The organism is Kocuria sp. WRN011 (assembly GCF_002295155.1).
In the GTDB taxonomy this organism is placed as follows: domain Bacteria; phylum Actinomycetota; class Actinomycetes; order Actinomycetales; family Micrococcaceae; genus Kocuria; species Kocuria carniphila.
Genome location: NZ_NSGI01000002.1, coordinates 1 through 57671 on the forward strand (window position 1 = coordinate 1; position 57671 = coordinate 57671).

54 protein-coding genes (1 of these 54 running past the window's edge) are annotated in these 57671 nt (G+C 64.6%); 6 read left to right on the plus strand and 48 right to left on the minus strand.

The genetic code is table 11. The features are described 5' to 3' along the window. Nucleotides 1-514 precede the first annotated feature (514 nt). The 7 genes from tyrS to CKW39_RS02830 form a co-directional block, all read right to left on the minus strand. Nucleotides 515-1819 (minus strand): tyrosine--tRNA ligase, encoded by a 1305-nt coding sequence (tyrS, locus tag CKW39_RS02800; protein WP_095796668.1) that lies wholly within the window; start codon nucleotides 1817-1819, stop codon nucleotides 515-517. Nucleotides 1820-1832: 13 nt separating this feature from the next. Next, nucleotides 1833-4151, minus strand: a complete 2319-nt coding sequence (locus tag CKW39_RS02805; RefSeq protein ID WP_095796669.1) for an AAA family ATPase — start codon at nucleotides 4149-4151, stop codon at nucleotides 1833-1835. Nucleotides 4152-4209: 58 nt separating this feature from the next. Next, a complete protein-coding gene (locus tag CKW39_RS02810; RefSeq protein ID WP_095796670.1) occupies nucleotides 4210-4737 on the minus strand; it encodes an adenine phosphoribosyltransferase in 528 nt (175 codons plus the stop codon). 49 nt (nucleotides 4738-4786) lie between these two features. Beyond that, nucleotides 4787-5509 (minus strand): DNA-3-methyladenine glycosylase, encoded by a 723-nt coding sequence (locus CKW39_RS02815; RefSeq protein WP_095796671.1) that lies wholly within the window; start codon nucleotides 5507-5509, stop codon nucleotides 4787-4789. A 12-nt stretch (nucleotides 5510-5521) separates the two neighbouring features. Beyond that, nucleotides 5522-6967: an argininosuccinate lyase gene (gene argH / locus CKW39_RS02820; RefSeq protein ID WP_095796672.1), complete on the minus strand. Its 1446-nt coding sequence runs from the start codon at nucleotides 6965-6967 to the stop codon at nucleotides 5522-5524. A gap of 171 nt (nucleotides 6968-7138) precedes the next feature. Beyond that, entirely contained in the window at nucleotides 7139-8347 is a 1209-nt protein-coding gene (locus tag CKW39_RS02825; RefSeq protein ID WP_095796673.1) for an argininosuccinate synthase, read from the minus strand. A gap of 89 nt (nucleotides 8348-8436) precedes the next feature. Continuing rightward, nucleotides 8437-9954 carry a long-chain fatty acid--CoA ligase gene (locus CKW39_RS02830; protein ID WP_095796674.1) on the minus strand — a complete coding sequence of 506 codons (1518 nt, stop codon included), beginning with the start codon at nucleotides 9952-9954 and terminating at the stop codon, nucleotides 8437-8439. A 247-nt stretch (nucleotides 9955-10201) separates the two neighbouring features. Between CKW39_RS02830 and CKW39_RS02835 the strand changes: the two genes are divergently transcribed. Next, nucleotides 10202-10633, plus strand: a complete 432-nt coding sequence (locus CKW39_RS02835; protein WP_095796959.1) for an ankyrin repeat domain-containing protein — start codon at nucleotides 10202-10204, stop codon at nucleotides 10631-10633. A gap of 168 nt (nucleotides 10634-10801) precedes the next feature. Here CKW39_RS02835 and CKW39_RS02840 read toward each other — a convergent pair whose 3' ends face one another. From CKW39_RS02840 to argC, 6 genes are all read right to left on the minus strand, one after another. Further along, a complete protein-coding gene (locus CKW39_RS02840; RefSeq protein WP_095796675.1) occupies nucleotides 10802-11296 on the minus strand; it encodes an arginine repressor in 495 nt (164 codons plus the stop codon). Further along, nucleotides 11293-12267, minus strand: coding sequence for an ornithine carbamoyltransferase (gene argF / locus CKW39_RS02845; protein ID WP_095796676.1), 975 nt, complete (start codon nucleotides 12265-12267; stop codon nucleotides 11293-11295). The genes CKW39_RS02840 and argF overlap by 4 nt, the downstream gene beginning before the upstream one ends. Before the next feature lie 31 nt (nucleotides 12268-12298). After that, entirely contained in the window at nucleotides 12299-13549 is a 1251-nt protein-coding gene (locus CKW39_RS02850) for an acetylornithine transaminase (protein WP_095796677.1), read from the minus strand. After that, nucleotides 13546-14493 (minus strand): acetylglutamate kinase, encoded by a 948-nt coding sequence (gene argB / locus CKW39_RS02855; RefSeq protein WP_095796678.1) that lies wholly within the window; start codon nucleotides 14491-14493, stop codon nucleotides 13546-13548. The genes CKW39_RS02850 and argB overlap by 4 nt, the downstream gene beginning before the upstream one ends. Before the next feature lie 12 nt (nucleotides 14494-14505). Further along, entirely contained in the window at nucleotides 14506-15711 is a 1206-nt protein-coding gene (gene argJ, locus CKW39_RS02860) for a bifunctional glutamate N-acetyltransferase/amino-acid acetyltransferase ArgJ (RefSeq protein ID WP_095796679.1), read from the minus strand. Between the two features lie 81 nt (nucleotides 15712-15792). Next, nucleotides 15793-16842, minus strand: coding sequence for an N-acetyl-gamma-glutamyl-phosphate reductase (gene argC / locus CKW39_RS02865; RefSeq protein ID WP_095796680.1), 1050 nt, complete (start codon nucleotides 16840-16842; stop codon nucleotides 15793-15795). 185 nt (nucleotides 16843-17027) lie between these two features. Here argC and CKW39_RS02870 point away from each other — a divergent pair, with 185 nt between their 5' ends. Further along, a complete protein-coding gene (locus CKW39_RS02870) occupies nucleotides 17028-17990 on the plus strand; it encodes a quinone oxidoreductase (protein ID WP_095796960.1) in 963 nt (320 codons plus the stop codon). Nucleotides 17991-18112: 122 nt separating this feature from the next. Here the strand turns inward: CKW39_RS02870 and CKW39_RS02875 are convergent, their stop codons facing one another. The 9 genes from CKW39_RS02875 to infC all read right to left on the minus strand — a co-directional run bounded on the left by CKW39_RS02875 (nucleotide 18113) and on the right by infC (nucleotide 27324). Continuing rightward, entirely contained in the window at nucleotides 18113-18709 is a 597-nt protein-coding gene (locus tag CKW39_RS02875; protein WP_095796681.1) for a hypothetical protein, read from the minus strand. A 19-nt stretch (nucleotides 18710-18728) separates the two neighbouring features. Then, nucleotides 18729-21284 (minus strand): phenylalanine--tRNA ligase subunit beta, encoded by a 2556-nt coding sequence (gene pheT / locus CKW39_RS02880; protein ID WP_095796682.1) that lies wholly within the window; start codon nucleotides 21282-21284, stop codon nucleotides 18729-18731. 2 nt (nucleotides 21285-21286) lie between these two features. Beyond that, entirely contained in the window at nucleotides 21287-22345 is a 1059-nt protein-coding gene (gene pheS, locus CKW39_RS02885) for a phenylalanine--tRNA ligase subunit alpha (RefSeq protein ID WP_095796683.1), read from the minus strand. Between the two features lie 124 nt (nucleotides 22346-22469). Continuing rightward, entirely contained in the window at nucleotides 22470-23963 is a 1494-nt protein-coding gene (locus CKW39_RS02890; protein WP_095796684.1) for a DHA2 family efflux MFS transporter permease subunit, read from the minus strand. Between the two features lie 2 nt (nucleotides 23964-23965). Further along, on the minus strand, nucleotides 23966-24565 hold the full coding sequence (locus CKW39_RS02895; RefSeq protein WP_095796685.1) for a (deoxy)nucleoside triphosphate pyrophosphohydrolase: 600 nt from the start codon (nucleotides 24563-24565) through the stop codon (nucleotides 23966-23968). Further along, entirely contained in the window at nucleotides 24562-25482 is a 921-nt protein-coding gene (locus CKW39_RS02900) for an RNA methyltransferase (RefSeq protein ID WP_095796686.1), read from the minus strand. The genes CKW39_RS02895 and CKW39_RS02900 overlap by 4 nt, the downstream gene beginning before the upstream one ends. 8 nt (nucleotides 25483-25490) lie before the next feature. Continuing rightward, the gene (rplT, locus tag CKW39_RS02905; RefSeq protein WP_016998297.1) at nucleotides 25491-25877 is read right to left on the minus strand and encodes a 50S ribosomal protein L20; all 387 of its coding nucleotides are present in this window, start codon (nucleotides 25875-25877) and stop codon (nucleotides 25491-25493) included. 95 nt (nucleotides 25878-25972) lie between these two features. Beyond that, on the minus strand, nucleotides 25973-26170 hold the full coding sequence (rpmI, locus tag CKW39_RS02910; RefSeq protein ID WP_016998296.1) for a 50S ribosomal protein L35: 198 nt from the start codon (nucleotides 26168-26170) through the stop codon (nucleotides 25973-25975). Between the two features lie 125 nt (nucleotides 26171-26295). Then, nucleotides 26296-27324, minus strand: coding sequence for a translation initiation factor IF-3 (infC, locus tag CKW39_RS02915; protein WP_254049273.1), 1029 nt, complete (start codon nucleotides 27322-27324; stop codon nucleotides 26296-26298). Nucleotides 27325-27768: 444 nt separating this feature from the next. Between infC and CKW39_RS02920 the strand changes: the two genes are divergently transcribed. Then, nucleotides 27769-28089 (plus strand): DUF1844 domain-containing protein, encoded by a 321-nt coding sequence (locus tag CKW39_RS02920; protein ID WP_371514557.1) that lies wholly within the window; start codon nucleotides 27769-27771, stop codon nucleotides 28087-28089. Here the strand turns inward: CKW39_RS02920 and CKW39_RS02925 are convergent. The 7 genes from CKW39_RS02925 to CKW39_RS02950 form a co-directional block, all read right to left on the minus strand. After that, nucleotides 28086-28946 carry an SseB family protein gene (locus CKW39_RS02925; protein WP_095796689.1) on the minus strand — a complete coding sequence of 287 codons (861 nt, stop codon included), beginning with the start codon at nucleotides 28944-28946 and terminating at the stop codon, nucleotides 28086-28088. The two genes, CKW39_RS02920 and CKW39_RS02925, sit on opposite strands and share 4 nt — an antisense overlap. Next, on the minus strand, nucleotides 28939-29688 hold the full coding sequence (gene priA / locus CKW39_RS02930) for a bifunctional 1-(5-phosphoribosyl)-5-((5-phosphoribosylamino)methylideneamino)imidazole-4-carboxamide isomerase/phosphoribosylanthranilate isomerase PriA (RefSeq protein WP_095796690.1): 750 nt from the start codon (nucleotides 29686-29688) through the stop codon (nucleotides 28939-28941). The genes CKW39_RS02925 and priA overlap by 8 nt, the downstream gene beginning before the upstream one ends. Nucleotides 29689-29761: 73 nt before the next feature. Continuing rightward, nucleotides 29762-29923, minus strand: a complete 162-nt coding sequence (locus CKW39_RS15525) for a hypothetical protein (protein WP_165189398.1) — start codon at nucleotides 29921-29923, stop codon at nucleotides 29762-29764. Beyond that, nucleotides 29920-30645 (minus strand): imidazole glycerol phosphate synthase subunit HisH, encoded by a 726-nt coding sequence (gene hisH, locus CKW39_RS02935; protein ID WP_238663217.1) that lies wholly within the window; start codon nucleotides 30643-30645, stop codon nucleotides 29920-29922. Before hisH ends, CKW39_RS15525 begins: the two co-directional genes overlap by 4 nt. Next, entirely contained in the window at nucleotides 30642-31259 is a 618-nt protein-coding gene (gene hisB, locus CKW39_RS02940) for an imidazoleglycerol-phosphate dehydratase HisB (RefSeq protein WP_095796691.1), read from the minus strand. The genes hisH and hisB overlap by 4 nt, the downstream gene beginning before the upstream one ends. A 117-nt stretch (nucleotides 31260-31376) precedes the next feature. After that, nucleotides 31377-32480, minus strand: a complete 1104-nt coding sequence (locus CKW39_RS02945; protein WP_095796692.1) for a histidinol-phosphate transaminase — start codon at nucleotides 32478-32480, stop codon at nucleotides 31377-31379. 37 nt (nucleotides 32481-32517) lie between these two features. Further along, complete coding sequence (locus CKW39_RS02950) at nucleotides 32518-32877, minus strand: LysM peptidoglycan-binding domain-containing protein (protein ID WP_095796693.1); 360 nt, start codon at nucleotides 32875-32877, stop codon at nucleotides 32518-32520. Between the two features lie 307 nt (nucleotides 32878-33184). Here CKW39_RS02950 and lexA point away from each other — a divergent pair, with 307 nt between their 5' ends. After that, complete coding sequence (gene lexA, locus CKW39_RS02955) at nucleotides 33185-33934, plus strand: transcriptional repressor LexA (RefSeq protein ID WP_095796694.1); 750 nt, start codon at nucleotides 33185-33187, stop codon at nucleotides 33932-33934. A 164-nt stretch (nucleotides 33935-34098) separates the two neighbouring features. Here lexA and CKW39_RS02960 read toward each other — a convergent pair whose 3' ends face one another. Together CKW39_RS02960 and hflX are read right to left on the minus strand one after the other, a co-directional pair. Continuing rightward, nucleotides 34099-36159 (minus strand): ATP-dependent DNA helicase, encoded by a 2061-nt coding sequence (locus tag CKW39_RS02960; RefSeq protein WP_095796695.1) that lies wholly within the window; start codon nucleotides 36157-36159, stop codon nucleotides 34099-34101. Between the two features lie 2 nt (nucleotides 36160-36161). Then, complete coding sequence (hflX, locus tag CKW39_RS02965) at nucleotides 36162-37811, minus strand: GTPase HflX (protein ID WP_095796696.1); 1650 nt, start codon at nucleotides 37809-37811, stop codon at nucleotides 36162-36164. 86 nt (nucleotides 37812-37897) lie between these two features. Between hflX and CKW39_RS02970 the strand changes: the two genes are divergently transcribed. After that, nucleotides 37898-38521 carry a class I SAM-dependent methyltransferase gene (locus CKW39_RS02970; RefSeq protein WP_095796697.1) on the plus strand — a complete coding sequence of 208 codons (624 nt, stop codon included), beginning with the start codon at nucleotides 37898-37900 and terminating at the stop codon, nucleotides 38519-38521. Between the two features lie 133 nt (nucleotides 38522-38654). Here CKW39_RS02970 and dapF read toward each other — a convergent pair whose 3' ends face one another. From dapF to rpsO, 17 genes are all read right to left on the minus strand, one after another. Further along, complete coding sequence (gene dapF, locus CKW39_RS02975) at nucleotides 38655-39587, minus strand: diaminopimelate epimerase (RefSeq protein WP_371514558.1); 933 nt, start codon at nucleotides 39585-39587, stop codon at nucleotides 38655-38657. 22 nt (nucleotides 39588-39609) lie between these two features. Further along, nucleotides 39610-40545, minus strand: a complete 936-nt coding sequence (miaA, locus tag CKW39_RS02980; protein ID WP_095796698.1) for a tRNA (adenosine(37)-N6)-dimethylallyltransferase MiaA — start codon at nucleotides 40543-40545, stop codon at nucleotides 39610-39612. After that, nucleotides 40546-42057, minus strand: coding sequence for a tRNA (N6-isopentenyl adenosine(37)-C2)-methylthiotransferase MiaB (gene miaB / locus CKW39_RS02985; protein ID WP_173674277.1), 1512 nt, complete (start codon nucleotides 42055-42057; stop codon nucleotides 40546-40548). Nucleotides 42058-42108: 51 nt separating this feature from the next. Then, nucleotides 42109-42735, minus strand: a complete 627-nt coding sequence (locus CKW39_RS02990; protein ID WP_095796699.1) for a regulatory protein RecX — start codon at nucleotides 42733-42735, stop codon at nucleotides 42109-42111. Between the two features lie 16 nt (nucleotides 42736-42751). Further along, on the minus strand, nucleotides 42752-43885 hold the full coding sequence (gene recA, locus CKW39_RS02995) for a recombinase RecA (RefSeq protein WP_095796700.1): 1134 nt from the start codon (nucleotides 43883-43885) through the stop codon (nucleotides 42752-42754). A gap of 164 nt (nucleotides 43886-44049) precedes the next feature. Next, the gene (locus tag CKW39_RS03000; RefSeq protein WP_095796701.1) at nucleotides 44050-44271 is read right to left on the minus strand and encodes a DUF3046 domain-containing protein; all 222 of its coding nucleotides are present in this window, start codon (nucleotides 44269-44271) and stop codon (nucleotides 44050-44052) included. Nucleotides 44272-44372: 101 nt separating this feature from the next. Beyond that, nucleotides 44373-44798, minus strand: a complete 426-nt coding sequence (locus tag CKW39_RS03005) for a helix-turn-helix domain-containing protein (RefSeq protein WP_016996785.1) — start codon at nucleotides 44796-44798, stop codon at nucleotides 44373-44375. Nucleotides 44799-44954: 156 nt separating this feature from the next. Further along, nucleotides 44955-45452, minus strand: a complete 498-nt coding sequence (locus CKW39_RS03010; protein WP_095796702.1) for a CinA family protein — start codon at nucleotides 45450-45452, stop codon at nucleotides 44955-44957. Further along, nucleotides 45452-46105, minus strand: coding sequence for a CDP-diacylglycerol--glycerol-3-phosphate 3-phosphatidyltransferase (gene pgsA / locus CKW39_RS03015; RefSeq protein ID WP_095796964.1), 654 nt, complete (start codon nucleotides 46103-46105; stop codon nucleotides 45452-45454). The genes CKW39_RS03010 and pgsA overlap by 1 nt, the downstream gene beginning before the upstream one ends. Next, complete coding sequence (locus CKW39_RS03020) at nucleotides 46105-49035, minus strand: DNA translocase FtsK (protein ID WP_095796703.1); 2931 nt, start codon at nucleotides 49033-49035, stop codon at nucleotides 46105-46107. Before CKW39_RS03020 ends, pgsA begins: the two co-directional genes overlap by 1 nt. A gap of 81 nt (nucleotides 49036-49116) precedes the next feature. Then, nucleotides 49117-50811, minus strand: coding sequence for a ribonuclease J (locus CKW39_RS03025; RefSeq protein WP_095796704.1), 1695 nt, complete (start codon nucleotides 50809-50811; stop codon nucleotides 49117-49119). Nucleotides 50812-50826: 15 nt separating this feature from the next. Continuing rightward, entirely contained in the window at nucleotides 50827-51762 is a 936-nt protein-coding gene (gene dapA, locus CKW39_RS03030; protein ID WP_095796705.1) for a 4-hydroxy-tetrahydrodipicolinate synthase, read from the minus strand. 19 nt (nucleotides 51763-51781) lie between these two features. After that, entirely contained in the window at nucleotides 51782-52450 is a 669-nt protein-coding gene (locus CKW39_RS03035; protein ID WP_095796706.1) for a hypothetical protein, read from the minus strand. Beyond that, on the minus strand, nucleotides 52447-53214 hold the full coding sequence (gene dapB, locus CKW39_RS03040; RefSeq protein WP_095796707.1) for a 4-hydroxy-tetrahydrodipicolinate reductase: 768 nt from the start codon (nucleotides 53212-53214) through the stop codon (nucleotides 52447-52449). The genes CKW39_RS03035 and dapB overlap by 4 nt, the downstream gene beginning before the upstream one ends. Nucleotides 53215-53226: 12 nt before the next feature. Then, nucleotides 53227-54645 (minus strand): pitrilysin family protein, encoded by a 1419-nt coding sequence (locus CKW39_RS03045; RefSeq protein WP_095796708.1) that lies wholly within the window; start codon nucleotides 54643-54645, stop codon nucleotides 53227-53229. A 21-nt stretch (nucleotides 54646-54666) separates the two neighbouring features. Further along, a complete protein-coding gene (locus CKW39_RS03050) occupies nucleotides 54667-56934 on the minus strand; it encodes a polyribonucleotide nucleotidyltransferase (RefSeq protein ID WP_095796709.1) in 2268 nt (755 codons plus the stop codon). A gap of 266 nt (nucleotides 56935-57200) precedes the next feature. Further along, nucleotides 57201-57470: a 30S ribosomal protein S15 gene (gene rpsO / locus CKW39_RS03055; protein ID WP_016996788.1), complete on the minus strand. Its 270-nt coding sequence runs from the start codon at nucleotides 57468-57470 to the stop codon at nucleotides 57201-57203. A 193-nt stretch (nucleotides 57471-57663) separates the two neighbouring features. Between rpsO and CKW39_RS03060 the strand changes: the two genes are divergently transcribed. After that, nucleotides 57664-57671: the 5' portion of an S-ribosylhomocysteine lyase gene (locus CKW39_RS03060; RefSeq protein WP_095796710.1), read on the plus strand. Its footprint extends 451 nt past the window's final position; the window shows 8 of its 459 coding nt (coding positions 1-8); its start codon is at nucleotides 57664-57666; its stop codon lies beyond the right edge, outside the window.

Sequence of the window (57671 nt, forward strand, 5' to 3'; positions counted from 1 at the left end):
AGCTGACACCCAACACCCCAGGAAACGGGAAAAACACCCGGAGCATCAGGCCATCAACCAAAAAATACAAATACTTTTCGGTATCAACAAACTAGGCACACTATTGAGTTGACAAACAACAAACCACACGGCGGATCTCAGCGATCCTGTCGTTGGTTGAAATTTTCGCTTTTCGCCGAGAACCTCGCGGTTCCGCTCGGAAGCAACTTTTCTATCGTAGTACCTTCTGCTTCGGCGTGTCAACTTGATCTCTCAAGCTGGTTGGCTTCCACTTCTGATAGCTGTCGATTCCGCATGAACAAGGCGCAGGAACAACCTGTGCTGATCTTTACGGGATGTTCACCGCTGCGTTGGCCTTTCGGCCTTGCCCGCGGCGACTCGGACTACATTACACACGGATCCCACGGCGCGCAAAACCACTGCCAGCGCCCCCGGTTCCCGGATGAGAAGAGCCCTGGAGCGCCCATAATGGCAACTCTCCAGGGCTCAGGGCTCAGGGCTCAGGGCTCAGGGCTCAGACGACAGTAACTGCAGCCAGATTCTTCTTGCCTCGACGCAGCAGCGCGAATCGCCCGTGCAACAGATCGGAGGCATCCAGTGCTGCGTCCCCATCGGTGACCTTCTGGTTGTTCAGCGAAACGCCACCTTCCTTGACCGTGCGTCGTGCGGCGGACTTGGACTCCGAGAGTCCGGTGGCCACCAGGAGGTCAATGATCGTGGTCTGATCCGCGCTGACTTCAGCATGGGGAAGCTCAGCCGTGACCGACGCCAGGGTTTCCTCGTCCAGGTCGGAGAACTGCCCCTTCCCGAACACGGCAGCGGATGCCGCGATGGCCTTGCGCGTTGCCTCTTCACCGTGGACCAGAGTATTGACCTCGTAGGCCAGGGCCTTCTGGGCTTCGCGACGGTACGGTTCGGTCTCCGTGAGACGGCCAAGCTCTTCGATCTCTTCGCGGGTACGGAAGGTGAAGACCTTGAGACGGTCCACCACATCTGCGTCAGCGGTGTTGAGCCAGAACTGGTAGAAGGCGTACGGAGAGGTGAGCTCCGGGTTCAACCAAATCGCGTTGCCCTCGGACTTACCGAACTTGGTGCCGTCCGAGTTGGTGATCAAGGGCGTACCGATCGCGTGCACGGTGGCACCTTCAACCTTGCGTACCAGTTCGGTACCCGAGGTCAGGTTGCCCCACTGATCCGAACCACCGGTCTCCAATACGCAGTTGTACTCGCGGTACAGGTTCAAGAAGTCCATACCCTGCAGGATCTGGTAGCTGAACTCGGTGTAGGAAATACCCTCGTCCGAGTTGAGTCGCTTGGCCACAATGTCCTTCTTGATCATCGTGCCGACGCGGAAATTCTTGCCGACGTCCCTCAGGAAGTCGATCGCGGACATCTGCGACGTCCAATCCAGGTTGTTGACCATCCGTGCCGCGTTCTCCCCTTCGAAGGAGAGAAACCGCTGAACCTGCTCGCGGAGCAACTCAACCCACTCGGCCACGGTCTCGCGGGAGTTCAGGACGCGCTCAGACGTCTGACGCGGGTCACCGATGAGTCCGGTGGAGCCACCGACCAACCCGATGGGGTTGTGTCCGCCCAACTGCAGACGGCGCAGCAATAACAACTGAACCAGGTGGCCCAAGTGAAGAGAGGCCGCGGTGGGATCGAACCCGCAGTAATACGTGATGGGTCCGGAGGCCAAGGCATCCTCAATGGACTGTGGGTCCGTGGACACCTGGACGAGACCCCGCCAATTCAGTTCTTCCCACAGGGAATCGAAGGTCGGGTCGTTGTGCTGATTGCTCAGATCGGTGGTTGACACGAGGACTAAGTTATCAGCCCTGCGACTCCGAGCAGGTTTGTTCCAGACCCGCTGGCATGCCATGCGCGGCCACCATGTACAGACGCTGGGTGGGTCGTGTCATCGCCACATACAAGTTGCCCACTCCCCCGGCAGGATCGTTGGCAATGTCCGCCGGTTCCACCACCACTACGGAATCGAATTCCAGGCCCTTCGCATCCCACGGGGTGAGCAGCATGATCTGACGATCCAGTCGTCGCATTCCCGCGGCGACCAACCCCGGGAACGCCTGGTCGAGTGCTGCGGCCACGGCAGCAATCGAGTCACCGGGACACACGACGCCGATCAGTCCTCCCTCGACGAGATCCAGTTCACTGCGGAGCTGCTCGATCACCGCCTCGGCCACTTCCTCCTGGTCGGCAACGTTGATCAAGACGGGCGCCTCCCCGTCACGAACGGCGCGCGGGTCCGACACGCGAAGGCCTGCTGCGCGGGCAACTCGCACGGCGGCGTCGGCGATGGGCTGGGGCGTGCGGTAGTTGACCGTGAGTTCCTCAAGGGAGAAGCGATCCCCCACGAACGGTTCCAGCGCACCAGCCCATGTGGTCGCTGCCGCGGCGTTACCGGCCTGGGCAATATCGCCGACCACCGTGAACGACTTCATGGGGCAGCGGCGCATCAGCGTGCGCCACTGCATGGCCGAGAGCTCCTGAGCCTCGTCGACCACCACGTGCCCGTAGGCCCAGGTGCGGTCCGCCGACGCCGCCTCGGCAGCTGTCATGCGCCGCACCGGTTCCTCGTTCAGGGTGGTCAACTGGTCCACGGTGATGATGCCCTGGGCGCCGATGTCTTCGAAACCCTCGGCCATGGTGGCGAGCACTTTCTCCGCGGATTCTGCCGCCTTGCGCTGCTCGGCCGCCTGACCGCGCAGCTTGATACCCGCGGAATCGAAGTCGCCAAGCAGCTCTGCCGCTTCGTCGAGCAATGGCACGTCCGCGACGGTGAGCGGCGCATCAGGGGCTCGGAGTAGCTGCGCGATTTGGGCGTCACTCAGGTTGGGAGCGGCGGAACGCAGGTAGCGCTCCTTGGAGAACAGCTGACCCACCAGTTGCTGTGGGGTCAACGGCAACCACAACAGGTTGAGAGCCACTCGGACCTCGCGGGACTGCCGCAGGTCTTCCTTGAGATAGGAACGGTCCATGGTGGAACCGGCCTTCTCGTTGAGCTGCTGCCCCAGGGTTTCCGCGAGCTGCTTGATGATGACCTTCACAAAGGTCGCGCGGGCCTCGTTGTGCGCCTTGCCCGTGGCACGGGCACGCTCACGCGCGTGCCGTACCAGGGAGCGCTTGAGTTTGACCGAATGACCATCCACGGTCAGCCAGAGATTCTTCTCCGGAACCTTTTGCCGGTCCGCGACCGCTCGCTCGATCACGTCCACCATGTGCAGTCCGGACTTCCACCGTGCGACCCACGGATCACGTTCGACCTGGCCGTGAACGCCCGGGTACAGATCCGCCAGCGAAGACATGACCACACCGGTCTCACCCAGAGCGGGCAACACCCGTTCGATGTACCAGAGGAACGATGACGATGGCCCGACGATCAACACGCCGGACTTGGCCAGGCGTTCGCGGTGTTCGTAGAGCAGGTACGCGGCACGGTGCAGCGCCACCGCGGTCTTCCCCGTTCCGGGACCACCCTGCACTACCCGCACACCCTTGAGTGGTGCGCGGATGATGCGGTCCTGTTCGGCCTGAATGGTCGCCACGATGTCGTTCATCCGACCGGTGCGGGTCTTGTTGAGTGCTGCGAGGAGCGCGCCTTCGCCTCGGACGACCTCGTCCTGTTCCACGGCGTCCGCGTTGAAGACATCGTCCTCGATGGCCGTGACGTTGCGCTTCTCCATGATCAGGTGCCGACGCCGCGCGAGCCCCTGGGTGTTGCGTGCGGTCGCCTGATAGAACGCGCCGGCTTCTCGGGCGCGCCAGTCCAGCACCAGACGCTGGTGGTCCTCGGTGGCCAGACCGAGCCGGCCCACGTAATAGCGTTCGTCGTCCTCGGTGTCGAGGCGGCCGAAGACCAGGCGCTCATCCACCGATTCGAGTTGCGTCAATCGGTCCTCGTAGTGGGACGCAAAGGCATCACGTTCGGACTTGGCCTGGTGACCGCCTCCGTAGTCACTACGCCGGACCTTTGCGAGTTCATGACTGTTGACCTCGCGCAACTCGTCCAGGCGTTCATAGGCCTGGGCAACGTAGTCCCGTTCCAGCTCGAGCTGCTGGGCGGTTCTTTCAGACGCGGACTCGGTCACGCAATTCACCTCACGGGGACGGAAAACGACCGCCGGTTCCATAACCAGCGGTCGTCAATCCTATCGCGCTCCCGTGACCGAGGATGTCACGGGGAGAAACTCAGACTCGCAGCAGGGCGCGAACCCGGTGTCCGCCCAGCTGGGCGCGGCCGCGCAGGGCGGTCAACTCCATGATCACGCCGAAGCCCGCCACGTTGAAACCGGCGCGGGTCAGCAATGAGGCAGAGGCACCCAACGTGCCACCGGTGGCCAGAACGTCGTCGAGCACCAGAACACGCGAACCGCGCGGGACATCGTCCGTGTGGATTTCGAGCGTTTCGGTGCCGTACTCCAGGTTGTACTGCTGCGAGATGGTCTCGCGCGGCAGCTTGCCCTTCTTCCGAACGGGAACAATACCCACGCCAGAGGCATAGGCCACGGCTGCGGCAATCATGAACCCGCGCGCTTCCACACCGGCCACGCAGTCGTACTGGCCGCGGAATGCATCGGTCAGTGCGTCCACGGTGCGCTTGAATCCGTCACCGTCTGCAAACAGCGGAGTGAGGTCACGGAACAACACCCCCGGCTCCGGGTGGTCCGGGATCTTGGCGCACAACCGGTCAATCATCTGCTCTACGGATTCAGTCACCGGACCATCGTATCCGCCGTTCGACCCACACGAGCAGTTCACGCGGATGCTACGGCCGGGTTCTACGTTTCTTGACGGCAGCTTTTCGGTACGGCGAGACCGTGGGATCGTTCTTGAGCGCGAAGCGCCACGGGAAAGCGTCCGTCCCGCCTTCGCCCGAGACGCCGGTGCGAGCGGTGGTCACCATCTCCGCCTGCCCAGCATGCTCCGGCAGAAAAATCCCCGTCCAGGGTTTCGGATACCCGGGGTGCTCGGTCACGAGACGCTGCGCGGCGAGGACGGTATCCGGGACGCTGCCCAGGTAACGCAACGGAGCGCCGTCGTCAGAACGGTCCAGCCCGAGTGCCTGGGCGACATTGCCGGGTCCCCTGGCAAGTGCGGCGTGCGCTGGTTCGGTGGCCCGGTTCGCACTACGACGACGCCGCGCGGCGTCCTCCCCCGCCACCAGCTCCCCGGCACGAATGAGGCAACCGCCCGCGTGTCCGTCGGGCCGACAGACCAGGTTGAGGGCGTGGTGCAGTCCGTAGGTGAAGTAGACGTAGAGGTGAGCCGGCGGGCCGAACATCGAGGCGTTGCGGGCAGTCCGCCCGCGATAGGTGTGTGCCCCGGGATCCGGAAGGTCGGAGTCGGCTGGCCCCCCGTACGCTTCGACCTCGGTCAGGCGCAGTGCCACCGTGGCTTGTGAATCGGAACGTACCAGGACGGCACCCAACAGCGCCGGAGCTGCCTCCGGCGCTGTTGCGGACAAGAGCTCTTCGAGCGAATCGGCCACGTGTGCGAGTGGTCAGGAAACGATCGGCTGACGGGACTCGAACGCGGCCAACTCACCCAATTGGCGCTTGAGCTCGGCCAATTGCTGTGCCACAGCGGACGGAGCCGTGCCGCCCTGAGAATTGCGGGAATTCAGCGATCCTTCGACCGTGAGTACCTCGCGCACCTGCGGAGTGAGGTGCGCGGAGATCTGCGCGAACTGTTCGTCGGTGAGGTCCCACAGCTCGATGCCGTTCTCCTCGCACACACGCACGGCGTCTCCGGAGATCTCATGGGCCTCGCGGAACGGGACACCCTGGCGAACGAGCCACTCGGCCACATCCGTGGCCAGGGCGAAGCCCTGCGGAGCCAGCTCCACCAGGCGCTCCTGGTGGAACACGAGCGTGCCCATCATGCCGGACACCGCAGGCAACAGGACCTCGAGCTGATCGATCGCGTCGAAGACCGGCTCCTTGTCCTCCTGCAGGTCACGGTTGTACGCGAGCGGCAGGCCCTTGAGCGTGGCCAGCAAACCGGTGAGGTCGCCGATGAGGCGACCCGCCTTACCGCGGGCGAGCTCGGCGACGTCGGGATTCTTCTTCTGCGGCATGATCGAGGAGCCCGTGGAGAAGGCGTCGTCCAGGGTCACGAACGAGAATTCCTTGGTGGCCCACGTGGTGACCTCTTCGCTCATGCGGGAAATGTCGACCGCCGCCATTGCGGTGACCCACGCGAATTCGGCGTAGACGTCGCGAGACGCTGTGCCGTCGATCGAGTTGAAAACAGCGGAATCGAAGCCGAGCTCCGAGGCGACGGCATTGGGGTCCAGCCCCAAGGAGGAACCGGCCAAGGCGCCGGAACCGTAAGGGGACACCGCGGCGCGCTTATCCCAGTCGACCAGACGCTGCACGTCGCGCAGAACTGCCCAAGCGTGCGCGAGCAAGTGGTGGGACAGCAGGATGGGCTGCGCGTGCTGCAAATGGGTGCGGCCCGGCAAGGGTGCGTACGGGTACCGCTCGGCTTGAGAGATGAGGGCACGCACCACGTCCAGCAGGTCCTTGGCGATGATGGCGGCGTGGTCGCGCAGGTACATGCGACCCAGCGTGGCGATCTGGTCATTGCGGGAACGGCCGGCGCGGAGCTTACCGCCCAGCTGCGGCCCGGCGCGCTCGATCAGACCGCGTTCCAGGCAACCGTGGACGTCCTCATCGGATTCGGCGGGAACGTAGGCGCCGGAACGAACGTCGGTCTCGAGCTGATCGAGCGCGGCAATCATGCCCTCAAGTTCTTCGGCAGTAAGCAGTCCGGCCGTATGGAGCACGCGAGCATGAGCGCGGGAACCCGCGATGTCATAGGGAGCCAACCGCCAGTCGAACTGCGTGGACTTGCTCAGAGCGGCCAGGGCATCCGCCGGTCCCCCGGCGAAACGACCGCCCCACAGGGCGCCCTCATTGGTTCCGTGCTGCTGGTGCTGGGCCATGCTGCTCCTTGCTCGCGAGATGGTGCTAGTTGGGTTCCGGCGACCGGGCGCCGACGGTTCGTGTGCCGAAGCTACGGGTGCCGAGGTCGTGGTTACCCGTAACGACTTCGGACGTAAATCCGGCCGGGCTCCAGTCTAGGAGCCCGGCCGGTCATGACGCGTCAGCGGCGTTTAGTTCTCGCCCGCCAGGCGCTGTTCGCGCTGCGAGGCAACCTTGGAGGACATACCGAACAGCTCGATGAAGCCGCGGGCGTTCGACTGGTCGAACGAATCGCCTTCGTCGTAGGTGGCCAGGTTGAAGTCGTACAGGCCGGTGTCCGAACGGCGGCCGGTCACGGTGGCGCGACCCGCGTGCAGTTCCATGCGGATGTCACCGTTGACGTACTTCTGGGTGTCATCCACGAAGACGTCCAGGGACTTCTTCAGCGGCGAGAACCACTGGCCGTCGTAGACCAGTTCGGTCCAGCGCTGATCCACGGTCTTCTTGAAGCGTGCCTGCTCGCGCTCGATGGTGACGTTCTCCAGTTCGCGGTGCGCCGCGATCAGGGTCATGGCACCGGGAGCCTCGTAGATCTCGCGAGACTTGATGCCCACCAGGCGGTCTTCAACAATGTCGATCCGACCCACGCCCTGGGCGCCGGCGCGGCGGTTGAGTTCCTGGATGGCCTGCAACGCTGTGACCGGCTTGTTGTCGATCGCGACCGGAACACCTTCCCGGAAGGTGATGACCAGTTCGTCCGCGGGCGGCGGGAAGGTGGGATCGTCCGTGTAGTCGTAGACGTCCTTGGTGGGACCGTTCCAGATGTCCTCCAAGAAACCGGTCTCCACAGCGCGACCCCACACGTTCTGGTCGATCGAGAAGGGGTTCTTCTTGGTGGTCACGATGGGCAGGTCGTTCTTCTCCGCGTAGGCAATGGCCTTTTCGCGGGTCAGAGCCAAGTCACGAACCGGGGCGATGCACTTGAGCTCGGGACCCAACGTCTGGATACCCACCTCGAAGCGAACCTGGTCGTTGCCTTTACCGGTGCAACCGTGTGCCACGGTGGTCGCGCCGAACTGCTTGGCGGCCTTGACCAGGTGCTTGACGATCACCGGGCGGGACACGGCGGACACCAGCGGGTAGGCATCCATGTACATGCCGTTGGCCTTCAGAGCCGGCATGCAGTATTCCTCGGCGAACTCGTCGCGAGCGTCGGCCACGTAGGCCTCCACGGCACCGCAGTCCAGGGCGCGCTGGCGAATGGTCTCCAGGTCCTCGCCGCCCTGTCCAACGTCAACGGCCACCGCAATGACCTCGGCACCCGTGGCTTCTCCGATCCAACCGATAGCCACCGAAGTATCGAGACCTCCGGAGTATGCCAACACAACGCGATCGCTCACGGTGCTCTCCTCACTTTGCTGCACGACAAAAACTTTGCGCACGGGCCAGGCCCGCGCCTCAATGCATGACTATACAGCACTATTTGTAATTATGCATTGAGCGAGAGTTCGCGCTTGAGGATCTTGCCCGTGGGTCCCTTGGGGAGCTCGTCCAGAACGTTGTAGTGACGGGGGTACTTGTACTTGGCCACCCGTTCCTGAACGAAGGCGTCCAGCTCCTTGGTCACTTCTTCCGTCGACCGGTCACCGAGGGCCTTGGGGTCGAAGACGACGACGGCACCCACCTCCTCGCCGTGCTGTTCGTGAGGCACACCCAGCACGGCAGCTTCCACCACACCGGGGAACTGGTACAGCACCTCTTCGACCTCGCGGGGATACACGTTGTAGCCGCCGCGCAGAATCATGTCCTTCTTGCGGTCCACGATGTAGTAGACGCCGTCCTCGTCGCGGCGCGCCATGTCCCCGGTGTGGAACCATCCGTCGCGAATGGCTGCCTCCGTTGCTTCCGGGTTACGCCAGTAGCCCTTCATCACGTACTGGCCGCGGACCACCAACTCACCGACCTCCCCCTCGCCGACGGGCTGGTCCTGGCCATCGAAGATGTCCAATTCAGCGCCCTCGACAGGTGTTCCGATGGAACCGGGTTTACGAATGCCTCCCGGCTGATTCAAGGAAACCACCGGTGACGTTTCGGAGAGCCCGTATCCCTCGTGGACGGTCGTGTTGAACACCTTCTCGAACCGTTCGAGCACCTCCACCGGCATGGGTGACCCGCCGGAGAGAGTTGCCCGAAGGTTGATACCCTCCACCGCTTCCGGACCGGTCTGATTGACTGCGTGCAGCAGGGCCACGTACATGCTGGGCACGCCGACGAACACCGTGACCTTGTCCCGGCGCAGAATCTCAAGGGCCTTCATGGCGTCGAAGCGCGGCAGCAGAGTGACCGAAGCACCCTTGGACACCACTCCGTTGAGCGCGACGGTCTGACCGAACACGTGGAAGAACGGAAGGCCTCCAAATTTCACGTCGTCTTCGGTCAGAGAGAATCCTTCGGCGGACATCGTGGCGTTGGAACGTAGGTTGAGGTGGGTCAGCTCTGCACCCTTGGGCTTGCCGGTGGTACCGGAGGTGTAAAGCAGTACGGCCGTATCGTCATCATTCCGGTCAACCACCTCATGATCGGGCTCCACACCCTGCAGCTTCTGCATGGTCTCCTGCGCTCCGATGGCCACCACAGGAATGTCACCGGCTTCCTTGGCAGCTTCCTGGCTAGCGTCGATCATGCCTTCCCAGGTCAGGACCGCGGAGACCTCAGCATTGGTGAAGTGGTAGCTGAGTTCACGAGGGGTCAGCAGCGGATTGAGCGGAACAACAATTGCTCCGATCCGGAGAATCGCGTAGTACAACACCGGCATGTGGGGAACATTGGGCATGACCGTGGCCACGCGGTCGCCCGGCTTAATCCCCTGCGTCTTGAGCATTGCTGCTGCCCGCGCCGAGAGGTCGTTGAGCTGCGCGTAGGTCATCCGGGTGTCATCCAGGATGATCACGGGACGGTCCGGATATCGTTCGGCGGAATCGGTGAGCAGGGTTGCCACATTGGACATGAGTCATCTCCCAGGAATCTGTAGTGATCTGTGACACATGAGACTGCCAGTATCGGATATCGGAGTCAATGCGACGCTCCGTGATGCCCGCTGCCAAACCACCCTGCGTCCGACTCGTTTTCGTGAGGTGTGTCGGGAGTGCACTACTGTCGGCATGATCATGTCGGAGTGCCGTGGGACACTGTCCTGGTGGTTCCCCGACTCGGGTGAAACCGCGCCTTGTCAGCTCTTTCAGGAGGAACCGTCCGTGTCCGCACCGGAGAACAATGCCCAGCAACCGCAGTTGACCGACGAAGAAATCGCCTACGTCAACTCACTCTTCGACGCCGCACGTGAGGGTAGGAACGATTTCTTGCGGGAAGCCCTCCAGGCCGGTGTTCCGGCCAACCTGACGAACGGCAAAGGCGACACCCTGCTGAACCTGGCGGCCTACCAGGAGCAGGAAGAGACCGTGTTCATGCTGCTCGAATTTGGCGCGGACACCGAGCGGGTGAGTGACGTGGGGTTCACCGCACTGATCTGCGCGGTGTTCCGGGGCAACGAACCCATCACTCGCAGGCTCTTGGAAGCGGGCGCGGGTCAGGCCACGGGCAATCAGCACGCACAGGACGTGGCCAAGGTCTTCGGACAGGAGCACTTGCTGCCCGTTCTGCAGGAGTTCGAACCCCGCGGGTCCTGACTGCCCCGCGACGCAACGCGCCGCCGAACGAGCCGGTCAGCGAACGTGGATGGCTCAGCCAACGAGACAAGATCGCCAAAGGGCAGTGAACCCTTATTGGTGGGCCCATCAGCGGGCCGGAGACCCATCGGCCAGGGATCAGCGGTCAAGGTATCAATGAGCCAGGGGTCAGTGAGCCAGATCCAAGAACTTCTGGGCCACCGCGTCCCCACCCTGCGGGTCGCGGCACACCACCATGATGGTGTCATCGCCGGCAATCGTTCCCAGGATGTCCGAAAGCACGGAATGGTCGATCGCCGAGGCGAAATACTGGGCGGCTCCGGGAGGGGTCCGCAGAATCACGAGGTTCGCGCTCGCCTCCGCAGTGACGAGCAGATCCTTGCAGAGCCCTGCCAGGCGGGCGTCCAGGGTTTCGCGAGTGATCCCGCTGGCGGGCGAGCGATCCGCTCCGGCTTGCGGCACCGCATACACCAACCCGCCTTCCGGCGAGCGCACCCGCACGGCTTCGAGCTCGACCAGGTCCCGGGACAGCGTGGCCTGTGTGACCTGAACGCCGTCGGCGGCGAGTAACTCGGCAAGTTCCGCCTGCGAATGAATGTCTCCGCCGGTCACCAACTCCATGATGCGAGCCTGCCGGGCGGTCTTGGTGGTGGGAATGCTCACTGCTGTCCCCCGGCGCGGCGCAGGGCATCCGGCCGATCCGAGGACAGTCCGGAAGAATCCAGCAGCCACGTGAGCAGCGCTTTCTGAGCGTGCACGCGGTTCTCGGCCTCGTCCCAGACCAGCGATGCCGGCCCGTCGATCACCTCGGCCGTGACCTCGTTGCCCCGGTAGGCGGGGAGACAATGCAGGAAGACAGCGTTCCCGGCTGCCTGCGCCATGGCCTCGGATGTCACCGAATACGGCCGGAAGATCTCGGCGCGATCACCCTTCTGATCCTCCTGGCCCATGGACACCCACGTGTCAGTGACCACCGCGTGGGCACCCGCAAGGGCCTCAGCCATGTCGCTCGTGACCAGCACGGAACCGCCGGTTTCGGCGGCGCGTTCCCGAGCGGCGTCGATCACCTCCTGGCTGGGCAGGTGCGAGGCGGGACCGGCAATCCGCACGTGCATACCGGCAGTGACACAGCCGAGCATGTACGAGTTGGCCATGTTGTTGGCGGCGTCTCCCACGTAGGTCAGGGTGAGGCCCTTGACGTCGCCGAAGCGTTCCCGGAGCGTAAGAAGGTCCGCGAGGATCTGGCACGGGTGATAGTCGTCGGAGAGCGCGTTGATCACGGGCACGGAACTGTACTCGGCCATTTCCTCCAGGCCCGACTGCTCGAACGTGCGCCATACGACCGCGGCGAGCATGCGGGAGAACACGCGCGAGCTGTCCGCGATGCTTTCCTTGTGACCCAGCTGCGACTCGCCCGGGTTGATGATGAGCGGGTTGCCGCCCAAATCGGCCACGCCGGTCGCGAAGGAAACACGGGTGCGGGTGGAGGTCTTGTCGAAAATAACGCCCACGGTTTGTGGGCCGGCCAGGGGACGGCGGCTGAACCGATCGGCCTTGAGCGCGGCGGCCAGATCCAGGACTTGCTCCTGTTCCTCGGGGCTCAGATCGGTATCGACCAGAAAATGACGCAACACGGGGATTCCTCCTGCGGGTGAATGAAGTCTGTTAAGAGCCGGCGAGCGCGGTGCGGGCGTCGCTGATGATGCCCGGTAGTGCGGCAACGAAACTGTCCGTTTCCTGCGCGGTGATGATCAGTGGCGGGGCCAGGCGCACGGTACCGGGACCGGTGGCGTTGATGATGAATCCGGCTTCGCGGGCGGCGGTCACGACGGCGGGTGCCAGGGCCTGCTCGGGTGAGTCCTGGACCAGATCGATGCCGATCAGCAGGCCGTGCTGACGCACCTCGCGGACCTCTGTCAGGTCTTTCAATGCCGCGGCCAGGTGCGCGCCGACAACGTCCGCGTTGCCGAGCAGGCCCTCGTTCTTGATGACGTCCAGCGTGGCCGACGCCGCCGCGGTCGCCAACGGGTTGCCTCCGAACGTGGTGCCGTGTTGTCCCGCGGTCAACAGCGAGGACACGTCGGAGCCAACGGTGATCATGGCGCCAATGGGGAAACCGCCACCCAGGCCCTTGGCCAAAGTGATGGCATCCGGGAATTCACCCTCGGGCAGCTGCGCGGTGGTCGCGAGCCACTGTCCGGTGCGTCCGATGCCGGACTGCACCTCGTCCACGATCAACAGTGCACCGTGTTCGCGGGTGAGTTCGCGGGCGCGAGCCAGGAGCCCCTCGAGGAGTGCATGCACACCGGATTCACCCTGCACCGGTTCCACGATGAGCGCCGAGACTGTACCGTCCAGCTCCTTCTCAAGCGCCTCAATCGTTGCGGGGATGTGGGTCACTCCCCCGGGCAACGGCTCGAAGGGTGCCCGGTAGGCGTCCTTGGCGGTGAGGGCGAGCGAGCCCATGGTGCGACCGTGGAACGCGTTCTCCAGGGCGAGCACCCGGGTGCGCGGAGCGCCGTCGGGACCGGGGTGGGCCGCGCCGTGACGGCGCGCCAGCTTGAAGGCGGCCTCGTTGGCTTCCGAACCCGAGTTGGCGAAGAACACGTGTGAGCCCTCGGGCGCGTCGGTCAGCTCGAGCAACTGGTGCGCGAGCGAAATGCCCTGCGGTGAGGTGAACAGGTTGGAGATGTGCGCGAGCTTGCCCGCCTGCTCACTGACCGCCGCAACCCAATCCGGGTGCGCGTAGCCGATCGAGTTCACCGCGATACCGCCGAGCAGGTCCAGGTACTTCTTGCCGTTGGCGTCCGTGACGTACACACCTTGGCCCTCGGTCAGGACGAGGGCGGGGTCACCGAACACCCCCAGCAGGTTGTCCTTGTAGTCCTGCAGCAGCTCGTTCTGCGATTCGCTCATGGGGTGTCTCCGTCCGGGGTGACCTCGGTGCCGATACCGGTGTCGGTGAAAATTTCCAACAGGGATGAATGCGCGGACCGGCCGTCCACAATGGACGCCCGCGGCACACCGTTGTCCACGGCGCGCAGGGCAGCCTGCATTTTGGGGATCATCCCGGATTCCAGGGAGGGCAGCATCTCGCGCAGCTCCGTGATGGTCAGCGACGAGATGAGGGAGGACTTGTCCGGCCAGTTGGCGTACAGGCCTTCCACGTCCGTGAGGGCCACGAACTTCTCCGCACCCAGCGCAACGGCAACCTCGGCCGCCGCGGTGTCCGCATTGACGTTGAGCACCTCACCGGTCAGGTCACCGGAGCCGTCCGACGCGGAAGGATCGTCCGCGAGTTCGGGTGCGATCGAGGCGATCACCGGGATCTTGCCGATCTCGATGAGCTGTTCCACGGCCGCGGTGTTGACCTTCTCCACGGTCCCCACCAAGCCCAGGTCCAGCGGTTGTCCGTCCGAACCCGTGCGAATCCTGCGCGCCTGCAATAGACCGGCGTCCTCACCGGACATGCCCACCGCGTACGGGCCGTGCGCGTTGATCAGACCCACGAGCTCCCGCCCCACCTGGCCGGTGAGCACCATGCGGATCACACCCATGGCCTCGCGGGAGGTCACACGGAGCCCGTCCCTGAACTCGGACGGAATGTTCAACGTGGACAACATGGCGCTGATCTGCGGGCCGCCACCGTGGACGACCACGGGTTTAATGCCCATGTGACTCAGGAAGACCATGTCCTCCGCGAAGGCGCGGCGCAGGTCGTCGTTGATCATGGCGTTACCGCCGTACTTGAAGACCATGACGGAACCGGCGTAGCGCTGGATCCAGGGCAGGGCCTCCATGAGGGTTTCCGCCTTGGATTGGGCGGTCTCGTACCTGGTGTTATCGCTCAAACGTGACATGACGGGCGCGCGTCAGCTGGAGTACGCGCTGTTCTCCTCAACGTAATCGTGGGTGAGGTCGTTGCTCCACACCGTGGCCTGGTGATTGCCGGCCTTCAGGTCGATGACGATATCCACGGCGCGAGCTGCGGCCATGTCCACGTTGTCGCGGGAATCGCCGATGGCGCCGTTCCGGCACACCATGACGCCGTTGATGGTCACGTCAATCTGGTCCGGGTCGAACTGAGCGGACGTGGTGCCCACGGCCGAGAGCACACGGCCCCAGTTGGGATCGTTGCCGAACACTGCGGCCTTGAGCAGGTTGGACCGGGATACCGTGCGGGAGACGTCCTCGGCCTCGGTTTCGGTCGCGGCTCCCACGGTGGTGATCGCGATGTCGTGGGAGGCACCCTCCGCGTCCGTGATGAGCTGCTGCGCCAGGCTGTGGCACACAGCGGTAAGTGCGCGGGTGAATTCCAGCTCGTCTGCGGTGTTCCCGGAGGCACCGGAGGCCATGAGGGCCACGGTGTCATTCGTGGACATGCAGCCGTCCGAATCCGTGCGATTGAACGTCACCCGACAGGCCTCGCGCAGCGCGCGGTCCAGGGCGTCGGCCGGCAGCTTGGCGTCGGTCGTGATGACCACGAGCATCGTGGCCAGTCCGGGCGCCAGCATCCCCGCGCCCTTAGCGATACCGCCCACGGTCCATCCGTCCCGCGCGGCACACGCCTGCTTGGAGACGGAGTCGGTGGTCATGATGGCCTCGGCCGCCGCCTTACCCGCCTCGGGGCCAGCTTCGAGGGCCTCGGTCAACGGCGGGATTCCGGCCCGCATCACGTCCATCGGCAGTTGCTCGCCAATCAGTCCGGTCGAACAAACGACGACGTCGCCGGCGCCCACTCCCAGCTTCTCGGCCACGAGTTCTGCCGTTTCGTGGGTGTTCTGGAACCCCTGGGCACCGGTGCAGGCGTTGGCGCCGCCTGAGTTGAGGATCACCGCGCGGGAACTTCCTTGTCGGATCACCTCGCGCGACCAGTGCACCGGTGCTGCGGCTACACGGTTGGAGGTGAAGACGGCCGCCGCATTGAACTCCGGGCCGTCGTTGACCACCAGGGCGAGGTCCTTGCCACCGGAGGCCTTGAAGCCTGCTTCCACACCGGCGGCGCGAAAACCGGCTGCCGCGCACACGCCGTAGGTTGTGTCCACGGTGATATCGGGAACGGGGTTGTGGGATGCCATGAGAACTCCTGGTGCGTGAATCGTGTGCGGCGTGAGCGAAGGTGAGCGAGCGGCGTCGTACGTGCCGGTGTCAGTAATTAATCAGGGAGCAAGACCCTGGTGCTGGAGACCCGCTGTCTCGGGCAAGCCAAGGGCAATGTTGACGGACTGCACGGCGCCGCCCGCGGTCCCCTTGGTGAGATTGTCCAGCACCAGGCTGACGATCAGACGGTTGGCGTGCGGGTCGACCGCGAGCTGGAGCGCCACGTGATTGGACCCGACCACGGACTTGGTGGTCGGCCACTGCCCCTGGGGCAGAACGTGAATGAACAGCTCGTCCGCATAGGCATCCTGGTAGGCCTTCAGCGCAGTTTCGAGGGTGGTGCCCTCGGTCAGCGGCGCGGTGGCCGTGGTCAGGATGCCGCGGGGCATGGGGGCAAGCGTGGGCGTGAACGAGATGCTGACGTCCTGGCCGGAGGCCCAGCCGAGACCCTGCTCGATTTCGGGAGTGTGCCGATGGCCGCCGCCCACTCCGTACGGGGACATGCTGCCCATGACCTCGGCGCCGAGCAGGTGCGGCTTGGACGCCTTGCCCGCTCCAGAGGTGCCGGAAGCAGAAACGATCACGATGTCGCGGGTTGAGACGAGACCCGCCGCAACGGCCGGAGCCAGGGCCAGCAGGGACCCCGTGGGATAGCACCCGGGGACGGCAATGCGCGTGGCACTGCCGAGCTTCTCCCGCTGCTTGGCCCCGCTGGGATCGATGATCAGTTCGGGCAGACCGTAGGGCCAGTGTCCGGCGTGGTCGCCGCCGTAGAACGCGTCCCACGCTTCGGAGGATTCCAGCCGATGGTCCGCACCGGCATCCACGACCACAGTGTTCTCGGGCAGCTGTGCGGCGATCTCCGCAGACTGGCCGTGCGGTAGCGCCAGGAACACGATGTCGTGACCGGACAGGTTCTCGGGAGTGGTCTCCACCACCTCCATGTCCGCGAGCGCGTGCAGGTGCGGTTGCAGGCTGCCCAGTCGCTGGCCCGCGGTCGAGTGACCGGTCACGGTGGACACGGTGATCTCCGGGTGTCCGGCGAGCAGGCGCAAGACCTCTCCGCCCGCGTAGCCGGTGGCTCCTGAAACAGCTGCGGTGTACGTCATACTCGTCAGCATACCGCATGGATATACATAACTATCAATATTTATACATCCATGGCGTTGGACCATTACGCGCGTAGGCGAGTGAGCGCGACGAACCTTGAACCGATCGGTGTGGCGCGCAAGACTGACCATGACCGTTGACGACCGGCGCGCCCGCGCCCAGAGGAGGCATCGTGACCGACACCATGAAAGCCATAGCCACGCAGGAAAGCGGTGGCCCGGACGTCCTACAGCTGGCGAATGTGGGCATCCCCCAGCCCGGACCGGATCAGGTGCTGGTGCGCACCGCCGCGACCGGTGTGAACTTCATTGAGACCTACCAGCGCGAAGGTGTCTACCCGGTCGAGTACCCGTTCACGCCCGGGTCCGAAGGTGCCGGAGTGGTGAGCGCCGTGGGCGAGAACGTGTCCTCGGTGTCCGTGGGTCAGCGCGTGGCCACCTCCGAGGCCACCCGCACCTACGCCGAATACTTCGTGGTTGACGCGGCCAAGGCCATGCCGGTTCCTGACGAGATGTCCGTTCACGACGCCGCCGCCCTCCCGCTCCAGGGGCTCACCGCCCACTACCTGGTGCGCTCCACTTTCGAGCTCAAGCCCGAGCACACCGCGGTCATCACCGCGGCCTCCGGTGGCGTGGGTGGCCTGGCGATCCAGCTCATGAAGCGCATCGGGGCCACGGTCATCGCGTTGACCTCCACCGAGGAAAAGGTCGAAACCGCGCGTCAGCTCGGTGCCGACCATGTCCTGGGATACGAGAACTTCGCGGAACAGGTCCGGGAACTCACGGACGGTCGAGGTGCCGACGTCGTCTACGACTCCGTGGGGAAAACAACGTTCGACGAATCGCTGAAGGCCACGCGCGTGCGCGGCACCGTGGTGCTCTTCGGAGGATCCTCCGGTCAGGTCCCGCCGTTCGACATCCAGCGCCTCAACGGCTCCGGTGCGCTGTTCCTGACCCGTCCCTCCCTGGTCCACTACCTCCGAGATGCTGAGGAGCGTGCCTGGCGGTGGAACGAATTGACCGGCGCCGTGGTGACCGGAGACCTGACGGTCCGAGTGGGTGGCACCTATCCCCTGGCCGATGCGGCACAGGCCCACACCGATCTGGAATCCCGCAAGACCCAGGGCAAACTGCTGTTGCTGCCGTAAGTCGTCCACCACGCGGACTGCTGCACCATGTGGGTCCGCGCATGACGAAGGGCCCGGCGAGAACCGGGCCCTTCGTCATGTTCTGCAATCCGCACCGCGCTCGGTGCGGTCACGAGCGGTGGTCAGTGTGCGTGGCGGTTGACCGCGCGCACTCCCCAGACCGTCCCCGCCAGGGACAACAGTGTCAGACCGGCCAACCCAATGGCCTTCACGCGTTGACCCGTCACGGTGGAATCGGTGATGCCCTCACCGTAGCTACCGGGCTCATCCGTTTCCATGACGCGTAGTTGACCGTCTTCAACGGCCAGCAGCGCATCGACGGCCTCCGGGAAGTCCGAGTCCTGCTGCCCGGTCTCGGACCCGCGGAACGTGATCTGATCCCCTACCTCGGCCTTGACCGGGTCGTTCAACCCGTTGTCGAACGGGTGGTCCTTCAGCAGCTCGTTGTCGGGCATGATGCCCGCGTAAATGCCGTTGAAATCCTTGGTGACCAGATCGTGGGTCATGGTCTGGTAGGAACCAGAGACCACCATGGAATTCCCGGCCCAGTCCGCCAGTCGGCCGGCCTTGTCGAAGGCCAGCAGCGACGCGACGGCGAAAATCAGTGACACCACGACGCCCACGAGCACGACCAGGACGATCCGCCAACCGCCGGCCCTGCTGCGCCGGGGAGGCTCCTGCTCGTCAAAATCAAAGAACTCCTGGGCGTCGTGTGACAACGATTCTCCTTCTGATGTGTCAGCCACGCAGTTGCGCGCCGTGAGCGGCTTCAGCAGCGGCCACGGCCGCGGTGCGGGCCTCTGATGCTTCGTCGGCGGTCAGGGTACGGTCCGAAGCTCGGAATCGCATGGCAATGGCCACGGACTTCTTCCCGTCCTCCACACCGGTACCCGAGTACACGTCGAACACGTTGGCCGATTCCAGCAGCTCCCCGGCACCGCTTTCCACGGTCGCCAAGAGTTCAGCCGCCGGGAGATCCAGATCGACGACGAGCGCCACGTCCTGCGTTGCTGCGGGGTATCCCGAGATCGACTCGGCCACCACGGACGGGATCTCACGTTCGATCAACGCCGAAAGGTCCAGTTCCATGACGCACGTGCGTTCCGGCAGGTTCTGTGCCGCCACGAGCTTGGGGTGCAGTTCGCCGGCCACACCGATGACCGCACCGTCAGAGGTGCTCAGGGTGGCGGTACGTCCCGGGTGGAAGGCCTGGTGCTGGCCCTGCGTGACCGTGAGTTCCACACCCAGCACATCCGCGGCGAGCATGGCGGAGTCCAAGGCGTCCTGCCAATCCAGGCGACGCGGCGCTACCCAGGGTCCCGCGGCGGCGTCGTTGCCCGTGAACACCGCAGCGAGCTTGCGCGGCTGATCGGGAATGGCCGCGTTGAGGCGCGCCAAGTCGTCTTCCGAGGGGCGTTCGCCCAATGGCGGGATGGGCTGGGTGTCCGGGGTGTAGCCCTCGGGCAGGAACACGTGACCGGATTCGAACAACGCGAGGTCACGGAAACCGCGGGAGTGGTTGCGCTTGAGCACCTCGAGCAGGCCCGGCAGGATGCTGACCCGCAGCAACGGCTTGGCCTCGCTGATCGGGTTGGCGAGCTTGACCGACTCGACGGTCGTGCCTTCCGACGCCGAGCCCCACAGGTCGTTCTCGTCCTGGGAGACGAACGGGTAGCTGAGCACCTCGGTCAGGCCGGCTGCGGCCAGAGAGTTGGCCACGCGGCGTCGTGCGGCCTGCCAGCGGGTGAACCCGCGACCGGGAGGCGCAACCGGAAGCCGATCGGGGATCTTGTCGTACCCGTCCAGGCGGGCGATCTCCTCGACCAGGTCTTCCTTGTCGCTCAGGTCCGGGCGCCATGTGGGCGGGGTGACCGTCCAGCCGTCCGCGGTCTCGAGGACCTCGGCACCGATCTCGCCCAGCGAGTGCTCGATGGTTTCGGGCGAGTAGTCCACGCCCACGCGGGCCTCGGCGTATCCCGCGGGCAGGTCGATGGACTCGGGAGCCACGGTCTGATCGACGTCGGTCACCGCACCGGTGTCGGTGCCGCCGGCAAGTTCGACCAATAGATCGACCACGCGCTGAGCGGCCACCGGGGCGACCTGCGGGTCCACACCGCGTTCGAAGCGCTTGGACGCCTCCGACGGCAGCTTGTGGCGACGCGCGGTACGGGCGATCGAGATCTCATCGAAACGCGCGGCCTCCACAAGAATGCGTGTGGTGGAGTCCGAGACCTCGGTCGTGGCACCACCCATGACACCGGCGATGCCGACGGGACCGGACTCGTCCGTGATGAGCAGATCCTCGGAGTCGAGTTTGCGGGTCTTGTCATCCAGCGTGGTGAGTTTCTCGCCCTGCTGGGCCCGACGCACGGTGATGCCGCCCTGGAGTTTGTCCAGGTCGTAGTTGTGGATCGGGTTGCCGTATTCGAGCATCACGTAGTTGGAGATATCCACGGGAAGGCTCAGGGAACGAATCCCGGCCAAGCGCAAGCGGGACGACATCCACGGCGGGGTGGGCGCGGTCGCATCCACGCCCTCGACCACGCGGGTCACGAACCGGGTGCAGCCCTCGCGTCCGTTGATCGGGGCGTCGTCGGCCAGCGTAACCGAGAAGCCCGAGTCGTTCGCGGCGGGCACTTTTGCGGCCAGCTCGGCCACGGGGTCTGTGAACGGTGAGCGCGTGGCATGGCAGTACTCGCGGGCCACACCGCGCAGCGAGAAGCCGTACCCGCGATCCGGGGTCACGTTGATCTCGGCGGCGGAGTCGTAGAGGCCCAACAGTTCCATGGCGTCCGAACCCAGTTCCGGGTCCAGGCCCAGGGTGGAGAGCACCAGGATGCCGTCGTGATCATCACCGATGCCCAGTTCACGCACCGAGGCGATCATGCCGGCGGAGGTGTGACCGTAGGTCTTGCGCGCGGAGATCTTGAAGTCGCCGGGCAGCACGGCACCGGGCAGGGTCACCACGACCTTGTCGCCCACGGTGAAGTTATGGGCACCGCAAATCACGCCCTGCACACCGGACGGGTCGATGCCCTTGCCGGTCAGCGTCTGCTCCTGGCCTTCCGGAACCACGCGCACAGTGCACCAGTTCACGGTCTTGCCGTTGGAGTGGGTTTCCGGCTCCATAGTGAGCACCTGGCCCACCACGATGGGCCCGGAGAGCTCGTCCGTGGGGCGGTGAATGTCTTCTTCTTCGAGGCCCACCTTGACCAGCGTGGCCAGGACGTCCTCGGCGGTTGCGTTCTCGGGTACGGGCGCGTACTCGCGCAGCCATGACAAAGGAACTCGCATGATTAGATCTCCATCCCGAAGTGCTCGCTGAAACGGATGTCGCCCTCGACCATGTCGTGCATGTCCGGGACGTTGTTGCGGAACATCAGGGTCCGCTCGATACCCATGCCGAACGCGAAGCCCGAGTACCGCTCGGGGTCGATACCGGCCGCACGCAACACGTTGGGGTGCACCATGCCGCAGCCGCCCCACTCGATCCAACGGGGGCCACCCTTGGCGGTGGGGTGCCACACGTCCAGCTCGGCGGAGGGTTCGGTGAACGGGAAGTAATTGGGGCGCAATCGGATCTGGGCTTCTTCACCGAACATCACTCGCGCGAAGTGCGTGAGCGTGCCCTTGAGGTCGGCCATGGACAGACCCTCGTCCACGGCGAGGCCCTCCACCTGGTGGAACACCGGGGTGTGGGTCGCGTCCAGCTCGTCCGTGCGGTAGGTCTTGCCCGGGCACACCACGTACACCGGCAGCTCGCGCTCCAGCAGCGAGCGCATCTGCACGGGTGAGGTGTGGGTGCGCATGACCAGGTGCGAGGACGGCGGGTCCACGAAGAACGTGTCCTGCAGCTGGCGGGCCGGGTGGTCCGGCTTGAAGTTCAGCGAGTCGAAGTTGAACCATTCGTGTTCGAGCTCGGGGCCGTCCGCGATCTCCCAGCCCATGCCCACGAACACGTCGCCGATTCGGTCCATCAGGTTGGTTAGGGGGTGGCGTCCGCCCAGTCGCGTGCGGCGGGTCGCGGCGGTGACATCCACGGCCTCGTCCACAAGGATGCGGGCGTCGCGCTCTTCCTCGAGCACGGAGGTGCGCGCGGCCACAGCCTTGTTCACGCGGCCGCGGGCCTGGCCGACGAGCTTGCCTGCAACAGCCTTCTGGGCCTTGTCCAGGCCACCGATCTTGCGGTTGGCCAACGCGAGTGGTGACTTCTCACCGGTGTGGACCAGTCGCACGACCTTCAGCTCGTCGAGGTCGGAAGCTGTCTCGATCTCGGCGAGCGCGCGTTCTACGGCTGAGGTGACCCCGGCTTCGTCAGTGGGGTCCACCTCGATGGACGATGTGGGTTCGGACATGGTTTCTCGCGTTCCTGCTCGCGGACGGGTTCAGCGGGAGGCCCGGCGTCAGCGACGGCGCCGCGGTCCCCGTGTAAATGCCCGCAGCGATCACGGTGCGGGCAGATCCAGTCTAGTGGATCGACTAGCGGCTCTCCGTCTCGGGCTCGCCCCACCAGCGCGGCGGGGTGAAGAACGCGGCGGCGATCGCGCCCAGCAGCAGAACGGCGGCCGGGAGCAGCAGGGTTTGGGTCACCGCGGCGGCAAAGCCTTCCTGGAGCGCCTCGGGTAGCCCACCCGCGCTCGATGACGCCGCGAGCGACGTCGTCCCCGCACCTTCCGGCAGATTCGCGGCCAGTCGCGCTTGCAGCAGGACGGCGACCATGGCTGCGCCGAGGACGGCGGCTACCTGGCGCGTGGTGTTGAACACCCCGGAGCCGGCGCCCACGCGGTCGGGACGGAGATTGGAGGTGGCCGCGATCGAAACCGGGGACCAGACCATGGCGCTGCCCAGTCCGATACCCAGGGTCATGACGGCCAACAACCAAATGGGCGTATCCACGCGCAGTGCAAAAGCGTAGGCCGCCAGCGAGAGCGACATGATGATGAGTCCCGGGAGCGCAAGGGATCGCGGAGTGCGCTTGGTCAGCGACCGTCCCACGAGCGGAGCCAGGATCGCGGACAGCAGCGACATGGGGGCATAACTGAGCGCCGCCACCGTGGGATCGAGATTCCGGACGAGCTGCAAGTAGAGCATCGCGGGAATGATCATGGAGTTCACGGTGAAGCTGACCGCGCCGATCGCCACGTTGGCCAGCGAGAAATTACGGTCGCGGAACAGCGCGAGCGGGACCAACGGCTCGGCGCGGTTCTTGGCCTGCCACGCGACGAACGTGATCATCACGGCCACACCGGTTCCGATGACCACGGGGATCGTAATGGGACCGACCACGGTGGACCACCCGTAGTTCTGACCCTCCTGCACGCCGAACACGATGAGGAACAGGCCCACACCGGAGAGCACAACACCGGGGATGTCGAGGGAATGGCTGCGACGTTCGAAACGCGGGAGGTACTTGGCCGCGCGCCACAGAGCGTAGATTCCGACCGGAACGTTGACCCAGAAGATCCACTGCCAACCGGCCAGGTCCACGAGTACGCCGCCCAGGAGCGGTCCTACCAGCGTGGCGATACCGGCCGTGGCGCCCCAGATGCCCATGGCGGTGCCGCGGGTTTCGCTCGGGAACATCCGGGTGATCACGGACATGGTCTGCGGCGTGAGGATGGCCGCGCCGAGCCCTTGGACCACGCGGGCGGCCACGAGACTTTCGAGACTCCCGGCGAACCCGCACCACAGGGACGCCAGGGTGAAGATCGACAGCCCCAGCAGGTACATGGTGCGCGGACCGAAACGATCGCCCAGTCGCCCGGTAATCAACAGCGGTACCGCATAGGCCAGGAGGTAGGCGCTGGTCACCCACAATACTCCCCCAATGGGAGCGTTGAGCCCCGCCATGATGGCTGGGACCGCGGTAGAGACGATGGTGGCGTCCACCAGGATCATGAAGAACCCCAGGACCATGGCCCACAGGGCGCTCCACGCGGCGGGGTCGCGGCGCGTCTCGGTGTGCTGCGCCATGATCAGCGTCCGCTGTGGGAGGTTCTGGAGCGGGGGACGCCGGTGTCTGCGGTGCCGGTGACTGGGGCACCGGTGTGGGCGGCGTCGGCGATCAATGGGCCCGACAGCGCTGTGCCCACACCTGAGTTCTCGGGTCCGGCGGTGGTCGATCCGACCACCGCGAGTTGCTCGAGCAGTGCCCGGACTATGGGCAGGTCCGCGGGGATCCAGTCGAGATCGAGAATCGCTGCGGGGTTATCCAGGGCTACCCAGCGCAGTTGCAGATGGTCCTCCCCCGCGGCGGGCTCACGGTCATCGGTGACCACCGCGGTGAAGACACGCATCACGGCGGTTCCCTTGAGGGGCCAGCCCTCCGGGTTCGGAGCGGGGACTTCGTCCAACAGGCGGACGGTCACGCCGAGTTCCTCGCCGCATTCCCGAACGAGCGCTTCCTCAGCGCCTTCGCCGGGGTCTTGTTTCCCGCCCGGGAACTCCCACAGACCACGCAACTTCTCTGGGTAGGCGCGTTGGGCCACCAGCAATCGCGTGGGCGCTGCAGAGCTGTCGAGGATGGCCGCGCCGGTGACCCGCGTGAGCGGATCCTGCGCGGACGCGGTGGTCATGAGTGGGCGCGGCGCTGCGCACGCGCCGACGAATACAGGCACACCGTTGCTGCGGTGCCTACGTTGAGTGATTCTGCGGCCCCGTAGAGCGGGACGGCCACGGCCAGATCGGCGTGGTCTTTTTCGTCCTCGGTCAGGCCTTGCGCCTCATTGCCGAACAGCCATGCGGTGGGCCGGGACAGGTCGTAAGCGGCATCGTCGGAAGGTGAGACGCCCGCGGAACGCAACAGAGCGGCGTCGGCAAGATCATCGACCGACACGGACGCGTAACCGTCCGCGGCAAGAATCCCCAGGCCGGCCAACTGGGCGGTGTCGGCAATCTCGGCCATCTCTGCGCCCGTGACAACCGGGACGTGGAACAGCGAACCGGCCGAGGATCGCACGGCCTTGGGGTTGAACGGATCAACATTGCCGGAGGTGAACACGGCAGCCTGGGCGCCGGCGGCATCCGCGGCGCGCACGACCGTTCCGGCATTACCGGGGTCCTGGACGCGCACGAGCACGCAGGCCAGCTCGGCCCGCGCCAGCGCGGCATCAAGTGTGAGGGAGGGGAGGGAGCACACGGCCAGCATTCCCTGCGGCGTGACGGCGTCGGTCATGGCCGCGAGCACCTCGGGGCTGACCGCGCGGATGAACACTCCCCCGCGTTCGGACACCGCTTCCAGATCAGCGGCGATGTCCAGGTGTCGCTCCAGCTCCGCCTCGGTGACATAGACAGCCTCAAGTCCCGGCAATCCGGGCGGTGGCATGTCAGAGAGGGCCAGCCGCAGTGCTTCGCGCACGTTCTGGGGGCCTTCGGCGCGGAACACTCCGCGCTTGGAACGAACCGAGCGCCTGGTCAACGCGGCTACGTCACGAACCCGATCGGAACGGGTGTTGGACAGCAGCCGGTCTCCCAGGCGCTCGGTGAAGTTCACGAACCTGATCAGGCAGCGTTGCGCGGTGCGGAGGTGTCCTCCGGCAGTGCGTCCTTGGCAACCTTGACCAGAGCGGCGAAAGCGTTGGCGTCGTTGACAGCCAGCTCAGCCAGCATGCGACGGTCCACCTCAACCTCAGCGGCCTTCAGGCCCTGGATGAAACGGTTGTAGGTCAGGCCGTTGGCGCGGGAAGCAGCGTTGATGCGCTGGATCCACAGGCGACGGAAATCGCCCTTCTTCTTGCGACGGTCGTTGTAGGAGTAGGTGTACGAGTGCAGCACCTGTTCCTTGGCCTTGCGGTACAGGCGCGAACGCTGTCCGCGGTAACCGGAGGCCATCTCCAAAATTTCACGACGCTTCTTGTGGGCGTTGACCGCCCGCTTCACACGTGCCACGTGTGTACTCCTTACGGTTCGGTTCCGATCGCGATCGGAACAATCTCAAACTTCACAGTGCCGTTCTCACGGCACAAAACTTGGTTAGCGCTGGCTTACTTGCCCAGCATCCGCTTGATGGCCTTGGCCTCGCCCGGGGTGCTCACGATCTGATCGCTCGCGAGGCGGCGGGTCAGTCGCGAAGACTTGTGCTCCAAGTAGTGGCGGCGGTTGGCCTGCTGACGCTTGACCTTGCCCGAACCGGTGAGCTTGAAACGCTTCTTAGCTCCACTGTGGGTCTTCATCTTCGGCATGGTGGCCGTCTCCTTTGGTTCAACCGGTGACGCACACCGGTGGGCCGCCGCTCGCAAGCGACGGCCACGCTTGTGTTGAGCGTGTTGCACGCCCAACGATGTCAATTCACTGTATGCTGCGCGCCTCAGCGCTTAGCGGGACCCGGCTTGGGAGCTCCGGGCTTGGGGGCACCGGGCTTCGGGGCCGCGACGGGCTTGGGAGCAGCCTTGGGCTTCTCCTCGGCCGCCTTGGGCTTGGTCGACGACGCCGCCGCCTTGGGCTTCTCGGTGGAAGCCTCCTCGGTGCGCTTCTCCGCCTGTTCCTCCGTCTCGGTCACTGCCGGAGCAGCCTGACCGATCTTGGGATCAACGGCCGGAGCATCCACAACCTTGGGTTCAGCCTTGGGTGCCTCGACCTCGGTGGACTCGGGCTTGGTATCAGCCTGGTCCGAAACTTTGGCCTGCTCGGTGTTCTGAGCCGGTGCTTCTTCCGTGGTCTCCGGAGCGGTTGCCTTGCTCCGCAGTTCCTCCGGGAACGCATCCCCGATGGACTGGGTCACGGGGGCAGCCTTGGAGGTGTCCACCCGCTGCTTCCGCTCGTTGTCCGCCTTGGACTCGTCGCGCTGCTTCTGACGACGGGCCTCGGCGCGAGCCTCAGCCTTGTTCTTCAGCGGACCGATGACCATGACCATGTTGCGACCGTCGACGCGGGGGTTGGTTTCCACCACACCCACCTCGGCGACATCTTCCGCGAGACGCTCGAGCAAACGGACGCCCATTTCGGGGCGCTGCTGCTCACGGCCACGGAACTGGATCATGGCCTTGACCTTGTCGCCAGCACCCAAGAAGCGCTTGGCGTGACCGACCTTGGTCTCGTAGTCGTGAGTGTCGATCTTCAGGCGGAACCGAACTTCCTTGAGCACGGTATTCGCCTGGTTCTTGCGAGCCTCACGAGCCTTGACCGCGGCCTCGTACTTGTACTTGCCGAAGTCCATGAGCTTGGCCACCGGAGGCTTGGCGTTGGGTGCGACCTCGACCAGATCGAGATCCGATTCGCGTGCTAGCCGCAGTGCGTCCTGGACGCGTACGATGCCAACCTGCTCGCCGCCGGGTCCGACAAGGCGGACCTCCGGGACACGGATTCTGTCATTGATACGTGGATCGCTAATGCCAATCTCCTGATGTTCGTGGGTTTCCCCGTTGCTATGAACTACCGCAACAAAAAACCTCCGCTGCGATAGGCGCGAGCGGAGGTTGAAACCACACTGTCATCAGAAATACGAATGGATCACACACCTCACGGCGTGGATCTCGGATTTCCGGTCACTGACCCGGAGTCCTACAACCCGGTTTGACGCGGGCGGACACGGGTGGGAGTTACCTCCACTTGCACACTGCCAAATAGTTTAGCGCATGGGCGGCCGTGAGCGCGAACCGTGGAGGTGATGATCGCCTCACCACCCGCACATATTGCTCGGCGCCGCCGCGTTGCCAGACTGATTTAGAGTAGATCCATGACCGATGCACCGCGCAACGAGCGCTTCGAATTCGACGACAACACCCAGGGCCACGGCGCACACGGCGCCCCCGACGAGACCGTCGAGGCGGTCAACGAGCAGATGCGCGACATCGCGGAAGTTCCCGCCGTCGAGGTCATTACTACGGCCGCCGTTCACCTCATGAGTGCCGCGGCCGTGAAGTGCGGCCTGGCCGCTGGTGACGACGCCGAGGAACTCAAGGACCTCGATGAGGCCCGCAAACTCATTACCGCACTGGCGGGTTATGTCACCGCCGCCGCCCCGGAGATCGGCTCGCAGCACGCGGCTCCCCTGCGTGACGGTTTGAAGTCCCTGCAGTTAGCTTTCCGTGAGGCATCCCCGTTCCCGGACGCCCCCGGCGCCGGCCCCGGTGAAAAGTTCACCGGCCCGGTGTTCGGCTAAGCGGTCAGGCGAAGCCCCAAGGAATCCACGTTCTCGGCCATGATCGGCTCGGTGACCAGCTTCTGCTGGTACTGGCCGATCGTGGCCTGAACCATTTCTTGGGTCAGTCCTGGAGTCAGTTGCAACACGATCACGAGTTCGGGACCCGTGGCGCCGCCGTTCAGCAGTGCCCCGTCCGATCGCTTCCCATTGATTCCGGGGCCCGGCTCGGTGCGTGCGGAGACAATGTGCTCCATGTCCAGGGCGGCACGCAGAACGGCGTCGTCCACGGAGAAATCCAGGTACGACGGCGTCCAGGCCGTAGCTTTCGCCACGCACCACATCGCCGGACGACGCACCACGAAGGCCGGGTCAGAACCCGGATTCACGACCAGTAGATCTGATCCGTCCTGAACCGCGGACAGCGCTGCCTTGCGGATATCCACCGCAACGGGTCGCGCCTCGGAGTTCCACGCGGACAGCTCATTCACAGCGGTGAACACCGGCAGGGCCTTGCGGCCGTCGGCGGTGCGCAGACTCACCAGGGCCATGTCAGCTTCCTTATCGGACACCAAACCGTGTTCAGTGATCTCAGAATGGGTGACCTCGGCCACGATCGGCACGAAGACCCTGATACCGGGCAGTGCCGCAACGACATCCGTTTCGGAGGCGCGCCCTTCTCGCCACGCCGCCAAGGCGGCGGAAATCCCGGGTGCCGCGGCGCCGTCGTCGTCGGGGAAGAGGTGCGTGTGACTGGTGCCCTCCCCCAGGTTGCGACCCTCCCACGCCTGGCCGCCGGTGTCCTCGCTACCGCCGGCCGAGCGTAGTTGCGCCGCGATGTGCGCGGGCAACGATCGAGAGTCGGAGCTATCAGGCATTCGGGCGACCGGCCACGTCGAGGGCCTCGGGCAGCGTGAACTTACCCGCGTAGAGGGCCTTTCCCACGATGGCGCCCTCGACGCCCACGGGCACGAGTTCGCGCAGCGCAGCGATGTCCTCAAGAGAGGACACGCCGCCGGAGGCCACCACGGGCTTGTCGGTGCGACGGGCCACCTCGGCCAGCAAGTCCACGTTGGGGCCCTTGAGCGTGCCGTCCTTGGTCACGTCCGTGACCACGTAACGGGAGCAGCCGTCGGCCTCGAGGCGATCCAGGACCTCCCAGAGATCGCCGCCTTCCTTGGTCCAGCCGCGCGCGGCCAGGGTGGTGCCGCGAACGTCCAGGCCCACGGCGATCACGTCACCGTGCTCGGCAATCACGCGCTGGGTCCACTCGGGATTCTCGAGGGCTGCGGTGCCCAAGTTGATGCGAGCGGGGTTGAGGGACAGAACCCGCTCGAGGGATTCGTTGTCACGGATACCGCCGGACATCTCGATCTTCATCTCGATCCGCTCGGCCACGCGACGCAGCACGTCGATGTTGTCACCGCGACCGAACGCCGCGTCCAGGTCCACCAGGTGCAGCCATTCCGCCCCGGCCTCCTGCCACATGAGTGCGGCGTCCACGGGATCGCCGTACCCGGTTTCGGAACCGGCCTCACCCTGAACGAGACGCACGGCCTGGCCGTCTTGCACGTCCACGGCGGGCAACAATTCCAAACGGGGGGTGGTGTCTTGAGACATGGTTCTCCTTACCGGCGGTGGATACCGCTCAATGACTGCACGAAAGATGCCGCGACCCACGCCGCGGCGGGAACTACACGGACGTGAACCAGGAATACGCGCCGTAAATGATCAGCGCCAAGGCAATGGCCGCCAAGAGCAACACCGACCACAGCGGTTTCTTCTGTTGCTTGAACGAAATGGCACCACCGGCGAAGAACGCCCCCAGCACCATGGTCAGCATGGAGAAGGTCACTTTTCGACCTCCGCGCCCCGCGCCGGCATACGGTCCGCCATGCGGCCGGTGCGCGGCAGCGTGCTGAGCCAATTGCGCAACAGGGCAATGCCTGCGGCCGAGGACTTCTCCGGGTGGAACTGCGTCGCACTCAGCGCGCCGTTCTCCACCGCCGCAACGAACGGGCCACCGTGCTCGGACCACGTGACGCCCGGTGCCTTCATGCGCTCAATGGTCTGATCGAAATTCCAGTCCTGCACACCGTAGGAGTGCACGAAGTAGAAGCGCTCGTTCTCAATGCCCTTGAAGAGGATCGAATCCTGCGGCGGTTCCACAGTGTTCCAACCCATGTGGGGTACCACGGGTGCGTTCAGGCGCTCCACGGTTCCGGGCCACTGGGCCAAGCCTTCCGAACGTTCACCGTGTTCGACACCCTCATCGAACATGACCTGCAGGCCCACGCAGATGCCCAGAACGGGTCGGCCGCCGCTGAGGCGACGGTCGATGAGTCGGGGAGCCTGAACGGAGCGCAGTCCATCCATGACCGCTGCGAAGGCACCCACGCCGGGGACGACGAGCCCGTCGGCATCCATCACGTCCTGCGGATCGGCGCTGAGCTTCACGCGTGCTCCTGCGGCCTCCAGTGCGCGCACGGCCGAGTGCACATTGCCTGCGCCGTAATCGAGAACGACGACGCACGGGGCCTGTTCGGTCTCGGACACCTGTTCGTTACCGGGGTTCACAAAGCTCCCTTGGTGGACGGGATGGCGTCAGCCATGCGGGCATCGCGTTCCACGGCCTCGCGCAGTGCGCGGGCCAGTGCCTTGAACTGCGCTTCCACGATGTGGTGCGGGTCCCGACCGCGAATGACATCGATGTGCAGGCACAGCTGGGCGTGGTAGGCGAAGGACTCGAACACGTGGCGAGTCATCGAGCCGGTGAAGTGACCGCCGATCAAGTGGTACTGCTGGCCTTCGGGTTCGCCTGTGTGCACCACGTACGGTCGGCCGGACACGTCCACGACCGCCGAGGCCAACGCCTCGTCCAACGGGACGGTGGCCTGACCGAAGCGACGGATGCCTCGCTTGTCACCGAGCGCCTTCAGGAACGCGTCACCGAGCACGATGGCGGTGTCCTCGACCGTGTGGTGCACGTCGATGTCGGTGTCCCCGTGGGCCTGAACGTTGAGGTCGATCAGGGAGTGCTTGGACAGCGCCGTCAACATGTGGTTGTAGAAGGGCACGGTGGTCTCGATGTTGGACTGACCGGTGCCGTCCAGGTTCAGTTCCACGCGGACAGTGGATTCACTGGTTACGCGTTCCACCACGGCCGTACGAGGTGAGTTGGTTGGGGACATCACGGGGTGTAACTCCTCGAATTCTGCGTGCGCCTGCCGGAAACAGCGGCGCTCTTCAGTCTAATGCGCGGGCCTGCCGGGCCCGCTGGATGACGGGTGGATGACTCCACCCGCGGATTACTTCTGCTGCAGGTAGTTCTCCACTGCGGCCAGGAATGCGGTGGTTTCGTCCTCGGTGCCTGCGGTCACGCGCAGGTGGCCGGCGATTCCGACGTCGCGCACCAGAACGCCCTGATCCAACAGGTTCTGCCACATCTGCTGGGCGTTCTCCATGCCCCCGTAGAACACGAAGTTGGAATCAGATTCGGCCGGTTCCAGACCCAGGCGCTTGAGGTCGTCGACAATTCGGTCGCGCTGCATCTTGATGTCTTCTACGGTGCTCAACAGGACATCGCTGTGTTCGAGCGCCGCAAGGGCGGTCGCCTGGCTGACGGCGGAGAGGTGATAGGGCAACCGGACCAAACGGATGGCATCCGTGACCTCGGGGGCCGCGGCGAAATAGCCCAAACGGGCACCGGCCAGCGCAAAGGCCTTGCTCATGGTGCGGGTGACGATCAAGCGAGGGCGGCCCTCGAGCAGTGTGAGCGCTGAAGGAGTGCCGAATCGGGCGAACTCCGCGTAGGCCTCATCCACGATGACCATGGAGTTGGATTCTTCCGCGGCCTCGTACACGGCTTCGACCACGTCCAGGCCAAGCGCAGTGCCGGTTGGATTATTCGGCGAGCACAGAATGACCACATCGGGCTTGTGCTCACGTACTTGCTTCGCGGCGGACTCAGCCGTCAAAGTGAAATCTTCCGCGCGCTGACCCGCGATGAACTTGGTTCCCGTCCCGGAGGCCAGCAAGGGGTACATCGAATAGGTCGGCACGAAGCTGAGGACCGAACGTCCGGGGCCACCAAATGTCTGCAGAATCTGCTGCAGGATCTCGTTGGAACCGTTGGCTGCCCAGAGGTTGTCGGCGGTCAGTCCGTGGTCCAGGTATGCGGCCAATGCCGTGCGAAGTTCCGTGAATTCCCGATCCGGATAGCGATTGAGCTGACCCGCGGCCCGCGAAACACGCTCGGTGATGGCGTCCACCACGGGCTGGGGAACGGGGTGTGTGTTCTCGTTCGTGTTCAAGGCAACCGCAACATCTAGTTGGGGTGCGCCGTACGGGGACATGCCCCGCAGGTTCTCACGGAGGGGCAGGGCTTCTAGGCGATCGAGATTTTGGCTCACTCCCCTAGCTTAAGCGCCGAGCAGGCCTTCACACGATTCAGCGTGCGGGGATCTCCAGCAGCTGACCGGCGGACAGTTCCGAGGATGCCAGTCCGTTGAGCTCCACAATGTCGTCCATGACCTCACGGGTGTCGCGCTGCGGGTCCGCCGCGTAAGCGATCTCCCACAGGGACTGATCGGACTGGACGGTCACGGAGTGGGTTACCGGTTCACCCACGGGATCGGTATTGGCCTGAACGGTGGAGGGAAGCAGGAAGATGACCGCGACCACCAGGAGTGCGGCGGCACCCGTAATGAGCGGCAGCCCGATGAAGACGAACCGTCCGCGACGGGTCAGGTTGAGCTTGGGCGCGCGAGTGAAGCTCTGGGCGCTGGTGGGCAAGATATGTGTGGTCATGGCAACCTCCTGGTGAACTTTCCGGTGACCGCGGGATGAAGCGGCAGGGTGTTCGAACCCTTTCCCCGGCGTTAGAACACGTTTTCGAATATCTGCGTTAAGTTCTAGCACGGGTGTACGAACCTTGTCGAGAGAAAAATCGAACATGTGTTTGAGTCCTCACTCTTGGCGCACTAGTCTTGAAGCAACGTCCGTACTAGTTGACCGAACGTCACTGACACGCATAAGCGGCAGGATTGAACTCGACGGGTACGGAGTACGTCGCGGTTGACCCCGCGGTCGGAAAACGGTGAAAGGACCCCAACTCGTGAGCACACCTTCCCCCTCCGGTTCGGAGTCCCCGCGACCCCAGCGGCCATTGACCGCGCGTCAGGGAACCATCCTGGGGGCGGTGCAGCAAGCCATCGGTGAGCGCGGTTATCCCCCGTCGATGCGTGAAATCGGCGATATTGTGGGCCTCGCCTCGCTATCGAGCGTGACCCACCAATTGGGCCAGCTCGAGAAGCTTGGCTATATCCGCCGAGACCCTCGGCGCCCTCGGGCCATGGAAGTTCTGCGCCCGCTCTCGGAGGCCGAACTGGCTCGGGAACTGGGCGAGCCAGAACCGGCCGAGCAGTCTCCGAAGGCTTCGGACGGCACACTGCACAACGTCACGCAGTTGCCCACCACCAGCCCGGATGACTCCATGGCTTCGGTGCCCCTGGTCGGACGAATCGCGGCCGGTGGCCCCATTACGGCAGAGCAGTCGGTCGAAGACGTGTTCTCACTTCCGCGCGAGTTCGTCGGTCACGGTGACCTGTTCATGCTCAAGGTGTCCGGTGATTCGATGATCGACGCCGCTATCTGTGACGGTGACTGGGTCGTGGTGCGCCAGCAGAACACCGCGCTCAACGGTGACATCGTGGCGGCCCTGCTCGATGACGAGGCTACGGTCAAGACCTTCCGCCAGCGTGACGGTCACACCTGGCTACTGCCGCAGAACACCCAGTACGAGCCCATCCTGGGCGATCACGCCACGGTGATGGGCAAGGTTGTATCGGTTTTCCGGTCCCTCTGACGGATCCTCCATTAGCCACTCACCATGAAAGAACCGGCCCGTAGGTGAATTCACCTACCGGGCCGGTTTCCGTTCGGGGGTTCACCAAAAGGAAACGGCTCCCAGCGACTGCAGGATCACGTTCCGCCCGTGTCTGAACGTCATCTCCCCATGCTGCTGCGGAACTACTGCGAGCTGCTGAGCCGTTTCAGTGCGCCCAGCACCTTGGACTTGTCCGCGGTGGGCCACAACGGCGGCAGTGACTTGGTTAGGAAGGTTCCGTATCGCGCCGTCGCCAATCGCGAATCGAGCACGGCAACCACACCGCGGTCGTTGCTGGAACGGATCAGGCGTCCCGCACCCTGGGCGAGCTTCACCGCGGCGTGGGTCGCGGACACGGCCATGAAGCCGTTACCACCGGCACGTTCGGTGGCCCTGGTCCGGGCGGTCCCCAGGGGATCATCAGGCCGCGGGAACGGAATGCGGTCGATGACCACCAAGCGACACGAATTCCCGGGCACGTCCACGCCCTGCCACAGGCTCATGGTGCCGAAAAGACTGGCGGTGGGGTCGTCCGTGAAGTCCTTCACCAGCGACGGCAGGGATGCCTCCCCCTGGCAGAGGATTTCAGTGTCGATCAGTTCGCGCAGTTTCTCGGTTGCCTCTTCCGCTGCGCGGCGGGACGAGAACAGCCCCAGGGCACCACCGTTGGAGGCCTTGAGCAGTTCGGCCAATTCAGCCAACTGCTCCGAGGACAGGCCCCGGCCCGGCTTGGGTAGGTGCCTGGCCACGTACAGGATTCCCTGCTTGGGGTAGTTGAACGGGCTTCCCACGTCCACGCCGCGCCACGGCGGAGCGCCCGCACCCTGCAGACCGAGGGCACCGGCCACGGACGAGAACGATGACCCCACGGCCAACGTGGCAGAAGTCAGCACCACCGTGCGGCCGTCGAAGAGTCCTTCTCGCAGCGCGCCCGCCACGCTGAGCGGAGCGATATTGAGGGTTGCCGGTTCACCGGCATCCGGTGACACGTAGCCGGAGGACTGCTCCCAACGCCCCACACGGGAGATCCACAGGACATCGTGATCCGTGTTGGCCGTGAGCATGCGATCAGCGGTGTCGAGAATCTCGGATAACCGTGACCGCGCCGCATGACGGCCCGCGTCCTCCGCGTTGGAGTCACCCTTGGTCGCGCTCAATCCGGCACGTGCGGCGTCCTGCACTCCCCGCACGGCGTAGACCTGCTCTTCGGTGAATCCTCGCGGCAGCAGTCCGTTCGGATCGCCGTTGAAAGCTCGGTCGAAGGCATCCGCAGCCTTGTCCAGGTCCTCGTGCGGGGCCGCGGTGTGTTTACGCACGCCGCTCGCCGCCGCGCGTACCGCGGCACCGGACAACGCACCGGTGACGGCCCCCGTGACCCGGTCCTGCAGTTCGTGAGCCTCGTCCACGACCACCACGTCGTGTTCGGGCAGCACGGCCAACCCCTCGAAGGCGTTGATGGCCAGCAGTGCGTGGTTGGTGATCACCACGTCCGCTTCGCCCGCGGCCAACCGTGCTTTCTCGGCAAAGCATTCCTCGATCAGCGGGCATTTGCGCCCGATGCACTCACGAGCGGTCACGGAGACCTGACGCCAGGCTGCATCGGAAACGCCGGGCTGCACGTCGTCCCGGTCCCCGGTCTCTGTGGACTCGACCCATTCGCGCAACCGCTTGACCTGCTGGCCCAACTTACCCACGGCCGTCTCCCCGCCACGAGCGGAACCGGCCGGTTCAGCGAGATTGAACAGAGCGGCGTCGTCATCGGTGGGGTACCCACCGCCGATCTTGTGCAGGCACGCGTAATTGGAGCGGCCTTTGAGCAGGGCCACGTTGGGCCGGTGCTCCAGGTGCTCCTCGACCGCATCCAATACCCGCGGCACGTCGCGACCGGTCACCTGCGACTGCAACGCCAAAGTCGCGGTCGAAATGATCACGGGTTTATCTGCGGTTTGGGCGTGCTCGAACACCGGAACCAGGTAGGCCAGGGATTTACCCGTGCCCGTACCCGCCTGAACCAAGAGGTGTTTGCGGGTGTCCAGGGCCTCGGCTACCTTGGCCGCCATGAACCGCTGCCCGTCGCGCCTCTGCCCGCCCATGGCGGTCACGGCGGCGTCGAGGAGCTCGAGCGAATCCTTGGCTCCGGGCAGGGTTTCGGGCCGAAGGTCCGAAATGTCCCGCCCGGTCTCGTCAATGAACGGGTCTGCCATACCTATGCGGTGTCCGCGCCGTTTTCGTCCGGCTGCGCATCTTCCGCCGACGCCGCTCCAAGCCGGTACTCCTCGAGTTCCGCCACGAGGCTTCCCCGGACGCGCACGCGCAAGCGCGTGCCGTCCTCGGTGTGCTCCGTGCTCAGAATCTCGGCGTCCTGGGCATGTAGTCGCGAGACGACTTCACCGTGGACATAGGGAATCAGCAGGTCCAGCTCGTGATCCGGGCGCGGGATCGCCCGAGAGATCAGCTGCTTGAGTTCTTCGATGCCCTTGCCCGTGCGAGCCGAGACGGCAACCGACGGGCTCTCGTGGTTGAGCAGACGGCCCAGCACCACGGGATCCGCGACGTCCGACTTGTTGAGCGCCACGATCTCCGGAATGTCGGTTGCGCCCACGTCCGTGAGGACATCGCGGACGGCCTTGAGCTGGCCCTCGGGATCCGGGTGCGAGGCATCGACCACGTGCACGATGACATCGGCATCGGCAACTTCCTCCAGCGTGGAGCGGAAGGCCTCGACGAGCTGGGTGGGCAGCGAACGCACGAAACCCACGGTGTCCGAGAGCGTGTAGCCGATCCCGTCCGGGGTTTCCGCCTTGCGCACTGTGGGGTCCAACGTGGCGAACAGCGCGTTCTCCACGAGCACGCCCGCGTCGGTGAGCCGGTTGAGCAGTGAGGACTTACCGGCGTTGGTGTATCCGGCAATGGCCACCGACGGCACCGAGAACCGCTTGCGGTTGAGCCGCTTGGTTTCGCGGGCGGGCTTCATTGCTTCGATCTCGCGGCGCAGTTTAGCCATGCGCTGGCGGATCCTGCGTCGGTCGAGTTCGATCTTGGTTTCACCGGGGCCACGCGAGCCAATGCCCTCACCGGCTGCCGCACGTCCACCGGCCTGGCGGGACAGCGACTCACCCCAACCACGGAGCCTGGGGAGCATGTATTCCAGCTGTGCCAGTTCGACCTGCGCTTTGCCCTCTTTGGACTTGGCATGCTGGGCGAAAATGTCCAGAATCAGGCCGGTGCGGTCGATGACCTTGACCTTGACCACGTCTTCCAGCGCACGGCGCTGGGACGGGGCGAGTTCAGCATCGACGACCACGGTGTCCGCCCCGGTTGCCGCGACCACGTCCCGGAGTTCCATCGCCTTACCCGATCCCAGGTACGTTCCGGGATCCGGGTTCACACGGCGCTGGAGCATGCCATCCATGACCTCGGAACCGGCGGTTTCTGCGAGCGCGGCGAGTTCCCGGAGTGAGTTCTCCGCGTCAGCTAGGGTTCCGGCGGACCACAGACCCGCGAGCACCACGCGTTCCAGGCGGAGCTGACGGTATTCGACCTCGGTGACGTCTTCGAGTTCGGTGGAGAGACCGGCGACACGGCGCAGTGCATGACGTTCGGCAAGGTCTTGTTGCTCGCCGTCGGCGTCGGAGAACTGCGGATCCTCGTCGAGAAGTTCGCGCGCGCGGCCCAGGGGGTCGCGGCGCTGTTCGGCGGCATCCTGAGCGCCGTCGCGGAAAATGGTGGGTTCCTTCTGCGCGTGGGCGCGAGCCAGAACCCTGGCCACGACGTCTTCGAGATCGGCGCCCGAGGGTTCCCCCGGTGTCACCGACGCGCGGTGCTGGGAGTCTTCGGGGCGGTGAGATTCAGTCATAATTCCTTGATCTGCAAGCTGCTGGTAATTCGTTCAGTCTATCGCTGCACCCCGACACGGAGCGCTGAGCGATAGCATGTGGAGCCATGGCCCCAGAACCGCACAGTGCGCATTACTTTGTGACCGATCCGTCCCTGCCGGAGAAGCCCCGGCAGATTTCAGTGGACCTGCGCGGTCGCGAAGTGCGAGTTCAGACCGCCGCCGGAGTGTTCTCCCCCGGTGATCTGGACAAGGGAACCGCCGCACTCTTGCGCAACGTTCCCGATCCGACCGGCCGTCATTTCTTGGATATTGGTTGTGGCTGGGGTCCGTTGACCCTGGCCATGGGATTGGCCGATCCGGAGGCCACGGTAACGGCGGTCGATGTCAATGACCGCAGTCTTGACCTCACCCGCCGAAACGCCGAGGCTCACGGACTGTCCCACGTGGAGACCTTCCGCCCCGAGGACGTTCCCCAGGATCGCCAGTTCGACACCGTGTGGTCCAACCCGCCCATTCGCGTGGGCAAGGAAGCACTGCACGAGATTCTGCTGACGTGGCTGCCCCGACTGGCACCGGGCGGCACCGCCTGGTTGGTGGTTCAGAAGAACCTGGGCGGAGATTCACTGCAGCGCTGGCTCGGCACGGTCCTGGACGCCGAGGAGTTCACGATCGAACGCGCTGCCACGGACAAGGGCTTCCGGATCCTCACGGTAGAACGCGCGCGATAGCGCGGGCATTCCCGGCCATAGTCCCGCAGCTCGGGACCGGCCTCGAGAGCCGGCGCAGATCTTTGCGACCTAGGACCGACGCGGTGAGCCGGGCCCAGTCCGACATCCCGGGGCCTCCGGATGGTGGAGCCCGTTATGCCAGGACGGCTCGGGCCACCACGCGAGTCGGTCCAGCCAGCACCACGTGCTCGGTGCCGTCGGTTGCGGGCACGAAGGTCACGGACAGCACTCCGCCCGGGACTTCCACCAACCAGCGGTCCGGTGCATCCGCGCCGCCCCAGAAGCGGGTTGCCGCCGCGGCCGCGCACGCGCCGGTGCCGCACGAATAGGTCTCCCCCACACCGCGCTCGAACACGCGCATGTGAATGCGGCCGACCTCGGTGTCGTCGTGATCAACGGGCACCACGAACTCGACGTTCGTGCCGTCCTCGGGTTCCGGCGAGACCGATGGCGCTCGGCGAAGGTCCAACTGATCCAGCTTGTCTTCCTCGGACAGGGCCACCACGGTGTGCGGGTTGCCCATGCTGATGGATAACCCCGGGCGGGGGACGCTCAAACCGTCGGTCGTGACCACGGCATCCGAGCCCTTTTCACGGGCGTCCTCACCGGCGATGAAGCTCCACGGCCCCATGTCCACGGCGTAACCGCCTTCGGTGCGGGCCACGGATCGCACACCCGCGCGGGTGCCGATGCGCAGCTGCGATCCCTGGGGAAGCTCCACGAGACCTTCCCGAACCATGTGGTCCACGAAAACGCGCACACCGTTGCCGCACATTTGCGCGATGGAACCATCAGCGTTGCGGTAATCCATGAACCACTCGACCGAGGGATCCTGCTCCGTGAGTTTCCGGCCCTCGGGCAGCTCACTCGCACGAACCACGCGAATCACGCCGTCCGCGCCAAGACCCATATGACGATCGCACACGGCCACCACGGTGTCCGCGGACAGCGGGATCTCACCGTGTTCATCCGTGAACACCACAAAGTCGTTGCCGGTTCCGTGGGCCTTTACCACTTCATGGTTCACCAATTCACGCCAGTCCACGGTCTTCACTCCCCGATCCACAGTTTCAGTCACGGCCGCCAGTTTACGCGGCCTCAATCATCCTCACGGCATCACATGCAAGTGCGTCCACGCCGCCGGGATGTCCCGCGTCGAGCCAGTGCACCCGCGGGTCCGCGTGGAACCACGTGCGTTGCCTCTTGGTGAAGCGACGGGTGGCCACCACGGTGTCCTCCCGGGCATCTTCCAAGGTCCGCTCCCCGGCCAGCACATCCAGGAGTTGGGGATAGCCCAGGGCCTTACCCGCCGTGGGGCTCTCGCGCAGACCCCGCTTCTCGAGCGAGCGCACCTCATCCAGCCATCCCGCGTCCAACATCCCGTCGATGCGTTGAGCGAGGCGTTCGTTGAGAACTTCACGGTCCATGTCCAGACCGAATTGCACCGTGGGGCGCACGTACTCGCGCTGCGGCATGAACGAGGTGAACGGTCGCCCGGTGACTTCGTAGACCTCCAGCGCCCGTACCAGCCGCCGGTCATCTTTGACGCGCGCTGCGGATTGGGGGTCGACGTCGCTCAGTCGCCTTAGGAGCGCGCCGCGCCCTTGTTCAGCCAATTCGTTCTCCAGGCGGGCCCGAACTGCGGGGTCCGTTCCGGGGAACTCGATGGCGTCCACGGCGGCGCGGACGTAGAGCCCCGAACCGCCGGCGAGGATCGGCACTTTGCCGCGCGCGGCGACGTCGTCGATTGCGGTCCGAGCGTCCGTCTGGAACCGGGCGACCGAGGCTTCCTCGGAAATATCCATGATGTCGAGCAGGTGGTGCGGGATACCGCGCTGCTCGGCGACTGACATCTTGGCGGTACCGATGTCCATGCCCCGATAGAACTGGAGGGCATCACCGTTGATGACCTCGCCATCGAGAGCTTCGGCGAGGGCCAGCGCGAGATCCGATTTACCGGTTCCGGTGGGACCAACCACGGCGATCAGTGGTGGGCCTTCGGGCGGCCATGAGATGGCAGCCACCTAATTGGTGCGCAGGGCAGGCATACCGAGCCCGACGGTGCCGGGCTTACCAGAACCGTCGGTGCCACAGGATTCCGCCTGGGCAGCTTCCCACGCGTCCCCGCCGCGGGAACGGCGCAGTGAATATACGGTGGAGTCCTTGGGGTCGGCCAGCAAGTGGTAGGCCGCGGCCGCGGTGACCGGAACTGTCACGAAGTCACCCGGGCGCGGGGACTCAGCGCCCTCAGGCACGGAGAAGTGCACGAGCCGCTGGTCCTGCGACCGACCACTCAGGCGGTGGGTGTTCTCCGATTTACGGCCCTGGTGCGCGCTGACCAGGACCTCCACGGTGGAGCCGACCAACTGCTGGTTCAACCGCGCACTGATTCGGTCCTGCAGAGCTGTTAGCCGTTCGAAACGCTCTTGGACGATGTGGTGCGGAACCTGATTCGCCATCTCGCCAGCAGGGGTGCCGGGGCGAATCGAGTACTGGAACGTGAAGGCGGAGGAGAACTCGGAGGCCTCGACCACGTCCATCGTGGCCTGGAAGTCTTCTTCGGTCTCACCGGGGAATCCCACGATGATGTCGGTGGTGATCGCCGCGTTGGGAATCTGTTCACGGACCCGTTCGAGAATCCCCAGAAACTTCTTGGAGCGGTATGAGCGACGCATGTCCTTGAGGATCTGGTCAGAGCCCGACTGCAGCGGCATGTGCAACTGCGGCATCACGTTGGGGGTCTCGGCCATCGCGTCGATCACGTCGTCTGTAAAAGCCGCCGGGTGCGGACTGGTGAAGCGGACACGCTCCAGCCCTTCGATCTCGCCGCAGGCGCGCAGGAGCTTGGCGAACGCACCGCGGTCACCGAACTCCACACCGTAAGAGTTGACGTTCTGACCCAGCAGGGTGACTTCCACAGCGCCGGAATCCACGAGCGCCTGCACCTCGGCCAGGATGTCCCCGGGGCGGCGGTCTTTCTCCTTACCGCGCAGCTGCGGGACGATGCAGAACGTACAGGTGTTGTTGCAGCCCACCGAAATGGAGACCCATCCGGCGTACGCCTGCTCGCGTTTGGTGGGCAGAGTCGAGGGGAAAGTTTCGAGCGACTCGAGGATCTCGACCTCGGCCTGGTGATTATGACGGGCGCGCTCCAGCAACACTGGAAGGGAACCAATGTTGTGGGTACCGAACACGACATCCACCCAGGGGGCCTTTTCCACGATGGTGGAACGGTCTTTCTGAGCAAGGCAGCCGCCCACGGCGATCTGCATGCGCTCATTGCGCTTCTTGGCCGGTGCCAACTGACCGAGCTGGCCGTACAACTTGTTGTCCGCGTTTTCGCGCACCGCGCAGGTATTGAACACCACGAGATCAGGGTCTCGATCCACGGCGGGCACGTAGCCCGCTTCTTCGAGCAGACCGGTGATGCGCTCCGAATCGTGGGCGTTCATCTGGCAGCCCAGAGTGCGCACCTCATAAGCGGGCGCGGGCAGATCAGAGGCGGCGGGGGCGGCATTCACCAGTGTGTCGGTCAGTTGAGTCACCCCACTATGTTAAGGACCAGGTCAAATTAACCGAGTCATGCGCTACACGCTGGGCCAGGGATCCGGTTCCGAGAAGTCATTCTCGGTGCCGAACGCCGATAGCTCCTCTTTCACCACCCCGAACGCGAGTCCGGGCGGGTACCCCTTGCGACCGAGCATGCTGACGAGACGCCGGGTGACCTTGTCGACTTCTTTTCGATCCGAGAAATCGATGCTCTTGGGCATCTTCTTGCGTACGAGCTCGTGGGCATCCTCGGTCTCGTCCTCGTCGGTGCGTTGCTCAAGGGCTTCCTCCGCAAGTTCCCCCGTAATGCCCCGTTGTTGCAGTTCGCGGCGCAGCGCGTTGCGGGAAAGCTTGCGCGTTTCGGCTCGGGACCGCACGAACATCGCGGCGAAGGAGCGGTCGTCCACCAGGTTGACCTCTTCGAAGCGGTCCAGAACTTCCTGGGCGACTTCTTCGGGAACATCGCGGTCCGCGAGCTTGTCTTCGAGCTGCTTACGAGACTTGGCGGAGGCAGTGAGCTGGCGCAGCACGATGGCCCGAGCAACTTCACGCTGATCGGGCTCGACGTCCTGGCCAGCTGAGCCTTCCGCGGGTGGCTCCGCAGGACCTCGGTACCGTGCCGAGGCCCTGCGTCGCCGGGAGTTGTAGCTGGAGGACTGGCTCATCGCTCAGTCACCTCGATCAGAACGCGGGAAGTTCCGGCTTGGTCGAATCCGGAGCCTCAAGGATGTCGTCCTCGGGGGCTTCCACCACGGTGTCCTCCTCGGGCTCCTCGGTGCCCTCAGTGATACCGAGCTTGACGAGGATCTTCCGCTCGATTTCCGCGGCCAACTCTGGGTTGTCCTTGAGGAACCGGCGGGAGTTCTCCTTACCCTGACCGAGCTGGTCACCTTCATAGGTGAACCAGGCACCGGACTTCTTGACGATTCCGTGCTCCACACCCATGTCGATCAGGCCACCCTCGATGGAGATGCCCTGGCCGTAGAGGATGTCGAACTCGGCCTGCTTGAAGGGCGGCGCCATCTTGTTCTTGACGATCTTGGCGCGGGTGCGGTTACCCACGGGGTTGGCGCCGTCCTTGAGAGTTTCAATACGACGGACGTCCACACGCACCGAGGCGTAGAACTTCAGAGCCTTACCACCGGTAGTGGTTTCCGGCGAGCCGAAGAACACACCGATCTTCTCGCGCAGCTGGTTGATGAAGATGGCGGTGGTGTTCGTGTGCGACAGACGACCGGTGATCTTACGCAGCGCCTGAGACATCAAACGCGCCTGCAGACCCACGTGGCTGTCGCCCATTTCGCCTTCGATTTCCGCCTTGGGGACCAGCGCTGCCACGGAGTCGATCACGACAATGTCGATGGAGCCGGAGCCCACCAGCATGTCCATGATCTCCAGTGCCTGCTCACCGGTGTCCGGCTGGGACACGAGAAGGTTGTCCGTGTCCACGCCCAACTTTTCGGCGTACACGGGATCCAGGGCGTGCTCTGCGTCGATGAACGCGGCGATACCGCCGGCGCGCTGAACGCTCGCCACTGCGTGGAGTGCCACGGTGGTCTTACCGGAAGATTCCGGACCGTAGATCTCGACCACGCGACCGCGCGGGAATCCTCCGATACCCAGGGCCACGTCCAAAGCGATGGAGCCAGTGGGAATGGTCTCGATGCGAGTGGCTGGGCGGTCACCCAGTCGCATGACCGAACCCTTGCCGTAGTTCTTGTCGATCTGTGCCAGGACAGTATCCAGAGCCTTCTCGCGATCGGAGCCGACCACCTGAGAGGGAACGGAAGTGGTTCCCTTTGACTTGGCTGCCATGATTCACCTCGGTTCTTAGGGGCCTGTGTTCCGGGCCCTGTTGTTTGGTTCGTGTCTTAACCTACTGAGGTGGTCCGACACGCATAAGGGCTCACGAAGGATGTGGAGCCCGGATGATCTGATTCGAATATACATTCGATTGGCGTTCGACGCCATTGCGCAGACTAGGACTTGGGTTCCCTGTCCGGGCCCCACCAACGCTCCTGCGGGATCTCCTGCGCTTTACAGATCGCGAACCACACGTGCTTGGGGTCGATGCCTGCGTCGAGGGCTTCGACGGCGGTCCGGTCCCCCACTTCTGCCATGACGAGATCTCGAGCGAGAACCTTGGAGTATCCGGACCCGAACTCGTGGGCCATGAACTCCCAGAACGTACTGATGCGCATGCGGCCTTTCCTAGCGGACTACAACGGTGGGGTGACATAACAAGGGCCCGCCGACAATGCCGACGGGCCCTGGAAACTCTAACGCTGGTGAGCGGATGGGATTAGTGCGCCGAAGTGGCTGCGCCCCCGCGCAACTGGCGGACCTCACGAGTGAACTCTTCGGTCATCTCGGAAGGCACGGTATCCGGAATGTAGTTGCCCTCGGCGTATGCGAGGCGATCTGCAACTTCACGCAGCATCTGTGACAGGGGAATTTCGAGAGCGGTGCAGATGGATGCCAGCAGCTCGGAGGATGCTTCCTTCTGGCCTCGCTCCACCTCGCTCAGGTAGCCCAGCGACACACGAGCACTGTGCGAAACTTCTCGCAGAGTGCGTCCCTGACGCTGGCGGACGCTACGGAGCACTTCGCCAATTTCTTGTCGCAAAACGCCCACTTTGACGTCCTTCGTCTCGGCATGTTCTTCGTCGGACAGTCCCACGTCCTTCCAACGGACGACACCATTGACGGACACGGGTTGCTTCGTCATGTGAATTGCCTACTCCTCGTACGAACGGTCAAACCGTTTAACCAGGTGCTTTCAGTCGGGCGGTAGCCACAACCTTGACCCTGGGCGACTCAAGTTGAGCCTCTGGTAGTAGTAACCTGCTTGCCCGTTCAATTGTTCCTTGTTGGCGAAAGAATTTCACTGGAAGTTGTCTGTGAGCTCGATTTGTGACGCAAGAAAGTCAATGGCCCGGGAAACCGACTCCCGACGGATAGCGGCGCGTCCGCCATCCAGGCGCAGCTCGAGGTGGTCCTCTCCCCTGGGTCCGCTGACACCGAGGTACACGGTGCCGACCTCCTGACCATCGTGCGGTTCGGGGCCGGCCACGCCGGTCGTGGCCACGGCCCAGTCGACACCCAGAGCGGCACGGGCGCCGCGTGCCATGGCCTCCGCCACCTCGGGATCGACGGCACCCTGACGCTCCAATAACTCATGGGAGACGCCCAGAGTCTTTTCCTTCACGGCATGCGAGTAACTCACCACACCGCCCTCCAGAGAGTCGGAGGCGCCCGGAACATCGACAATGGCCGCTGCCACCGCTCCACCGGTCAACGATTCCGCGGTTCCGATGGTCACCCCGTGCGTTACGGCCAACTGAATCAGATCCACGGCGGTATGAAGTTGAGAATCTGCCACTATTCGTCCTCGTTCTCAGCGGCCTTGTTCACGGCAGCGTTACGCAGTTGCACGGCCTTGATCACGTAGTCAATACCGGTGACGACCGTGACGATCAACGCCAGCGCGGTCAACACCCATGCGAACCACAGCCACCAAGCACCCACGAATGGTGCCAGCGGCAGCAGCAGAGCGATCAGAGCCGCCGTCTGCAGCACGGTCTTGGTCTTGCCTCCCTTGGAAGCTGCCATGACGCCGTAGCGGATCACCACGAAACGCATGATCGTGATGCCCCACTCACGCACCAGAATCACGATGGTCACCCACCACCACAGCTCGCCCAACATGGAGAGCACCACGAACGCAGCACCGGTCAGCAATTTGTCCGCGATGGGATCGGCGATCTTGCCGAAGCTGGTGATCAGGTTGCGCGCGCGGGCGATGTCGCCGTCGAGTTTGTCCGTGTACATGGCCAGGCCGAAGACCACCACGGCAGCCCAGCGCATGGGCATGGAATCCTCACCGTGCGTTCCACCGGCCCACAGGAACCACACGAAGAACGGCACCATGACAATCCGGAGTGCCGTGAGCGCATTGGGCAGATTCCAGTTGGATGAGTTGGGCGGCGGGTCTGCGACCGCCCGGGGTGCGGGGGTTCCGCCTTTTCGAGCCATCATCGTCCGGTCAACTCCCAAGCATCGTTCGAATCATCGTCGTCGTTTCCGTCGTGGTAGTCCTTGGCCACGTCGGACAGGCTTGCTTCCACGGGGTCGTCACCGTAGTCGACGGAACCACCGGTCCCCGCCGACGCCGCTGCGGAACCTGCCGCGGCGGCGTCGTCGCCGGGGGTCGAAGGCGGTTCCTCGCCGCGAATGAGCGCCAGGGTGGCCGCGAGATCGTCGGGCTTGACCAGAACATCACGGGCCTTGGAACCCTCCGAGGCGCCCACCACGCCGCGGGACTCGAGCAGGTCCATGAGGCGACCTGCCTTGGCGAAGCCCACGCGGAGCTTGCGCTGCAGCATGGACGTGGAACCGAACTGGGTGGTGATGATGAGTTCGGCTGCCTGCAGCAGCACGTCCAGATCGTCCCCGATGTCCTCGTCGATCTGCTTCTTGGGCGCTTCCTGGATCACGTCTTCGCGGTAGTTGGTCTGCATCTGGGTCTTGACGTGTTCCACGACCTTGTGGATCTCGGACTCCGAGACCCACGCGCCCTGCACACGCATGGGCTTGGAAGCGCCCATGGGCAGGAACAGCGCGTCACCCTGGCCGATGAGCTTCTCGGCACCGGGCTGATCCAGGACCACTCGGGAGTCGGTCACGGATGACGTGGCGAACGCCATGCGCGAGGGCACGTTGGCCTTGATCAGGCCCGTAACCACGTCAACGGACGGGCGCTGGGTGGCCAGCACCAGGTGGATACCGGCGGCGCGGGCGAGCTGGGTGATGCGCACGATCGCGTCCTCGACGTCGCGCGGGGCGACCATCATGAGGTCCGCGAGCTCGTCCACGATAACGAGCAAATACGGGTACGGGCGGATGACGCGCTTGGAACCGGGCTCCGGCTGCACCTTGCCATTGCGCACGGCCTTGTTGAAGTCGTCGATGTGCTTGTACCCGTAGTGCGACAGATCGTCGTAGCGGGCGTCCATTTCGCGCACCACCCACTGCAGGGCCTCGGCGGCCTTCTTGGGGTTGGTGATGATGGGCGTGATCAGGTGGGGAACGCCCTCGTACGCGGTGAGTTCCACGCGCTTGGGGTCCACCATGACCAGGCGCACCTCGTCCGGGGTGGAGCGCATCAAGATCGACACGATCATCGAGTTCACGAACGAAGACTTACCGGCACCGGTCGCACCGGCCACCAGCATGTGCGGCATCTTGGCCAGGTTGGCCACCACGAAGCCTCCCTCGACGTCCTTGCCCACGCCCATGACCATGGGGTGTTCGGACTTCCGAGCCCGTTGTGAGCGCAACACATCACCCAGGGCCACGGTCTCTCGGTCCGTGTTCGGGATCTCGATGCCAATCGCGGACTTGCCCGGGATGGGTGAGAGGATGCGGACATCGGCGGAGGCCACCGCATAGGCAATGTTCTTGGACAGCGCTGTCACGCGCTCCACCTTGGTGCCCGAGCCGAGTTCGATCTCGTAGCGGGTCACGGTGGGGCCGCGGGAGAAACCGGTGACCTCGGCATCCACGTTGAACTGCTGCAACACGTTGGTCAGTGAACCCACCACGCGGTCGTTGGCCTCGGAGCGTTCCTTGGCCGGCGGGCCCTGCACCAGGCTCCCGGGGTCCGGCAAGTTGTACGCCATGTCACCGGCAAGCTGCAGCTGCTCGGAGCGGGCCGGGATCGGCGCCGACGGCGTGTGGGTCCGTGAACTCTCGGGGGCATCCACCTCTGCGAGCGCCGGTGCGTCCGAGGCTTCTGCCGTGTCTGCGGCCGGTTCCAGACCCTGTTCGCGCCGCAACTTGTCCGCGGCGATCTGGGACTTGGTCGGGCGCTTCACACCCGGTCGCACGCTCGGGATGTCCTCGGTGTCCTGGACCTGGGCGCTCGCGGCACCCGCGGCGGTCGAGGACGTGGAACCGGACGGAGCGCCGTCGTTGGAAAGATCGAACACGCGGGTACTCGAGGAGCCGTCCGCGGCCTCGCGGCGCTTGGCCTCGTCCACGACGGCACGTTCGAAGGCCTCGTCCCCGTTGTAGGCGTCCAACTGGGCCTTTTCACGACGCCGCTCGGCGCGGGTCTGGCGCTTGCCCCGCTTCTTCTGCGGGCTGGCCGGGTCCAGGTACGAGCGGTCGTGTTCAGGGTCCGACACGTCGGTGGTCCGGTGCTCGCCCTGTCCCATGAGTTTGTCGTAACCGTCCCGCAGTCGCGGCCCGATCTGGCCGACAGGGGTCGCGGTCATGACGAGTACGGCGAGGAAAGCTAGAACGGCAAGTACCACCAGGGCACCCCAGTGGGTCACGAGCGCCGAGAGCGGATCGGCGGCCAGGAAACCGACGAACCCGCCGGCGCGCCAGATCGCTTCGAACCCCTGGTTGAGTTGGGGCTGTCCACCGGCGATGTGCGCGATACCGGATCCAGCCACGGTCAGTGCCATGAGCCCGATGGCGATGCGGTTGTTGGCTTGTGTCTCGGTGGGGTGCCGGAATGCCCGCCATGCGAAGAACAGGCAGAACACGGGCAACACGAGCGCCATGAAGCCGAACGTGCCGCCGACCACGGCGTGCACCCAGGAGGCGGGCATGGAAATGAAGGTGGCATCCACTCCGCGAAGGTTCCACCACTCAACCGCCGCGATCAGGACGGCCAGCACGAGCCATACGAGTGCGCCGCCGTCGCGGCGCTCCTCCGGAGCCATGTCCGTGCGCACGGTGCCGATCCGCCGCACACCGGCACCCACCACGTGGCCGAGACCGGCCCACGCGTTGACCACGGCATGAAGGAGACGACTACCAGCAGACGGTCCCTGTGGTGTGGACTTGGCCGGGGCCTTGGACGTGCTCTTGGTAGTGCCCTTGGAGAAGCGGGATGCGGTCGAGGTTCGAGATGTTGACTTCGACGATCGCGGAGGGGAAGTTCGTGACGCCATATGTTCCAGAATACCCGCCGAGCGCAAAGCCCGCCCCGACATCGCGTCGGGGCGGGCTCGGCTCGCTCGGATCAGCCTTAATTAAGCTTCGACCACCACGGGTACGATCATGGGTTTGCGGCGCAGCTTGCGCGAAACCCACGAGCCGATGGTGCGGCGCACGACCTGCTGCAGCTGGTGCGCTGTGTGATTCTTGCCGGACTCCCCCATCGCGTCTTCGAGGGCCGCAATGATCTTGGGGCGGATTTCATTGAAGACAGTGTCCTCCTCGGCCACGCCGCGCGCGTGGATGTCCGGGCCGGAAACGATCTTGCCGGTGTCGCGATTGACCACGGTAACCACGGAGATGAAGCCTTCTTCACCCAGGGTCATGCGGTCCTTGAGGTCCGCGTCCGTGATCTCACCCACGGAGGAGCCGTCCACGTAGATGAACCCGCATTCGACCTGACCGGTGATCTTGGACTTACCGTTGTGCATGTCCACCACGGTGCCGTTCTCGGCGAGCAGCACGTGATCGCTGGGAACACCGGTCTCCTGGGCCAGGGCACCGTTGGCGATCAGGTGGCGCACCTCGCCGTGGACCGGCATGACGTACTCGGGCTCCACGATGTTGTAGCAGTACAGCAGTTCGCCGGCGGCTGCGTGACCGGACACGTGCACCTTGGCGTTGCCCTTGTGCACCACGTCAGCACCCAAACGCATCAGACCGTTGATCACGCGGAACACCGAGTTCTCGTTACCGGGGATCAACGACGACGCCAGGATCACCGTGTCACCGGCGTTCACCTGAACCTTGTGGTCGCCGTTGGCCATGCGGGACAGCGCGGCCATGGGCTCACCCTGAGAACCGGTGCACATGATCACGAGCTTGTCGTCCGGGTAGTCCGCGGCCTTCTTCTGGTCGATCAGCACGTTGGGCGGAACGTCCAGATAACCGAGCTTGTCGGCGATCTCCATGTTGCGGATCATCGAGCGACCCATCAGGGCAACCTTGCGACCGCTGGCCACGGCGGCGTCGAGCACCTGCTGCACGCGGTGAACGTGCGAGGAGAACGAGGCCACGATCACGCGCTGGCGTGCCTTGGCGATCACGTCTGCGAGCACGGGGCCAATGGCCTTCTCGGTGGGTACGAAGCCCGGCACCTCGGCGTTGGTGGAGTCAGTCAGGAACAGATCCACACCCTCTTCACCCAGGCGGGCGAAGTGGCGGAGGTCGGTGATGCGACCGTCCATGGGCAACTGATCCATCTTGAAGTCACCGGTGTGCAGGACGGTGCCGGCCTTGGTCCGCAGGAACACGGCCAGGGCGTCAGGGATGGAGTGGTTGACGGCCACGAACTCGCACTCGAACTCGCCGAGGCGCTCGACCTGGCCCTCGCGCACCGCCAGGGTGAAGGGCTTGATGCGGTGCTCCTTCAGCTTGGCTTCGATCAGTGCGAGGGTGAGCTGGGAACCGATGATGGGGATGTCCGGACGGCGCTTGAGCAGGTACGGAACGGCACCGATGTGGTCCTCGTGACCGTGCGTCAGGACGACCGCCACGATATCGTCCAGGCGGTCCTTGATGTTGTTGATGTCCGGCAGGATCAGGTCCACACCGGGCTGGGTTTCTTCGGGGAACAGCACACCGCAGTCGACCACGAGCAACTGCCCATTGATCTCGAACACGGTCATGTTCCGACCGACCTCGCCCAAACCTCCCAGCGGGATGACGCGCAGAGTGTCTGCGGCCAACGCGGGGGGTTCGGAGAGGTCAGTGTTGGTCCATCGGGTCATGAGACCCCTTTCGTCTTAATTGTTCAAAGTGTCTGCCAGGACCGAGGAACTCAGATCCGCGCGGATCTGCTCGATTTCGGCCTGAGTGGGCGCCACATGCGGCAAGCGCACGGTGTTGTTCGGCAGGCGCCCCTGCCAATTCAAAATCGTTTTCGCGGCCACGGCACCGGGCACACGAGTCATGGCGGCGCGAACCACCGGGATCAGCTCATTGTTGACCTTGCGCGCGGTGACGAGGTCACCGGCGAGGGCGGCGTCGACGAGCGTGCGGAACCGCGGAGTGTCCAGGTGGGACGTGACGCCCACGAGACCTGCCGCGCCCAGCGCGATCCAGGGCTGGGTCAGTCCGTCGTCACCGGAGTAGTACACGAGATCGGTTTCGGCCATCACGTGTGCGGCGGCATTGAAGTCTGCCTTGGCATCCTTGACGGCCACGAGGTTCTCGTGGGACGCCAGCGAGATGAGCGTTTCCGGGGCAATCGGGACGCCCGAACGACCCGGAATGTCGTACATCATGATCGGCGTGTCGACGGAATCCGCCAGTGAGCGGAAGTGCGCCTCGATACCGGCCTGTGTGGGCTTGCTGTAGTACGGCGTGACGATCAGCAGGCCGTCCATGCCGATTTTCTGGGCTTCCAGGGAGAGGTACCGGGAGTGCTCGGTGTCGTTGGAACCCGTGCCCGCGAGCAAGGGCACGCGCCCGCCCACGGCATCCTTGACGGCCCGGAAGACCGCGAGGTTTTCTTCGTCGGTCATGGTCGAGTACTCGCCGGTGGTGCCACACACCACCAGTCCGTCACAACCATCGTTGACCAGTTCTTCCGCCAGATGCCCCGTGGTTTCGAGGTCCACGGACCCGTCGTCCTTGAACGCGGTCACCATGGCGGTGAGCAGAGTTCCGAACATGGGGGCGGGGCGGTCGGGCTGAGTGGCTACGCTGCGATCGGTCATACGCTCAAGGTTACCGCGATCACCGCGCCAGTGCCGCCCCCGGGTCCGCGCCGCGGTACAAGGCAATAGCGGTGCGCATGGCACCGCGGGCGCGCCGACCGTCCGAGCTCGCCGAGTAGGCCAGGCTCAAGCGGTACCAACCGCGCCAATCCTCCGGGTTCGCCTCGACCTCTTCGCGAACGGTGTGGAAGTGCTCGTCCGCGGCCTCTCGTACATAGCGGCCCGACGGCGTTTTGGGCAGGTTGTCCTCGGGGAGCCCGCCTTCCGCGGCGAGGGTGCGGCCGAGTTTTTCGGTACGGGCACCGAAAATGATCTCTCGCACCATGGCCCACGTGCCCACCGCCGGGATGACCAGCATGGCGATCCCGAAGCCCTTCACGATCAAACCCTCCGAGCTCAGCAGCAGCACCGCTCGTTGGAACGACAGGCCAAGATAGAGCGCGAGCAAAGCGACCATGAGGGCGGCCAGGATGCGCCCCTTGGAACCGATTTCGAGCACGGTAAAGACCGCAGCGAAGGCCAACATGGCGATGATCCACACTTTGGAGCCCACGGAGATGGGCAGGATCACCACGGTCAGCAGCGCCAGCACGATGACCGCGGCCACCCACCACCGCAGAGAACTGGGTTTCCCGGAGTCGGACGTTACGGAAACGTGTTCTCGGGAGTCGGATTCGCGATGACTCACAGGCCCAGATCCATGTAGCCGTCCAGCCCGTGAGTCAGTCCCGGGTGCTTGGCCACTTCACGCACGCCCAGCACCACACCGGTCATGAACGAGATCCGGTCAAAGGAATCGTGACGAATGGTCAACTGCTCCCCCGTGTTGCCCAGCAGAGTCTCCTGGTGGGCGACCAGGCCGCGTAGTCGTACGGAGTGCACGTGCACACCGTCGACCACGGCGCCGCGTGCGCCGTCCGGATCGGTCTGTGTCGCGTCCGGCGAGTCAACCACACCGGCCGCGCGGCGGGCCTTCCCGATCAACGACGCCGTACGGGCTGCGGTTCCGGACGGCGCATCCAGCTTGTCGGGGTGGTGCAGTTCGACGACCTCCACGGATTCGAAGAACGCGGCTGCCGCCTCCGAGAACTTCATGGCCAGCACCGCACCCACTGCGAAGTTGGGGGCGATCAGCACACCTACCTCGGGGTGCTTGGCCAGCTGAGATTCGAGGTCCGCCAGGGCCTGATCGTCCCAGCCCGTGGTGCCCACGACCGAATGGATACCATGGTCGATGGCGAAGCGGACGTTGTCCCGCGTGGACTCCGGAACGGTCAGGTCGATCATGACCTGCGCACCCGAGTCGACGATGGTTTGGAAATCATCGCCACGACCCAGCGCGGCGACCAGTTCCAACCCGGCAGCACGCTCAACGGCAGCCACGGCCTCGGAACCCATGCGTCCGTGGTGACCGAGCACGGCCACCTTGATGGTGTTGTTCGATTCGGTCATCTCAACCACTCCTTAGTTCTGGCTCGGCAGCTTCTCGGCCGGAGCTTGCGGCCCCACCACGGTCTGCACGGACGACGCCGCGGACAGTTCCGCCGCCAGCGTCTGAACGTCCTGCGAGGTCACGGCGCGGATCCGGTCCAGGGACTCGTCCACGTCCATGTACACGCCGGTCTTCAATTCTGCCGATCCCAAACGGGACATCCGTGAACCGGTATCCTCCAGGGCCAGCACAGTGGCGCCGCTGAGCTGGCCCTCGATCTTAGCCAATTCTTTGGCGGTCATTCCGTCCTGCGCGAGCCGGTCCAGCTCGGTGCGCATGAGTTGCGCGACCTGGTCCACCCGATCCATGGTGCAGCCCGCATACATGCCGAAATACCCGGCATCCGAATACGCACCCGAGAACGAGAACGTGGAGTACGCCAGGCCCTTCTGCTCGCGGATCGTGTGAAACAACCGTGAGGACATCCCCCCGCCCAGTGCGGCATTGAGCACGGTCATGGTGAAACGCCGGTCATCACCCACGCGCAGTGCAGGACCGCCCAGCACCACGTGCGCCTGTTCCACGGGGCGGTGAAACACCTGGGTGCCCGTCAGGGGTGTGAGCACAGCCGATGTATTGGCGCGCCGCGCCCCCACCGCACCGGGTGCATCCGGATCCCAGCCCGCGCGGGTCAAGGACTCCCGAACCAGCTCGACCACGCGTTCGTGTTCGAGCCCGCCGGCGGCCGTGACCACGAGATGTTCCGGACGATAGGCCGCACGGTAATGCTCCCACACGGCGTCACGAGCCACGGACCGGATCTCCTCCGGGGTGCCCGCAATCGGACGCGCCAGGGGTGAGCCGTCCAGGACCGCTGCGGTGAACTGTTCGAACGCGAAATCGGTGGGGTCGTCACGGTCCATCGCGATTTCCTCGAGGATGACTCCCCGTTCGCGATCGAACTCGTCCGGGTCCAGTACCGCGCTCGAGAACATGTCCGCGAGAACGTCAATGGCCATGGGCAGATCGTCCGAAAGCACCCGCGCGTAGTAGCACGTGTTCTCCTTGGCGGTGAACGCGTTGGACTCGCCACCCACAGCGTCGAACGCTTCGGCGATGTCGAGCGATGTGCGCCGCGCCGTGCCCTTGAACAGCAAGTGCTCCAGGAAGTGCGTGGAACCGAGCATCCCGGGTGCCTCGTCACGAGAACCCAGGCTGACCCAGAAGCCCACGGAGGCCGAGCGTTGACCGGGCATTTTTTCCGTGAGCACGCGTGTACCGCACGGCAGTACGCTGCGGGTGATCACGGCGCCGTCGGCGTCGTCGTGGACCACGTGGGTGAAGCCGGTGGTGTCCGGCAAAGAAGCTGAGTACGCCCGAAGGCGGGCGTCCGCGGGGAAGATTTTCTCCCCGGGATCGCCCGCCTCCAGCGGAAGGTGAACTACCGTCATGAACCTCGAGTTACCCCTCGATCAGCTCTCGTTGACGGGTTCGGACTCGAGCTCTTCGGCCTTGTCCTCGTCGGCAACGACCGATGCCAGCGACAGCTTGCCGCGGTCGTCGACCTTGGTGATCTCGACCTGGACCTTCTGGCCGACACTTACGACGTCGTCAACCTCGTTGACGCGCTTGTTGTCGTTGAGCTTGCGCATTTCGGAGATGTGCAGCAGGCCGTCCTTGCCCGGGGTCAGGGAGATGAACGCACCGAAGGTGGTGGTCTTGACCACGGTACCCAGGTAACGCTCGCCCACCTCGGGGACCTGCGGGTTGGCGATCGCGTTGATCGCCGAACGAGCGGCCTCTGCCGACGGTCCGTCGGTGGCACCGATGTACACGGTGCCGTCGTCCTCGATGGAGATGTCGGTTCCGGTGTCTTCCTGGATCTGGTTGATCATCTTGCCCTTGGGGCCGATGACCTCACCGATCTTGGAGACGGGAACGTTCACGCTGATCACGCGAGGAGCGAATTCGCTCATCTCGTCCGGAGCGTCGATCGCGGAGGTCAGCACATCCAGGATGTAAAGGCGGGCTTCGCGAGCCTGGCTCAGGGCGGCGGTCAGCACGGAGGCCGGGATACCGTCGAGCTTGGTGTCCAACTGGATGGCGGTCACGAACTCGGAGGTACCTGCAACCTTGAAGTCCATGTCACCCAGGGCGTCTTCGGCGCCGAGAATGTCGGTCAGCGCCGCGTAGCGGGTTTCGCCGTCCACGGTGTCCGAGACGAGACCCATGGCGATACCGGCAACGGGTGCGCGCAGCGGCACACCGGCGTTGAGCAGCGACAGGGTCGCGGCGCACACGGAGCCCATGGAGGTGGAGCCGTTGGAACCGAGGGCCTCGGAGACCTGACGGATCGCGTACGGGAATTCCTCACGCGAGGGCAGCACGGGCGTGATCGCACGCTCTGCCAACGCACCGTGACCGATTTCGCGGCGCTTGGGCGAACCCACGCGGCCGGTCTCACCGGTGGAGTACGGCGGGAAGTTGTAGTGGTGGATGTAGCGCTTGTGCTTGACCGGGGACAGCGAGTCGATCTGCTGTTCCAGCTTGAGCATGTTCAAGGTGGTGACACCCATGATCTGGGTCTCGCCGCGCTCGAAGATCGCCGAACCGTGCACGCGGGGCAGCACCTCGACCTCGGCGGTCAGTTCACGGATGTCCGTGAGGCCGCGGCCGTCGATGCGGACCTGGTCCTTGAGGATGCGCTGACGCACGGTCTGCTTGGTGAGTGCCTGGTAGGCACCGTTGATCTCGTCCTTGCGGTCGGCGAAGGGCTTGCCCTCACCGGTGAGCTCGGCCAGAACGCTCTGGTGCAGCTCGTCGGTGGCGGCTTCGCGCTCCTGCTTACCGGCGATGGAGTACACCTCGGCCAGACGGTTACCCACGAAGTCCTCGACGGCCTGGGTGGCGTCGTCGCCGTAGCCGCCGAAGCGAGGCAGTTCCATGGGGGACTTGCCCGCACGGGCGACCAGGTCGGCCTGAGCGTCGCACAGTGCCTTGATGTAGGACTTGGACGCCTCGATGCCCTCGGAGACGAGCTCCTCGGTCGGGGCGACAGCGCCCTGGCCCTTGACGAGCTCCCAGGCGTTGTCGGTGGCTTCGGCCTCGACCATCATGATCGCGACGTCTTCGGAACCGTCAGCGGTGGTGACCACGCGGCCGGCCACGGCCATGTCGAACACGGCGTTCTCGATCTGGGAGTGCTTGGGGAAGGCGATCCACTGGTGCTTGCCGTTCTCCTCGGGCATGAGTGCCATGCGCACGCCGCCCACGGGGCCCTGGAAGGGCATGCCGGACAGCGAGGTGGACATGGACGCGGCGTTGATGGCCACGGTGTTGTAGATCTCGTCCGGTGCGATGGACAGCACCGTCACGACAACCTGGACCTCGTTGCGGATGCCCTTGCCGAAAGCGGGGCGCAACGGACGGTCGATCAGGCGGCAGGTCAGGATCGCGTCGGTGGACGGACGGCCTTCACGACGGAAGAACGAGCCCGGGATGCGACCGGCGGCGTACATCCGCTCTTCCACGTCCACGGTCAGCGGGAAGAAGTCGAAGCCTTCGCGGGGGTTCTTGCCCACGGCGGTGGCCGAGAGCATGGAGGTCTCTTCGTCGATGGAGACCAGGGCGGAACCGGCGGCCTGCTTGGCCAACCGGCCGGTTTCGAAGCGCACTACGCGCTTGCCGTACGAACCGTTGTCGATGATTGCTTCTGCACTCTGAATTTCGGGACCCTCCAAGGGTCACCTCCGTTTCTTCTGTGGCGAAAAGCGCGACATACCGGTCTTCGATCGAGGCGCTCGCACTGCGCATGCATTGCGAAGGCCACTGTCGAGGACCGCGATATGGTGCGCGAATCCGCTACTAGCTTTTTCTATTTCATGTGTTGGCCCGGTGGGCCGGTGGTTCCGTGTGGAACCTGGCGGTGTTCGTCACGAACAGCGCCGGTTACGGCGGTTCCCCGCGCCTTCACGGGTGAAAACACGGGGAACACCGAGAACTTAGATCACTTACGCAGGCCGAGGCGCTCAATGAGCGCACGGTAGCGAGCGATGTCAGTACGACGCAGGTAGTCAAGCATGCGACGACGGCGACCCACCAGGGCCATCAGGCCGCGACGGGTGTGGTGGTCGTGCTTGTGCTGCTTCAGGTGCTCGGTCAAGTCGGAAATACGACGGGACAGCACGGCAATCTGCACCTCGGGGGAACCAGTGTCACCCTCGTGAGTTGCGTACTCCTTGATGATTTCCTGCTTGATAGCGGCATCCAGTGCCATAAGTAACTCCTTGAGTTAGTACCGTGACCGCCCGGTGCGCAGGTTTCGCGCCCGGGTTTCGGGTGTCTCACCCGAGATCTGACCGCCACGGACTGCAGTCAGGCCGTTGACCAGTCTAACGGACGTCAACCAATACGTCGTATCAGGCGGGTCACCGTTATGGATGTCCCCGTCAACTGGGACAATGAGGACCATGAAGAA

Bases quoted from the DNA above. Each gene is read 5' to 3' on its own strand.
- CKW39_RS02805 (WP_095796669.1), bottom strand. From the start codon at position 4,151: ATGGAACCGGCGGTCGTTTTCCGTCCCCGTGAGGTGAATTGCGTGACC.
- argH (WP_095796672.1), bottom strand. From the start codon at position 6,967: ATGGCCCAGCACCAGCAGCACGGAACCAATGAGGGCGCCCTGTGGGGC.
- CKW39_RS02830 (WP_095796674.1), bottom strand. From the start codon at position 9,954: ATGTCCAATGTGGCAACCCTGCTCACCGATTCCGCCGAACGATATCCG.
- CKW39_RS02850 (WP_095796677.1), bottom strand. From the start codon at position 13,549: ATGAGCGAATCGCAGAACGAGCTGCTGCAGGACTACAAGGACAACCTG.
- argB (WP_095796678.1), bottom strand. From the start codon at position 14,493: ATGTCACGTTTGAGCGATAACACCAGGTACGAGACCGCCCAATCCAAG.
- argJ (WP_095796679.1), bottom strand. From the start codon at position 15,711: ATGGCATCCCACAACCCCGTTCCCGATATCACCGTGGACACAACCTAC.
- argC (WP_095796680.1), bottom strand. From the start codon at position 16,842: ATGACGTACACCGCAGCTGTTTCAGGAGCCACCGGCTACGCGGGCGGA.
- CKW39_RS02870 (WP_095796960.1), top strand. From the start codon at position 17,028: ATGAAAGCCATAGCCACGCAGGAAAGCGGTGGCCCGGACGTCCTACAG.
- pheT (WP_095796682.1), bottom strand. From the start codon at position 21,284: ATGCGAGTTCCTTTGTCATGGCTGCGCGAGTACGCGCCCGTACCCGAG.
- pheS (WP_095796683.1), bottom strand. From the start codon at position 22,345: ATGTCCGAACCCACATCGTCCATCGAGGTGGACCCCACTGACGAAGCC.
- CKW39_RS02890 (WP_095796684.1), bottom strand. From the start codon at position 23,963: ATGGCGCAGCACACCGAGACGCGCCGCGACCCCGCCGCGTGGAGCGCC.
- CKW39_RS02895 (WP_095796685.1), bottom strand. From the start codon at position 24,565: ATGACCACCGCGTCCGCGCAGGATCCGCTCACGCGGGTCACCGGCGCG.
- rpmI (WP_016998296.1), bottom strand. From the start codon at position 26,170: ATGCCGAAGATGAAGACCCACAGTGGAGCTAAGAAGCGTTTCAAGCTC.
- CKW39_RS02920 (WP_371514557.1), top strand. From the start codon at position 27,769: ATGCGCGACATCGCGGAAGTTCCCGCCGTCGAGGTCATTACTACGGCC.
- CKW39_RS02925 (WP_095796689.1), bottom strand. From the start codon at position 28,946: ATGCCTGATAGCTCCGACTCTCGATCGTTGCCCGCGCACATCGCGGCG.
- priA (WP_095796690.1), bottom strand. From the start codon at position 29,688: ATGTCTCAAGACACCACCCCCCGTTTGGAATTGTTGCCCGCCGTGGAC.
- hisB (WP_095796691.1), bottom strand. From the start codon at position 31,259: ATGTCCCCAACCAACTCACCTCGTACGGCCGTGGTGGAACGCGTAACC.
- CKW39_RS02950 (WP_095796693.1), bottom strand. From the start codon at position 32,877: ATGACCACACATATCTTGCCCACCAGCGCCCAGAGCTTCACTCGCGCG.
- CKW39_RS02960 (WP_095796695.1), bottom strand. From the start codon at position 36,159: ATGGCAGACCCGTTCATTGACGAGACCGGGCGGGACATTTCGGACCTT.
- hflX (WP_095796696.1), bottom strand. From the start codon at position 37,811: ATGACTGAATCTCACCGCCCCGAAGACTCCCAGCACCGCGCGTCGGTG.
- CKW39_RS02970 (WP_095796697.1), top strand. From the start codon at position 37,898: ATGGCCCCAGAACCGCACAGTGCGCATTACTTTGTGACCGATCCGTCC.
- CKW39_RS02990 (WP_095796699.1), bottom strand. From the start codon at position 42,735: ATGAGCCAGTCCTCCAGCTACAACTCCCGGCGACGCAGGGCCTCGGCA.
- recA (WP_095796700.1), bottom strand. From the start codon at position 43,885: ATGGCAGCCAAGTCAAAGGGAACCACTTCCGTTCCCTCTCAGGTGGTC.
- CKW39_RS03000 (WP_095796701.1), bottom strand. From the start codon at position 44,271: ATGCGCATCAGTACGTTCTGGGAGTTCATGGCCCACGAGTTCGGGTCC.
- CKW39_RS03005 (WP_016996785.1), bottom strand. From the start codon at position 44,798: ATGACGAAGCAACCCGTGTCCGTCAATGGTGTCGTCCGTTGGAAGGAC.
- pgsA (WP_095796964.1), bottom strand. From the start codon at position 46,105: ATGGCTCGAAAAGGCGGAACCCCCGCACCCCGGGCGGTCGCAGACCCG.
- CKW39_RS03020 (WP_095796703.1), bottom strand. From the start codon at position 49,035: ATGGCGTCACGAACTTCCCCTCCGCGATCGTCGAAGTCAACATCTCGA.
- CKW39_RS03025 (WP_095796704.1), bottom strand. From the start codon at position 50,811: ATGACCCGATGGACCAACACTGACCTCTCCGAACCCCCCGCGTTGGCC.
- dapA (WP_095796705.1), bottom strand. From the start codon at position 51,762: ATGACCGATCGCAGCGTAGCCACTCAGCCCGACCGCCCCGCCCCCATG.
- dapB (WP_095796707.1), bottom strand. From the start codon at position 53,214: ATGACCGAATCGAACAACACCATCAAGGTGGCCGTGCTCGGTCACCAC.
- CKW39_RS03045 (WP_095796708.1), bottom strand. From the start codon at position 54,645: ATGACGGTAGTTCACCTTCCGCTGGAGGCGGGCGATCCCGGGGAGAAA.
- rpsO (WP_016996788.1), bottom strand. From the start codon at position 57,470: ATGGCACTGGATGCCGCTATCAAGCAGGAAATCATCAAGGAGTACGCA.